This window comes from Herbaspirillum sp. GW821-FHT09A12 (assembly GCF_059418325.1).
This window is the reverse complement of sequence record NZ_JBWKPR010000003.1, coordinates 345,681-403,351: the sequence shown is the minus strand read 5'-3', so window position 1 is coordinate 403,351 and position 57,671 is coordinate 345,681. Positions and strand designations below refer to the sequence as shown.

The 57,671-nt window shown below is 63.3% G+C and carries 43 protein-coding genes (1 of these 43 only partly in view); 25 read left to right on the top strand and 18 right to left on the bottom strand.

The genetic code is table 11. The annotated features are described in order from the left end of the window. Positions 1-42: 42 nt before the first annotated feature. Positions 43-933, bottom strand: coding sequence for a sulfurtransferase (locus AC07N6_RS11915; RefSeq protein WP_494783245.1), 891 nt, complete (start codon positions 931-933; stop codon positions 43-45). 213 nt (positions 934-1,146) lie between these two features. Between AC07N6_RS11915 and dnaE the strand changes: the two genes are divergently transcribed. The 7 genes from dnaE (at position 1,147) to AC07N6_RS11880 (ending at position 12,499) form a co-directional block, all read left to right on the top strand. Beyond that, the gene (gene dnaE, locus AC07N6_RS11910) at positions 1,147-4,605 is read left to right on the top strand and encodes a DNA polymerase III subunit alpha (protein WP_494783246.1); all 3,459 of its coding nucleotides are present in this window, start codon (positions 1,147-1,149) and stop codon (positions 4,603-4,605) included. 145 nt (positions 4,606-4,750) lie between these two features. Next, positions 4,751-6,535 carry a lipid A export permease/ATP-binding protein MsbA gene (gene msbA, locus AC07N6_RS11905; RefSeq protein WP_494783247.1) on the top strand — a complete coding sequence of 595 codons (1,785 nt, stop codon included), beginning with the start codon at positions 4,751-4,753 and terminating at the stop codon, positions 6,533-6,535. 29 nt (positions 6,536-6,564) lie between these two features. After that, the gene (locus tag AC07N6_RS11900; protein ID WP_494783248.1) at positions 6,565-7,761 is read left to right on the top strand and encodes a glycosyltransferase family 9 protein; all 1,197 of its coding nucleotides are present in this window, start codon (positions 6,565-6,567) and stop codon (positions 7,759-7,761) included. Between the two features lies 1 nt (position 7,762). Further along, positions 7,763-8,878 (top strand): glycosyltransferase family 9 protein, encoded by a 1,116-nt coding sequence (locus tag AC07N6_RS11895; RefSeq protein ID WP_494783249.1) that lies wholly within the window; start codon positions 7,763-7,765, stop codon positions 8,876-8,878. Continuing rightward, entirely contained in the window at positions 8,875-9,858 is a 984-nt protein-coding gene (locus AC07N6_RS11890) for a glycosyltransferase family 8 protein (RefSeq protein WP_494783250.1), read from the top strand. The genes AC07N6_RS11895 and AC07N6_RS11890 overlap by 4 nt, the downstream gene beginning before the upstream one ends. A gap of 72 nt (positions 9,859-9,930) precedes the next feature. Further along, positions 9,931-11,025 carry a glycosyltransferase family 9 protein gene (locus tag AC07N6_RS11885; protein ID WP_494783251.1) on the top strand — a complete coding sequence of 365 codons (1,095 nt, stop codon included), beginning with the start codon at positions 9,931-9,933 and terminating at the stop codon, positions 11,023-11,025. 199 nt (positions 11,026-11,224) lie between these two features. Then, positions 11,225-12,499 (top strand): O-antigen ligase family protein, encoded by a 1,275-nt coding sequence (locus AC07N6_RS11880; RefSeq protein WP_494783252.1) that lies wholly within the window; start codon positions 11,225-11,227, stop codon positions 12,497-12,499. Between the two features lie 72 nt (positions 12,500-12,571). Here AC07N6_RS11880 and rng read toward each other — a convergent pair whose 3' ends face one another. From rng to AC07N6_RS11835, 9 genes are all read right to left on the bottom strand, one after another. Next, a complete protein-coding gene (rng, locus tag AC07N6_RS11875) occupies positions 12,572-14,035 on the bottom strand; it encodes a ribonuclease G (protein WP_494783253.1) in 1,464 nt (487 codons plus the stop codon). Further along, entirely contained in the window at positions 14,032-14,646 is a 615-nt protein-coding gene (locus tag AC07N6_RS11870) for a Maf family protein (protein WP_494783254.1), read from the bottom strand. Before AC07N6_RS11870 ends, rng begins: the two co-directional genes overlap by 4 nt. 64 nt (positions 14,647-14,710) lie before the next feature. Then, positions 14,711-15,181 (bottom strand): 23S rRNA (pseudouridine(1915)-N(3))-methyltransferase RlmH, encoded by a 471-nt coding sequence (gene rlmH / locus AC07N6_RS11865; RefSeq protein WP_494783255.1) that lies wholly within the window; start codon positions 15,179-15,181, stop codon positions 14,711-14,713. 11 nt (positions 15,182-15,192) lie between these two features. Then, positions 15,193-15,966, bottom strand: coding sequence for a ribosome silencing factor (gene rsfS, locus AC07N6_RS11860; RefSeq protein WP_494783256.1), 774 nt, complete (start codon positions 15,964-15,966; stop codon positions 15,193-15,195). Next, positions 15,966-16,640 carry a nicotinate-nucleotide adenylyltransferase gene (locus AC07N6_RS11855; RefSeq protein ID WP_494783257.1) on the bottom strand — a complete coding sequence of 225 codons (675 nt, stop codon included), beginning with the start codon at positions 16,638-16,640 and terminating at the stop codon, positions 15,966-15,968. Before AC07N6_RS11855 ends, rsfS begins: the two co-directional genes overlap by 1 nt. Continuing rightward, complete coding sequence (hemF, locus tag AC07N6_RS11850) at positions 16,640-17,551, bottom strand: oxygen-dependent coproporphyrinogen oxidase (protein ID WP_494783258.1); 912 nt, start codon at positions 17,549-17,551, stop codon at positions 16,640-16,642. The genes AC07N6_RS11855 and hemF overlap by 1 nt, the downstream gene beginning before the upstream one ends. Before the next feature lie 118 nt (positions 17,552-17,669). Next, positions 17,670-18,500 (bottom strand): mechanosensitive ion channel family protein, encoded by an 831-nt coding sequence (locus AC07N6_RS11845; protein WP_494783259.1) that lies wholly within the window; start codon positions 18,498-18,500, stop codon positions 17,670-17,672. Between the two features lie 248 nt (positions 18,501-18,748). Continuing rightward, on the bottom strand, positions 18,749-20,017 hold the full coding sequence (gene purD, locus AC07N6_RS11840) for a phosphoribosylamine--glycine ligase (protein WP_494783260.1): 1,269 nt from the start codon (positions 20,015-20,017) through the stop codon (positions 18,749-18,751). A 48-nt stretch (positions 20,018-20,065) separates the two neighbouring features. Continuing rightward, entirely contained in the window at positions 20,066-20,791 is a 726-nt protein-coding gene (locus tag AC07N6_RS11835; RefSeq protein WP_494783261.1) for a YebC/PmpR family DNA-binding transcriptional regulator, read from the bottom strand. Between the two features lie 154 nt (positions 20,792-20,945). Here AC07N6_RS11835 and AC07N6_RS11830 point away from each other — a divergent pair, with 154 nt between their 5' ends. The 4 genes from AC07N6_RS11830 (at position 20,946) to AC07N6_RS11815 (ending at position 25,024) form a co-directional block, all read left to right on the top strand. After that, a complete protein-coding gene (locus AC07N6_RS11830; RefSeq protein WP_494783262.1) occupies positions 20,946-22,526 on the top strand; it encodes a helicase HerA-like C-terminal domain-containing protein in 1,581 nt (526 codons plus the stop codon). 341 nt (positions 22,527-22,867) lie between these two features. Further along, positions 22,868-23,785, top strand: a complete 918-nt coding sequence (locus tag AC07N6_RS11825) for a DMT family transporter (RefSeq protein ID WP_494783263.1) — start codon at positions 22,868-22,870, stop codon at positions 23,783-23,785. Between the two features lie 63 nt (positions 23,786-23,848). Further along, positions 23,849-24,823, top strand: coding sequence for a quinone oxidoreductase family protein (locus AC07N6_RS11820; RefSeq protein ID WP_494783264.1), 975 nt, complete (start codon positions 23,849-23,851; stop codon positions 24,821-24,823). 30 nt (positions 24,824-24,853) lie between these two features. Next, a complete protein-coding gene (locus AC07N6_RS11815; RefSeq protein WP_494783265.1) occupies positions 24,854-25,024 on the top strand; it encodes a hypothetical protein in 171 nt (56 codons plus the stop codon). 33 nt (positions 25,025-25,057) lie between these two features. Here the strand turns inward: AC07N6_RS11815 and AC07N6_RS11810 are convergent, their stop codons facing one another. Beyond that, positions 25,058-25,711 carry a DUF4136 domain-containing protein gene (locus tag AC07N6_RS11810; protein ID WP_494783266.1) on the bottom strand — a complete coding sequence of 218 codons (654 nt, stop codon included), beginning with the start codon at positions 25,709-25,711 and terminating at the stop codon, positions 25,058-25,060. Positions 25,712-26,037: 326 nt separating this feature from the next. Between AC07N6_RS11810 and pepN the strand changes: the two genes are divergently transcribed. Then, the gene (gene pepN, locus AC07N6_RS11805) at positions 26,038-28,734 is read left to right on the top strand and encodes an aminopeptidase N (protein WP_494783267.1); all 2,697 of its coding nucleotides are present in this window, start codon (positions 26,038-26,040) and stop codon (positions 28,732-28,734) included. Positions 28,735-28,792: 58 nt separating this feature from the next. Further along, on the top strand, positions 28,793-29,794 hold the full coding sequence (locus AC07N6_RS11800) for a class 1 fructose-bisphosphatase (protein ID WP_494783268.1): 1,002 nt from the start codon (positions 28,793-28,795) through the stop codon (positions 29,792-29,794). Between the two features lie 128 nt (positions 29,795-29,922). Here the strand turns inward: AC07N6_RS11800 and AC07N6_RS11795 are convergent, their stop codons facing one another. Both AC07N6_RS11795 and rarD read right to left on the bottom strand, forming a co-directional pair. Beyond that, positions 29,923-31,449, bottom strand: coding sequence for a sensor domain-containing diguanylate cyclase (locus AC07N6_RS11795; RefSeq protein ID WP_494783269.1), 1,527 nt, complete (start codon positions 31,447-31,449; stop codon positions 29,923-29,925). Positions 31,450-31,595: 146 nt separating this feature from the next. Further along, the gene (gene rarD / locus AC07N6_RS11790; protein ID WP_494783270.1) at positions 31,596-32,489 is read right to left on the bottom strand and encodes an EamA family transporter RarD; all 894 of its coding nucleotides are present in this window, start codon (positions 32,487-32,489) and stop codon (positions 31,596-31,598) included. A gap of 157 nt (positions 32,490-32,646) precedes the next feature. Between rarD and AC07N6_RS11785 the strand changes: the two genes are divergently transcribed. Further along, positions 32,647-33,540 carry a LysR family transcriptional regulator gene (locus AC07N6_RS11785; protein ID WP_494783271.1) on the top strand — a complete coding sequence of 298 codons (894 nt, stop codon included), beginning with the start codon at positions 32,647-32,649 and terminating at the stop codon, positions 33,538-33,540. A 156-nt stretch (positions 33,541-33,696) separates the two neighbouring features. Here the strand turns inward: AC07N6_RS11785 and AC07N6_RS11780 are convergent, their stop codons facing one another. Beyond that, positions 33,697-35,442, bottom strand: coding sequence for an IlvD/Edd family dehydratase (locus tag AC07N6_RS11780; protein ID WP_494783272.1), 1,746 nt, complete (start codon positions 35,440-35,442; stop codon positions 33,697-33,699). 273 nt (positions 35,443-35,715) lie between these two features. Here AC07N6_RS11780 and AC07N6_RS11775 point away from each other — a divergent pair, with 273 nt between their 5' ends. Beyond that, positions 35,716-36,531 carry a substrate-binding periplasmic protein gene (locus AC07N6_RS11775; RefSeq protein WP_494783273.1) on the top strand — a complete coding sequence of 272 codons (816 nt, stop codon included), beginning with the start codon at positions 35,716-35,718 and terminating at the stop codon, positions 36,529-36,531. A 9-nt stretch (positions 36,532-36,540) separates the two neighbouring features. Here the strand turns inward: AC07N6_RS11775 and AC07N6_RS11770 are convergent, their stop codons facing one another. Next, a complete protein-coding gene (locus tag AC07N6_RS11770) occupies positions 36,541-38,046 on the bottom strand; it encodes a M81 family metallopeptidase (protein WP_494783274.1) in 1,506 nt (501 codons plus the stop codon). A 289-nt stretch (positions 38,047-38,335) separates the two neighbouring features. Here AC07N6_RS11770 and AC07N6_RS11765 point away from each other — a divergent pair, with 289 nt between their 5' ends. From AC07N6_RS11765 to AC07N6_RS11720, 10 genes are all read left to right on the top strand, one after another. Beyond that, positions 38,336-40,471: a hydantoinase/oxoprolinase family protein gene (locus AC07N6_RS11765; protein WP_494783275.1), complete on the top strand. Its 2,136-nt coding sequence runs from the start codon at positions 38,336-38,338 to the stop codon at positions 40,469-40,471. Beyond that, on the top strand, positions 40,468-42,513 hold the full coding sequence (locus AC07N6_RS11760) for a hydantoinase B/oxoprolinase family protein (RefSeq protein ID WP_494783276.1): 2,046 nt from the start codon (positions 40,468-40,470) through the stop codon (positions 42,511-42,513). Before AC07N6_RS11765 ends, AC07N6_RS11760 begins: the two co-directional genes overlap by 4 nt. Before the next feature lie 63 nt (positions 42,514-42,576). Next, the gene (locus AC07N6_RS11755) at positions 42,577-43,653 is read left to right on the top strand and encodes an ABC transporter substrate-binding protein (RefSeq protein ID WP_494783277.1); all 1,077 of its coding nucleotides are present in this window, start codon (positions 42,577-42,579) and stop codon (positions 43,651-43,653) included. Then, the gene (locus AC07N6_RS11750) at positions 43,650-44,753 is read left to right on the top strand and encodes an ABC transporter ATP-binding protein (RefSeq protein WP_494783278.1); all 1,104 of its coding nucleotides are present in this window, start codon (positions 43,650-43,652) and stop codon (positions 44,751-44,753) included. The genes AC07N6_RS11755 and AC07N6_RS11750 overlap by 4 nt, the downstream gene beginning before the upstream one ends. Beyond that, complete coding sequence (locus tag AC07N6_RS11745; RefSeq protein WP_494783279.1) at positions 44,750-45,634, top strand: ABC transporter permease; 885 nt, start codon at positions 44,750-44,752, stop codon at positions 45,632-45,634. The genes AC07N6_RS11750 and AC07N6_RS11745 overlap by 4 nt, the downstream gene beginning before the upstream one ends. Further along, positions 45,624-46,475 (top strand): ABC transporter permease, encoded by an 852-nt coding sequence (locus tag AC07N6_RS11740; RefSeq protein ID WP_494783280.1) that lies wholly within the window; start codon positions 45,624-45,626, stop codon positions 46,473-46,475. Before AC07N6_RS11745 ends, AC07N6_RS11740 begins: the two co-directional genes overlap by 11 nt. 302 nt (positions 46,476-46,777) lie before the next feature. Next, positions 46,778-47,275 (top strand): sigma-70 family RNA polymerase sigma factor, encoded by a 498-nt coding sequence (locus AC07N6_RS11735; RefSeq protein WP_494783281.1) that lies wholly within the window; start codon positions 46,778-46,780, stop codon positions 47,273-47,275. A gap of 16 nt (positions 47,276-47,291) precedes the next feature. Next, the gene (locus AC07N6_RS11730; protein ID WP_494783282.1) at positions 47,292-48,275 is read left to right on the top strand and encodes a FecR domain-containing protein; all 984 of its coding nucleotides are present in this window, start codon (positions 47,292-47,294) and stop codon (positions 48,273-48,275) included. A gap of 192 nt (positions 48,276-48,467) precedes the next feature. Beyond that, positions 48,468-50,891, top strand: a complete 2,424-nt coding sequence (locus AC07N6_RS11725; RefSeq protein ID WP_494783283.1) for a TonB-dependent receptor — start codon at positions 48,468-48,470, stop codon at positions 50,889-50,891. Between the two features lie 282 nt (positions 50,892-51,173). Further along, complete coding sequence (locus tag AC07N6_RS11720; RefSeq protein ID WP_494783284.1) at positions 51,174-52,985, top strand: hypothetical protein; 1,812 nt, start codon at positions 51,174-51,176, stop codon at positions 52,983-52,985. A 111-nt stretch (positions 52,986-53,096) separates the two neighbouring features. Here the strand turns inward: AC07N6_RS11720 and AC07N6_RS11715 are convergent, their stop codons facing one another. The 3 genes in view from AC07N6_RS11715 to AC07N6_RS11705 are tightly spaced (at most 57 nt apart) and all read right to left on the bottom strand, a layout consistent with a single transcriptional unit that may run on beyond the window. Continuing rightward, positions 53,097-53,495: a hypothetical protein gene (locus AC07N6_RS11715; protein WP_494783285.1), complete on the bottom strand. Its 399-nt coding sequence runs from the start codon at positions 53,493-53,495 to the stop codon at positions 53,097-53,099. Positions 53,496-53,552: 57 nt separating this feature from the next. Next, positions 53,553-56,555, bottom strand: coding sequence for a two-partner secretion domain-containing protein (locus AC07N6_RS11710; protein WP_494783286.1), 3,003 nt, complete (start codon positions 56,553-56,555; stop codon positions 53,553-53,555). A 33-nt stretch (positions 56,556-56,588) separates the two neighbouring features. Beyond that, on the bottom strand, positions 56,589-57,671 hold the 3' portion of the coding sequence (locus tag AC07N6_RS11705) for a ShlB/FhaC/HecB family hemolysin secretion/activation protein (protein ID WP_494783287.1). Its footprint extends 645 nt past the window's final position; 1,083 of the gene's 1,728 nt are visible here — the last part of the coding sequence; its start codon lies off the right edge, out of view; the stop codon is at positions 56,589-56,591.

The window sequence follows — 57,671 nt, the reverse complement described above, 5'->3', positions numbered from 1 at the left end:
TCGCGCGAGGTGGGCTTTTTCATTGGAGCCGAGGGCGGGCGATCAGGCTTGCACGGCGGCCGCGGTGCCGGCATCGGCCGCGGCGCGTTGCCTGGACGCGCAATGCGGGCAGGACTTGCCCGGCACGTAGTCCGGCGACAACTGTTCGCGCGGCGTGACCACGGCGCGGCAGGCGAAGCATTGCGCGGTCTGGCTTTCCTTCAGGTCGGGGCTCAGCGCGGTACGGTAGTCGAACACGAAGCAGTCGCCTTGGTAATGGGCGCCGCCGACTTCCTCGAAGTAGCGCAGGATGCCGCCTTCGAGCTGGTAGACGCTGTCATAGCCGATGTTCTGCATGTGGATCGCGGCCTTTTCGCAGCGAATGCCGCCGGTGCAGAAGGTGACCACGGTCTTGCCGTCGAAATCGGGCTTGTGCGCGGCGATGACTTGCGGGAATTCGGTGAACTTGGCGATGCGGTAGTCGACCGTGTTGTCAAAGGTGCCCACATCGACCTCGAAGGCATTGCGGGTATCCACCATCACCACGGGTTTGCCGTTGTCGTCGTGGCCTTGATCCAGCCAGCGCTTCAGGTCTTGCGGTTCCACCGAGGGGGCACGGCCTTCTTCCGGCTTGATCAGCGGGTGCTTCATCGTGATGATCTCGGCCTTGAGCTTGACCAGCATGCGGGTGAAGGGTTGCTTTTCGGAAAAACTCTCCTTGACCACGATGTCGGCGAAGCGCGCATCGGAACGCAGCCAGGCCAGGAAGGCGTCGATCTCGTGGCGCAGGCCGGCCAGGAACAGGTTGATGCCTTCCGGGGTCAGCAATATGGTGCCGCGCAGGTTGTGCTTCTGGCAAAACGCCAGGAATTGTGGACGTTTTTCGACCGTGTCGTCGAAGGTGATGAATTTGTAGGCGGCGATGTTGACGTAGGGGGTATCCGGGGACTGCATGGTTGTTTGCTCTAAGTCTTTGAATTGTCAGCATTATATACGCGCCAACCCGGTCTTCGCAGCTATTTGGCGCTTCGCTGATGCAGATCAAGCGTGCTTCGCGGTCGCAGAGCCGGCAAGCTTGCGCGAGGCCTTGTCAAGCAGGGTTTGCACACGCAAAAACCGGCTAATTCGGAGCGGGGGAGCTCCCAACCTCCGGTAAAATGTGGCCCCATGACTACACCGCAATTCGTTCACCTCCGACTGCATTCGGAGTACTCCATCGTCGACGGCCTGGTGCGCATCGATGACGTCGTCCAGGCTGCCGCCAAGGATGGCCAGGCGGCGATGGCCGTCACCGATCTGGCCAACCTGTTCGGCATGGTCAAGTTCTACAAGGCCGCGCGCGGCAAGGGCATCAAGCCGATCGCCGGCTGCGACATCTGGATCACCAACGACACCGACCGCGAAAAGCCTGCGCGCCTGCTGCTGCTGGTGAAAAACCACCACGGCTACCTGCAGTTGTGCGAATTGCTGTCGCGGGCCTGGCTGGAAAATATTTACAAGGGCCGTGCCGAAGTGCGCATGGAATGGCTGGACGCGTTGCGCCGCCAGGACGGCGGCAACGGCCTGATCGCCTTGTCCGGCGGCCAGGGCGGCGACGTCGGCCAGGCCATCGACAACGGCAATATTGCACTGGCGGAAGAATGCGCCAGACGCTGGGCAGAGATTTTTCCGGGCGCCTACTACCTCGAGATCCAGCGTGCGGGCCATCCCAACATGGATATCCAGGTGCGCCAGAGCGTCGCGCTGGGCGCCAGGCTGGGTTTGCCGACAGTGGCGACCCATCCGATCCAGTTCCAGTCCACCGAAGAATTCATCGCCCACGAGGCGCGCACCTGCATCGCCGAAGGCGAGATCCTGGCCAATGCGCGCCGCGTACGCCGCTTCAACGACCAGCAATATTTCAAGTCGCAGGCCGAGATGGTCGAGCTGTTCGCCGACCTGCCGGGCGCCATCGCCAACACCATCGAGATCGCCAAGCGCTGCAACCTGGTGCTGCAGTTGGGCAAGCCGCAACTGCCCGATTTCCCCACGCCGGACGGCATGACCATCGACGACTTCCTGGTGGCCCAGACCAAGGCCGGCCTGGTAGAACGCCTGAAGCACCTGTATCCGGACGAGGCCCAGCGCGAGAAGGAACGCCCGCGCTACGAGGCGCGCCTGGAGTTCGAGAACAACACCATCATCAAGATGAAGTTCCCGGGCTACTTCCTGATCGTGGCCGACTTCATCCAGTGGGCCAAGAACAACGGCGTGCCGGTCGGCCCCGGCCGGGGTTCCGGCGCCGGTTCGCTGGTGGCCTATTGCCTCTTGATCACCGACCTCGACCCGCTGCGCTACAACCTGCTGTTCGAACGCTTCCTGAACCCGGAACGGGTCTCGATGCCCGACTTCGACATCGACTTTTGCCAGGAAGGCCGCGACCGCGTCATCCAATATGTGAAGGACCGCTACGGCAAGGAGGCGGTCTCGCAGATCGCCACCTTCGGCACCATGGCCGCCAAGGGCGCGGTGCGCGATGTGGGCCGCGTGCTCGACCTCGGCTACAACTTCTGCGACGGCATCTCCAAGCTGATCCCGTTCAAGCCGGGCAAGCTGGTGACGCTAGCCGACGCCATCGAGGAAGAGCCGCTGCTCAAGGAGCGCCTGGAAAACGAAGAGGAAGTGAAGCAGTTGATGGGCCTGGCCCAGCAGGTCGAAGGCATCGCCCGCAACATCGGCATGCACGCCGGCGGCGTGCTGATCGCCCCCGGCAAGCTGACCGACTTCTGCCCGCTCTACACGCAGGGCGGCGACGCCGGCGTGGTCTCGCAGTACGACAAGGACGACGTGGAAGCCGTCGGCCTGGTGAAGTTCGACTTTTTGGGCTTGACCACGCTGACCATCCTCGACCGTGCCGAGCGCTACATCCGCATGCTCGACCCGGCCATGGCCGACTTCGACCTGGCCAAGCTGCCATTGAACGACCGCGCTTCCTACGAACTGCTGACCAAGGCCAAGACGGTCGCCGTGTTCCAGCTTGAAAGCCGCGGCATGCAAGGCATGCTGAAGGACGCGCGCCCCGACCGTTTCGAGGACATCATCGCGCTGGTGGCGTTGTACCGCCCGGGCCCGATGGACCTGATCCCCGATTTCTGCAAGCGCAAGCACGGCGAAGCCTTCGATTACCCGGACCCGCGTACCGAGGGCATCCTCTCCGAGACCTACGGCATCATGGTCTATCAGGAGCAGGTGATGCAGATGGCGCAGGTGATCGGCGGCTACTCGCTGGGCGGCGCCGACTTGCTGCGCCGCGCGATGGGCAAGAAGAAGGCCGAGGAAATGGCCAAGCACCGCGAGCTGTTCCGCGAGGGCGCCGCCAAGAACGGCCTGTCGACCGAGAAGGCCGACGAAATCTTCGACTTGATGGAAAAGTTCGCCGGCTACGGCTTCAACAAGTCGCACGCCGCCGCTTACGCGCTGCTGTCGTATTACACCGCCTACCTGAAGGCGCACCATCCGGCCGCGTTCATGGCAGCCAACTTGTCGCTGGCGATGGAAGACACCGACAAGGTCAAGATCCTGATCGAAGACGCGATCGACATCTGCAGGCTGTCCATCCTGCCGCCCGACATCAACCAGTCCGACTATCGCTTCATGCCGGTGGGCGAGCCGGGCAAGAAGGCCACGCAGGTGCGTTACGGCCTGGGCGCCGTCAAGGGCGCCGGCCAGAACGCCATCGAATCCATCCTCGAAGCGCGCAAGGAAGGCCCGTTCAAGGATCTGTTCGACTTCGCCAAGCGCGTCGACAAGAAACAGATCAACCGCCGCACCATCGACTCGCTGATCCGGGCCGGCGCCTTCGACTGCTTCAAGGTCGACCGCGCCATCCTGCAAGCCTCGGTCAACCTGGCCTGGGAAAGCGCCGAGCAAGCCGAGAAGTCGGCCAACCAGGTCAGCCTGTTCGGCGGCGACGACAGCGATCTCGAAGCGCCGCTGGAATACGTGCAAGTCACGCCGTGGAGCGACAAGCAGCGCCTGACCGAAGAGAAGGGCGCGCTGGGCTTCTACCTTTCGGGTCACCTGTTCTCGGCGTACGAAAAGGAAGTGCGCCGTTTCGTGCGCACCAAGATCTCCAGCCTTGAGCCTTCGCGCGAGCCGCGCAGCATGGCCGGCATCATCACCGGGGTGCGGGTGCAGATGACCCAGCGCGGCAAGCTGGTGATCTGCACGCTGGACGACGGCACCGGCGTGATCGAAGCCACCATCTATAACGAAGTGTTCGAACCGTTCAAGCACCTGATCAAGGAAGACGAACTGCTGGTGGTGCAAGGCCGTGTTTCCGAAGACCGCTTCAACGGCGGATTGCGGGTATCGGCCGAGAAGGTCATGGACCTGGGCGCGGCGCGCATCCAGTACGGCGTGCGCATGGTGGTGTCGATCAACAAGGCGGTCGATGCCAACCTGTTGCGCGACACCCTGTCGGCGCACCGCCAGGAGCAGGGATTGCCGTTCGTGATGCGCTACCTGCAGGCCGATGCCGGCTGCGAGGTGGTGCTGGGGGATGCCTGGCGGATCAATCCCAGCGATAGCTTGCAGAGTTCGTTGGTGGCTTCGTTTGGCAAGGAAGCCGTGATTGTTGAGTATTGAGAATTCGGAAGATGGCCAAAAGCTTGTGCTGCCGCAACGGTAGAATTGCAGGTTTGGGCTGATCGGGACAGCCTGCCGCAGCTTCGGCAGGCGATCATGCAATGTTGCGGGCGCCACTCCAGGCGCTCGCTTTTGGAATCAAAGAATGAAACTGAACATCTCGCCGTACTTCATCCGCCTGTTGCACATGCACAAGCCTTATCGCTGGCGCTTGACACTGGCTTTCATCGCCATGGCGGTGACAGCGGGCACCGAGCCGGTGGTCCCGTATATCTTCCAGGTGCTGCTCGACAAGGGCTTCGTCGGTAAGCCGGCGTTTTCGCTATGGCTGGTGCCGGTGGCGGTGATCGGTATTTTCGTCATCCGTGGCGCCTCTACCTTCGCCAGCAGCTACCTGATGACATGGGTGACCACGCGGATACTGAACGAAGTGCGCGGGCAGATGTTCGCGCGCATGCTGGATTTTCCGCTGGCCTTCTATGCCACCAACAGCGTTGGCAAGGTAATCAATTCCATTATGTTTGAAGTACAGGGCATCACTGACATGGTGACCCGCATCTTCACTTCTATCATCCGGTCGGCGCTGACGGTGCTGGGTCTTTTGGCGTGGCTGCTGTATCTGAACTGGGTGCTGACCACTGTCACGCTGGTCTTGCTGCCGCTGTTGGCGATCGTGGTGCGTTTTACCAGCCGCAACCTCAAGAAACTGAACCAGGATTCTCTGCGCGTGAATGCCGAGTTGACCCAGGTGATCGAAGAGTCGACGCGCGCCCAGCAAGTCATCAAGATATTCGGTGGACAGGATTTCGAGAAACAGCGTTTCCATGAGAACTCGGAAAACTTGCGCCGTTACACCATGCGCATGACCAAGACATTCTCTTCCACCGTGCCGATTACGCAATTCATGACCGCATCGGCGGTGGCGATCGTGATCGTCATGGCGCTGATCCAGTCGGGCAACGGCCAGATTACCGTGGGCGGTTTCGTTTCCTTCATCACCGCCATGCTGATGTTGCTGACTCCGCTGAAGCAATTGGCCGAAGTCAACGGTCCCCTGCAGCGCGGCATGGCCGCAGCTGAAGCAGTGTTCAATCTGATCGACATGCCAACCGAGCGCACCGGCGGCCGTACGCTGGAAAAGCGCGCCGGAGGCAAGATCGACCTGGTCGACCTGTGTTTCAGCTACCCCGAGCGCGACCAGTTGGCGCTGGATCATGTGAATTTGAGCGTGAATGCGGGTGAGACCGTGGCGTTCGTGGGCATGTCCGGCGGCGGAAAATCGACGCTGGTCAACATGATCCCCGGCTTCTATTCGGCCACATCCGGTCAGATCTTGTTGGATGGGGAACCGATCGAAGACATTTCGCTACGCAGTCTGCGCCAACAGATCGCGATGGTCAGCCAGAACGTGGTGCTGTTTAACGGCACCATCATCGATAACGTGGCTTACGGCGACCCCCATCCCGATTTGGCCAAGGTCGAGGCAGCATTGGAGGCCGCGCATCTGGGCGATCTGATGAAGGAATTGCACGATGGCGTCCATACCGTGATCGGCGACAACGGTTCGCGCTTGTCCGGCGGCCAGCGTCAGCGCCTGGCGATCGCCCGTGCGATCTACAAGAATGCACCCATACTGATCCTCGATGAAGCCACTTCCGCACTCGATACCGAATCCGAGCGCGCAGTGCAGGCGGCCTTGGACTGGCTGATGGAAGGCCGCACTACCTTCGTCATCGCGCACCGCCTGTCGACGGTAGAGCGTGCCGACCGCATTGTGGTGCTGTCGGCCGGCCAGGTGGTCGAAATTGGTTCGCATCAGGAGTTGCTGGAAAAGAACGGCGCCTATGCCAAGCTATATCACTTGCAATTCTCGGGTGAAGGAACCGAGCAGGATGAAGTTAAGTTACAGCAATTGAAGAAACTGCTCTGAAACACGGGCGAATATCCAAAGAAAAACGTATGACCAAACAAGTTGACGCAGGATCGCTTTCCATGTTGAGCCAGATCGTCCCGCCTGAGGTGTTGCAGAAGTCGAACAAGATCCTGTTTGTGGCGCACCTCGCCTTGGGTGACTTTACATATATGCAGGCTTGCTTCAAGGCTTTTGCTGAAGCCTATCCGCATATCAAGATTCATCTGTGGGTGGACGAAGTGCGGCGCACCTATGACTTCCGCCAATGGCGGCACCTGCAGAAATACGTCGTGTTCGACTGGTTGCAAACCTGCCCGATGTTCGAGAAGCTCTATACCAAGACCTACAGTCCTTTTGTGCTGCGCGACTCGATCCGGGAGGCCCAGGCCGAGGACTACCCTATCGTTGTTTCCTTTGGACTGGCGCGTCGCCCGATGTATGCCAAGATGGTACGCAAGATCAGTAAAAAGGGCTTTGTTGTGGCCATGACCAAGCGGGTGCGTTTCTATGACCTCCGCAAGCACATGATTTATGGTGCGCTCGATGGTGCTATCCCAGTGTATTCGCATGACAAGACACTGCATGTGAGCGATGTTTATGCAAACTGGTTCACCGGCCTGTTCGGGATCCAGGTTCCGCATGAAAAGCGCGTGCCGGTAATGGATGTGCCGCAGCAGTGGAAGGACGATGCCTTGCGCCAGCTGGAGGAGTGGGGTGTCGCCGCCAAGGATCGGCGCAAGCATCCTTTGGTATTCCTTAACGCTTTTTCCAAACCTCCCGAGCGATCCTGGCCGCTGGCCAAGGTGACTGAGCTGGTGCGTCGCATGCAGGCTGATCCCAAGTGGGCCGAGGCGGATTTCGTCATCAATACCATTCCTGAACAATGGAATAGCACTCAGAGAGAAGTGCTGGCCGCCGGTGTCCCGCGCGTTCGCTTGTTCAGTGCGCATGACCACTTTTTCCAGTTACCCGCCATGCTGGAACAGAGTGACCTGATTGTTACCGTGGAGACTTCCATCATGCATTTGGCCAACGCGGTACGCGTGCCGGTGGTCGCGCTGATGCGCCAGATCAATCCTGAGTGGGCGCCGATCGATGCCGCCAACACCAATATCGTGTACACCCCCGAGCCTGACGACTGGATTAACAAGATCAGCGTTGATACAGTGATGGAGTTCTTGCACATGCCGATGGGCAGTGCGCCGCGCTTCACACCTATACAGTTGCAACGGATGACCAACTGAAATGCCGCTCATTCCTGCACAGCGCCTGGCTGCAGCTGACAAGATTCTGTTCATCGCTCACCTGGCGATCGGCGATTTCACGTACTTGCAGAACTTCTTCATGGCTTTCGCCGAGGCCAATCCACATCTCAAGGTGCACATCTGGATCGACGAGGTACGGCGTACGGGCGACCAGGCCAAATGGGGCTACCTGAAGAACTACGCCCTGTACGATTGGGCGGAGAACTGTCCTTTCTTTGCCAAGGTCTATCGGCGCACCTACAGTCCGCAACTGCTGGCTGCATCGATCGCGGAGGCACGCGCGGAACATTACCCGCTGGTGGTATCGCTGGCCACGTTGCGCCCGGCCCAGTATGCCGGACTGGCACGCGCCGCTGGCGGACCCGATGCCTGGGTGGTCGGCATGAGGCGCAAGCCGCGCTGGTATGCCCCCTCTGATTTTCTGGCCTACCGCAAGCTGGATGCATCGTTCGCTCCGTTCGCGGGATTTGCGGGATACCACATTACCGATGTCTACGCCGACTGGTTCCGCCAGTTGTCGGGACTTGTGGTCGAAGGGGCGGCTCGCTATCCCTTCGTTGATATCCCGCAGCAATGGCATGACGCTGCGGCAGAACAATTGGCGCAATGGGGCGTGACGCACGATGTTCCGGGCTTGGCGACAGGCAAGCCGCGCCTGGTCTTCATCAATCCATTCGCTAAAACCAAGAAACGTTGCTGGCCGGTAGCCAAGGTTGTGGACTTGATCGGTGCCTTACAGCAGAAGGATGAATGGCGCGCCACCACGTTCGTGATCAATGCCACGCCGCAGGAGATCGAGCAGGCCAAGGCGCAGGTCGCGGATCGTTTGCCTCCCAATACCCATTGGTTCAGTGCGCAGCAGAACTTCTTTCAATTGCCCGCGCTCCTGCAGCGCAGTGGCTTGATCATTTCGGTCGAGACCGCAGTCATGCATCTGGCCAACGCAGTGCATGTTCCGGTAGTGGCGCTCATGCGTAGGAAGAATCCCGAGTGGGCGCCGATCGATCGTGAGCGTAGCACCGTCATCATGGCCGCCAAACGCAGCGACTGGGTTGATGCCATCGGCGTGCAGGAAGTGCTGGAGGTGTTGCGATGAGCGCCATGGCGCAGATAGCTGCGCAATCCGGAAATGCAGATGCCTTCCACGTGGTGTTTTGCGTGGATGATCGTTATTTTCGCTGCATGGGAGCGACCATCGCTTCCATCATTGCCAATAATACGGAGCGGAATTTTGTCTTCCATGTGTTGGCGACCAAGGTGTCGGAGGACAACCGCCGCCGCTTCGAGAGTCTGGCGCAGCGACCCGGCACCGCGGTGCATCTGCATTTGCTCGACGCTGAGTTGTTCTCGCGCTTCGACCAGTACACCAAGTCGTCCTACTATTCTTCTGCCATCTTCGCGCGGCTGGTGATTCCGGATATTCTTAAGTCTTATACCGACCGTGTGCTCTATCTGGATGCCGACATCCTTTGCGTGGGTAGCATCGACGAGCTGGCAAGACTTGATCTGGCGGATGATATTGCCATCGTGGTGCCTGATGCCGAGGCGACCACGCGGCGCCGTGTGGAGGCGCTCAAGCTGAAGCATCCGCGCTACTTCAATTCGGGCATGCTGTACATCAACATCCCGAAGTGGATCGAAGCTGGAATTACCCAGCAAACCATCGATGCCATTTTGAAAGACGGCGAGGATTTCCGCTTCCCCGACCAAGATGCCCTTAATGTAGTGCTGGACGGGCGTGCGCGCTTTGTCGGCGTGCGCTGGAATTACCTCTATGGATTGGTTGGCGACCTGGAGAACAACCGCCCCGCGCTGGCCATTCCCGCAGGAGCGGCAACCTTCATCCACTTTGCAGGATCGGTCAAGCCATGGGGCGTCTGGAGCGGGCATGATTCCGTGCGCCTGTTCCAGAAGTACCATACGCTTTCGGCGTGGTCGGATCAGTCGCTCGATCTCGAACCGACCAACTACAAGGAACTGCGCATGCATTCGCGCTTTCAATGGGCGCGCGGCAACCGGCTGGACAGCCTGCGCTGGTACTGGCGCTACCTTCTGGTGCGCCGCGCGCGCAAATGAAGGCACAGCCTTTTACTCAAGGCCTTAATGTTGGCTGGTAATCTGAAATTACTGCGATAAGAAAGAAAACACATGGCCGACCAATTGGTTCCTGCCGGGCTGCTTGAAAAAGCGGACAAGATCCTCTTCGTCGCCCACCTGGCGTTGGGTGATTTCACCTATATGCAGAATTGCTTCCGCGCTTTCGCCGAAACCTATCCGCATATTCGCATGCACTTGTGGGTGGATGAAGTGCGTCGTACCGCCGACGCTTCCCAATGGGATCACTTGAGCAAGTATTCGCTCTATGACTGGGTCAAGTCGTGCGGATTGTTCGACAAGATCTACGACAGGACTTACAGTCCGGCGCTTTACAAGCAATCGATCTTGCAGGCGCAGCAGGAGCAATATCCGATCGTGGTGTCGTTCGCCGTCCTGCGACGGCACCTGTACGCCGAGCTGGTGCGCAAGCTTAGTCCCAATGGCTTCGTCGTCGGACAGAAAAAACGCGTGCGGTTGCTGGATATCCGTAAGCATCTTGCCTATCGCAAGCTGAACGCGCATATTCCTGCTTACAGCGCCTCTGATCTTAATGGACGTCATATCAGTGCCATCTATGCCGGTTGGTTTGAGCAACTGTTCGGTATCGATATTCCTCAGGATCGCCGCTTTCCTTATATTGATATTCCACAAGAGTGGCAGCAACGGGCTTGCGAGGATTTACGTCGGGCCGGAGTGCCGGATGGGAGCAGACTGGTTTTCCTGAATGCGTTTTCCAAATCGGAAGAGCGTAGCTGGCCATTGGAACGCATGATCGAACTGGCAGGTCATCTCCGAGAGCGGCCTGAATGGCAGGATGCGCATTTCATTATTAATTGCGTACCGGAAAAACTGGCGCAAGCACGGCATCTGTTTGCCAATGGAGCGCAAGGCCTGCATCTGTTTAGTGCCGACGAGAATTTCTTTCAATTGCCCGCCACGCTGGCACAGTGCTCGCTGATAGTGTCGGTCGAAACGGCGATTATGCATTTGGCCAATGCCGTGCATGTACCGGTCATTGCGCTGATGCGCCAGACGAGTCCGGAATGGGTGCCGATCGATGCTACTTCCAGCAAGGTGCTTCTGGTCAAGACGCGTAAAGGATGGGTTACTGAGATATCCGTCGAAGATGTACTTGTTGAAGTTTGAAAGAACAATAGGGGGAAGAAATCTTTGAAACCACCGCTTTGCAAATCCGCCAATTACTATATTTACCCCCCGTGTAAAAAAAGGGGGAAATTACTATGAGAAAGATAAAGATTCGAAGCAGATCGGTAATCAGGATCATTGATGGTGATTTATTGTGTACATGCGTAGGTTCTTACTGCCTGCACGAAGAGGTAAATGCATGACACGTCATTCATCGATACAGTCATTCGTCACGCTGCTTTTTTTCGTGGTGGCAGCAATTTTCATTACGCTCGGAGTGTCTGTAGATCGCTTGGCAGGAGCCTGCTTTTATTTATTAGTGCTGTTGGGTCTGGTTGCCGTTTTCATTCGGGGACGTGAGGGTGTTGTCGCGTATTTGGGATCGTGGCGCCGTTTCTTGCCCATCTATCTCGCCATGTCTGGGTTTACATTGTGCATACTGTTGAACCAGGCAGTCGTTGGCAATGGGACATTGAAAGACGTGAATATCGGATTCAGATTCATGGCGTTCATTGTCCTGTTTTGGGCTTTCCTGCAGCTCGAGGCCTGGCATTTTCGTTTGTTTGGCTTTTTGTTCGGTGTTGGTGCATTGGTCGCAACCGTCAGGACGTACTTGATGACTAATGGAGGAACCACCCGTGATTATTTCAATTTTATGCCCACCATTGCGTACACTGAGCTGGCGGTGATATTGGGGGCGCTGGCTGTGTTGTCCATCAAATGGGATAGTGGGATATTGTCTGGGACATCCCGTCTGCTATCGATAATCTTTAAATTGATTGCCGGAATGGGGGGGCTGTATTCGATCTACTTGTATCAATCGCGAGGCGCATGGCTGGCTATTCCCATTTTTGTTGTGGCAGGTTGCCTGGCCTTCATGCCGCGAGGCCGTTTTCTTCGAAAGATCGGAGTGGCGTTGGCGATCTTGCTGGTGATCGGAGGAATCTATGGATCAACTAGTACTGTGCGCGAACGGCTTGTGCAAGCGGAAGTCGATATCAACGGCATCAGGCAAAGCAACAACCTGGATTCGTCTCTGGGCACTCGCTATCAGCTTTGGAAGGCATCACTCACGATCTTTACGGAACATCCTCTGGTAGGTGTGGGTGTGAATGGTTATTCGAAAGCTTTGGAAGAAATGGCTGGCCGAGGTCTAATCACTGAAGATAGTGCCAAATTCCCGCACTCACATAACGAATTCCTGTTTACTGCGGTGTTGTTCGGTTCTGTTGGCATCGTGTGTTTACTGGCGCTCTATTTTGTGCCGTTTGGGTACTTTCTGAGTCAACTGGCTTCAGTGAGTCCGCAGGCGAGAGTTGCAGCACTGATGGGTATTACTTTGTGCTTGTCTTTCGTTGCAGATGGTTTGGTCGACGTCATGTTTATTTGGCGCGAATGCGGGATTTTCTACACGATCATGATGGCATTGTTGCTGGCTGCTTTACAGCGGTTTACCCTAGTCAAGGGGAAATAAGCTTTGGATAAGAGTAGATCGATTGCTTCCTGTTGCGAACGGTAGGCTTTCCGATCTGCTCTCAGCTGTGTTTCACATCAGGATAATATCGTACTGCTCCTGCTGATAATCACTCTGCACCTGCAACGAAATCGGCTTGCCGATGAAATCCCCCAGCATCGCCAGGTGCTGCGACTCTTCCTCCAGGAACATGTCCACCACCACTTGCGAGGCCAGGATGCGGAATTCGCGCGGGTTGAATTGCTTGGCTTCGCGCATCACCTCGCGCAGGATCTCGTAGCACACCGTGCGCGAGGTCTTGACCTGGCCGCGGCCCTTGCAGGCGGGGCAGGTCTCGCACAGGATATGGGCCAGCGATTCGCGGGTGCGTTTGCGGGTCATTTCCACCAGGCCCAGCGTCGAGAAGCCAGATACCGAGATCTTGGTGCGGTCGCGCTGCAAGGCCTTGCCCAGTTCGGCCAGCACCGCGGCGCGATGCTCGATGCTTTCCATGTCGATGAAATCGAGGATGATGATGCCGCCCAGATTGCGCAGGCGCAGCTGGCGCGCGATGGCGTGCGCCGCTTCCAGGTTGGTCTTGAAAATGGTGTCGTCGAAATTGCGGCCGTTGACGAAGCTGCCGGTGTTGACGTCGATGGTGGTCATCGCCTCGGTCTGGTCGACGATCAGGTAACCGCCCGACTTGAGATCCACACGTCTTCCCAGCGCGCGTTCGATCTCTTCTTCCACGCCGTACAGGTCGAACAACGGACGTTCGCCGCGATAGTGCGCAAGCTTGGTCAGTACCGATGGCGTATAGAGCGTGCCGAACTCCTGCAGCATGTGGAAGTTCTCGCGCGAGTCGACCTGGATGGTCGCGGTGTCGTCGTTGACGAAGTCGCGCAGCACGCGCTGGGCCAGGGAGAGATCCTGGTGCAGCAGCGTGGGCGCCGGATTGGTTTTGCTTTGGCTGACGATGGTGGCCCAGGTCTTGCGCAGGTACTCGACGTCCATTTGCAGGTCGGAGTCCGAGGCGTCCTCGGCCATGGTGCGGATGATGAAGCCGCCTTTTTCTTCCGGCGGCAGCAGCGCCTGGACTTTGCTGCGCAACAGTTCGCGTTCCGCTTCGTTCTCGATGCGCTGGGAGATGCCGATGTGCTTGTCCTGCGGCAGGTAGACCAGCATGCGGCCGGCGATCGATATCTGAGTGGACAGGCGCGCGCCCTTGGTGCCGATCGGATCCTTGATGACTTGCACGGTCACGGTCTGGCCGTCGTGCAGCAGTTTCTCGATGGCGATGGCCGGGGCGTTCTGGCCGTCGTGCGGCCGCGCTTCCCAGATGTCGGCCACGTGCAGGAAGGCCGCGCGTTCCAGGCCGATGTCGATGAAGGCCGACTGCATGCCGGGCAGCACGCGCACCACTTTGCCCAGGTAAATATTGCCCGCCAGGCCGCGCGAGAGCGTGCGCTCGATGTGCAGCTCCTGTACCGCGCCCTGCAGGATCAGCGCCACGCGCGTCTCCTGCGGGGTGATGTTGATCAGAATATCTTCGCTCATAGGATTCGAACGCCCGCTTTTTGTAATAGTTGAGCCGTCTCGAACAGCGGCAAGCCCATGATACCGGAATGGCTGCCGACGATATTGGAGATGAACATCGAAGCCAGTCCCTGGATGCCGTAGGCGCCGGCCTTGTCGTAGGGTTCGAGCGTGTTGCAGTAGGCTTCGATGGCCTCGGCGCCGAGTTCGGCGAAGCTGACATCGGATTGCCGGGTGACTTGCCAGACCTCGGTTTCCACGCCGATGGTCAGTCCCACGGCGATGCTGGTCAGCACCTGGTGGGTGCGGCCGGACAGGCGGGTGATCATCCGTACCGCTTCGTCATGGTCGGCCGGCTTGCCCAGGATCAGTTGGTCGATCACCACCGTGGTGTCGGCCGCGAGGATGGGGCGGTGCGGCAGTTGGCGCAGGATCATGGTGTGCTGCGCGCTGTTGAGTTTGTCGCGCGTGACGCGGGCGACATAGTCCAGCGGGCTCTCGTTGGGCAGCACGCTTTCATCGACTTCCTTCTCCGACAGCAGCAATTCGAAATCGATGCCGATCTGGCGCAGCAGCTCGCGGCGGCGCGGGCTCTTGGAGGCCAGGTAGATTTTTTGGTCCGCTGGTTTCATTCAGCCATACATGTCAGAAGTCGCTACCCGCAGCATGTGTCGCGGATGGCAATGGTTGTAGACATCAGGCGCGGTGATACGGGTGATTCTGGGTGATCGACCACGCCCGGTACAGTTGTTCGGCCAGCATCACACGCACCATGCCATGCGGCAGGGTCATGCTGGAAATGCGTATCAGCGTGTCGGCGCCAGCCTTGAAGCCGGGATCGAGCCCGTCGGCGCCGCCGATGACGAAGGCGACGTCGCGCCCATCCTGCTGCCATTGCACCAGCTGTTGCGATAGCTGGACGGAGGTCCAGTCGCGGCCGCGCTCGTCGAGGGCGATCACGCGCGCGCCCTTGGGCAGCGCCGCCTCGATCTTCTCGCGCTCCTGCGCCATCACGGTTTCGGCCGTGCGGCTGCCGGAACGTTCGATGGGTTTGATTTCTTTCAACAGGACCCGGCATTCAGGCGGCATGCGCTTGGCATATTCCTGAAAGCCGGTTTCGATCCAGGCCGGCATCTTGTGGCCGACCGCCGCGATGATCAACTGCATCGCGTCAGGCGTCAGGCTTTTTTGGCGGTGCGTTTGGCGGCCGGTTTCTTGGCAGTCTCGCCCTTGGCGGCAGCCACGCGCACGGTCTTGCCGACCGGGGTCTTGGACGCGGCGGTCTTGCTGCCCGCCTTGGCCGTGGTGCTGCGCGTCGTGGTAGCGCGGGTGGTGGTCTTGGGCGCGGTCGCCTTGGTGCCGGTGGTCGTGCGTGTGGTGCGCGTGGTCGCGGCAGTGCCTGTGGTACGCCTGGACGCCGTGGCGGCAGTACCGGCGGCGGCGGTGGTGCGCGGCTTGCGGGCCGGCTTTTTCGGCGCGTCGTCGTCGTCCAGCGCCTGGCTGGCTTCGACGGCTTCGGCCTGGGCCCTGGTGCGGCGGATCTTGGGCGCCGGGGCATCGCCAGCCTGATCGGCGACGCGCTTGGCAGCGGCCGAGGTGCCGGTGCGCTTGGCGGCGCCCAGCTTGACTTCCTTGTCGCCCCAGATCTCTTCCAGGCGGTAATAGGTGCGGATCGCAGGCTGCATGATGTGGACGATCATGTCGCCCAGGTCGACCAGCACCCATTCTCCGGTGTCTTCGCCTTCAATGCTGATGACATGGCCGCCCTTGGCCTTGACCTTGTCGCGCACCGACGAGGCAAGCGCCTTGGTCTGGCGGTTCGAGGTGCCGGAGGCGATCGCCACGCGGTCGAACAGGCTGGTCAGGTGGGTGGTGTCGAAGATGCGGATTTCTTGCGCTTTGACGTCTTCCAGCGCGTCCACGACCAGGGTTTGCAGTTTTTTGATGTCCATTATTGAGTTCGGTACAGATGTTGTTGTTCGATATAGTCTAGCACCCTGCCCGGAATCAGCGAATCGGGTCGGATGCCGCGTTGCAGCTGGGCACGGATTTCAGTCGACGAGATATCGACCGCCAGCCCGAGGGCCAGGTAGCCGTATCCGTGCGTGGTGCTGCGGATCTCTTGCGGCGCAGCGTTGCGCCGCTTGAATTCTTCTCTCACGGCCGGCGGCACGTGAGCGTTGGCCAGCTCGAAGCCGGGGCGGGAGGCCGCGCACAGGTGCGCGTACTCAAACAGTTCCTGCCAGTGCTGCCAGGTATCCAGGTGCTGCAACTGGTCGGCGCCCATCAGGAACACGATGGACACCTCCGGCCCCAGCTCGGCACGCAGTGCGCGCAGGGTATCGATGGTATAGGTCGCGCTGGTGCGGCGGATTTCCTGTTCATCGATGACCACCGGTACCTGCTGGCGGTCGAAGGCGCGCCTGACCATCTCCACGCGATCGCTTGGCGCGGCCTGCAAGCCGTGCTTCTGCCACGGGTTGCCGGTGGGAATGATGCGCAGCTCGTCAGGCTGGAGCAGTTGCACGAAATGCTCGGCCAGCAAGACATGGCCATTGTGCACCGGATCGAAGCTGCCGCCGAGCACGGCAATGCAGCGCTGTGCCGCCTGCGCGGGCGGCGCCATTACAGCCATTCCTTGTGCACCAGGAAGTCCGAGTACAGCTGCGCTTCGGCGCTGCCGGGCTCGGGCTGCCAGTTGTAGCGCCATTTCACCAGCGGCGGCATCGACATCAGGATCGATTCCGTGCGCCCGCCCGACTGCAGGCCGAACAGCGTGCCGCGGTCGAACACCAGGTTGAATTCCACATAGCGGCCGCGGCGGTAGGCCTGGAAGTCGCGTTCGCGCTCGCCATAGGGCATGTCGCGGCGCGCCTGCAGGATCGGCAGGTAGGCGTCCAGGAAAGCGTCGCCCACGCTGCGCTGCATGGCGAAAGCCTGCTCGAACGGCAGCGCGTTGAAATCGTCGAAGAAGATGCCGCCCACGCCGCGCGGTTCCTGGCGGTGCTTCAGGTAAAAATATTCGTCGCACCACTGCTTGAAGCGCGGATGGAGATCGTCGCCATAAGGCGCCAGCGCGTCGCGGCAGGTGCGGTGGAAATGTTGCGCGTCTTCGGCAAAGCCGTAATAGGGCGTCAGGTCCATGCCGCCGCCGAACCACCACACCGGCTCTTCACCTTCTGCATGGGTGGTGAAGAAGCGCACGTTCATGTGCACCGTCGGGATGTACGGGTTGCGCGGATGCAGCACCAGCGACACCCCCATCGCCTCCCACTCGCGCCCGGCGATATGCGGGCGGTTGGCGGCGGCCGAAGGCGGCAGGTTCTTGCCCATCACATGTGAAAAGCCCACGCCGCCGCGCTCCAGCACATTGCCTTCTTCCAGCAGCCGCGAGGTGCCGCCGCCGCCTTCGGGGCGCACCCACGAATCGGACAGGAAGGACTTGCCGTCGGCCTGCTCAAGGGCGGTGACGATGCGGTGTTGCAAATCCTGCAGGTAAGCTTTGACGGAAGAGGTGGCGTTCGGGGAGGTGGTCACGGCGTGTCGCTCGGGGGCACGGTTACAAATACCACGCGATTGTACCTTGCCGAGCCCTTGCCGGGGCGGGCAAACGAAAAGCCCGGCGGGCGCCGGGCTGGTTTGTGGCAATTTCCGGTCAGGCCTGAGGCGGTTGCGCCACAGGCACCGACACCTGATAGGTCGCCGGCGCCGGCCAGCCTTGTTTCAGGCAGACCTCGGCGATGGCGTTCTGGACATCGTTGGAGACCTGGCCGAAATTGGGCGTAGAGGCATGGATGCGCACCGCCAGCAGCGTGCCGGTGGCGTTGAATTCCAGGATAAGGATCGACGGCGCCGGGGTTTCCAGCACATTGGGGATGGCCATGATGCGCTCCATCAGGCGCGCGATAGCCTCCTGGGGGTTGACGTTGTAGGCGATCTGGCAACGCAGGTCGGTGCGGCGGGTGGCGTTGACGTTGAAGTTGACGATGTTGTCCGAGAACAGCTTGTTGTTGCCGATGATGACGCGCAGGTTGTTGTCGGTGGTCATGGTGGTGGTGACCAGGCCGATGTCGGAGACGGTGCCGGTCTGGCCGGCGGCGGTGATGTAATCGCCGACCTTGAACGGGCGCAGCACCACCAGGAAGATGCCTGCCGCGAAGTTGGCCAGCAGGCCCGACCAGGCCACGCCCAGCGCCACGCCGACCGCGCCGATCATGGCGGCGAACGAGGTGGTGGGAATGCCGCACACTTCCAGGATGCCCATCACCAGCAGGATGCGCAGGACCACATGGGTGACGGAAATCGCGTAGTTGATCAGCGTGGCCTCGAACTGGCGGGCGGTGAGCACGCGCCGCACCACCTTGGCCAGGGTATTGATGAGGATTCCGCCGACGATCCAGATGGCGATGGCGGCAATCACCTTCAAGCCGAAAGGCACCAGGTAGAGGTTGATCAGCGTGTCGAGGTTGAGGAGAGGCTGTTGCATGCGGGGTTCCTTTTCTGCTTTTGTGTTTTTCGTCTTGGAATACTGGCAGGCCGCCTGAATTTATCAAAATGACAAAAGCAAGAGGGCTGCGCAAGCTGATTAGTTCGCCGTGGCGCACATTTGTTGCAATACGACAGCGATTTTATGCCATGACGCCGCCCAAAAAGAACACTCCCCCGCAAAACAGCATGCTTTGCGAGGGAGTGTTCTTTTGGACCATGGCCTTCACCGGGCCGGGTGCGGCGTCCTCAGCGCTTCAGCGCGCGCCAGCCGATGTCGCGGCGCATCTGCGAACCTTCGAAATGGATCAGGTCGGCGGCGGCATAGGCATGCTTCTGGGCAACCTTGACGCTGTCGCCCAGGCCCACCACGCACAGCACGCGGCCGCCCGAGGTGGTCAGGCGGTCGCCGGTCAGGGTGGTGCCGGCATGGAAGGTCACGCAATCGGGCGTTTCGGCCGGGATGTCGGTGATCAGGTCGCCGTTGCGCGGCGTGTCGGGATAGTTGTAGGCCGCCATCACCACGCCCAGCGCGGTGCGGCGGTCCCATTCCAGTTCCACCTTGTCCAGCGTGCCGGACACCGCGTGCTCGAACACCGTCAGCAGGTCGGTCTTCAGGCGCGCCATGATCGGCTGGGTTTCCGGGTCGCCCATGCGGCAGTTGAATTCCAGCGTCTTCGGATTGCCCTCATCGTCGATCATCAGGCCGGCATACAGGAAGCCGGAGAACGGGATGCCGTCCTTGGCCATGCCCTGCACGGTTGGCACGATGATCTCGCGCATCACGCGCGCATGCAGCGCCGGGGTGACGATGGGGGCGGGCGAATAGGCACCCATGCCGCCGGTGTTGGGGCCCTGGTCGTTGTCCTGCAGGCGCTTGTGGTCCTGGCTGGTGGCCAGCGGCAGGATGTTCTTGCCGTCCACCATGACGATGAAGGAAGCTTCCTCGCCGGCCAGGAACTCCTCGATCACCACGCGTGCGCCGGCGTCGCCCAGCTTGTTGTCCGACAGCATCATGTCGATCGCCGCATGCGCCTCTTCCAGCGTCATGGCGACCACCACGCCCTTGCCGGCGGCCAGGCCGTCGGCCTTGATCACGATCGGCGCACCCTTTTGCGCGATGTAGTCATGCGCCGCCTTCACGTCCGAAAAGGTCTGGTATTCGGCGGTCGGGATCGCATGGCGCTTCATGAAAGCCTTGGCGAAGTCCTTGGAGCTTTCCAGCTGGGCCGCTTCCCGGGTGGGGCCGAAGACTTTCAGGCCGCGCGCGCGGAACACGTTGACGATGCCGGCCGCCAGCGGCGCTTCCGGGCCGACCACGGTCAGCGCGACATGCTCTTGTTCGACAAAGTCGGCCAGCGCCACCGGGTCGGTGATGGCGATGTTTTGCAAGCGTTCGTCCAGCGCGGTGCCGCCATTGCCGGGCGCGACGTAGACAGTCTGGATGCGCGGCGACTTGGCAATGGACCAGGCCAGGGCATGTTCACGGCCACCGGAGCCGACAACTAGGATTTTCATGTGGATTCGCTTAAAAAATGAACTGGGAAGCGGGGCAGGAATGGCGGATTATTCTTCAATGACGGCGTTGGTATAGAGTTCCTGGGTATCGTCCAGGTTTTCCAGCGCGTCCAGCAGTTTTTGCATCTTGACGCCATCTTCGCCGGAGAACACGGTCTCGGTCGAGGGCTTCATGGTGATTTCGGCCACTTCGGCCTTGAAGCCGGCGGCTTCCATCGCCGCCTTGACGGCGGAAAAGTCGTTGGGGCCGGTCAGCACCTCGATACCGCCTTCCTCGTCGGTGAGCACGTCTTCGGCGCCGGCTTCCAGCGCGGCTTCCATGACGGCGTTCTCGTCGGTGCCGGGGGCGTACATCAATTGGCCGCAGTGCTTGAACAGGAAGGCCACCGAGCCCTCGGTGCCCATGTTGCCGCCGAACTTGGAAAAGGCGTGGCGCACTTCGGCCACGGTGCGCACGCGGTTGTCGGTCATGCAATCGACGATGATGGCGGCGCCGTTGATGCCGTAGCCTTCATAGCGCACTTCCTCGTAGTTCACGCCATCCAGGGCGCCGGTGCCGCGCTGGATGGCGCGGGTCACGTTGTCCTTGGGCATGTTGGCGTCCGAAGCGCGATCCACGGCCAGGCGCAGGCGCGGATTGGCATCCGGGTCGCCGCCGCCCATGCGGGCGGCCACGGTGATTTCCTTGATCAGGCGGGTCCAGATACGGCCGCGCCGTTCGTCCTGACGGCCCTTACGGTGTTGAATATTAGCCCATTTGCTGTGTCCAGCCATGTTGGATCTTTCTTGCGAGATAAGTAATATCAGAACGCATCAGCGCACACATCGGTAACATCAGGAACATTTCCGGGGCGGGTTCTGACTATAATCGGGCCAGAATTTTACCATATCGCCATCCCCGATTTTTTGCCCTGAGAGCCCCCAGACCATGACCAATCCGCTTCCCATCGCACAAAACGCCGCGCAGCAACTGAGCCTGTTGCCGCAGTTGGCCAACCGCCACGGTTGCATCACCGGCGCCACCGGCACCGGCAAGACGGTGACGCTGCAGGTGCTGGCCCAGGCGCTGTCGGATATCGGCGTGCCGGTGTTCATGGCCGACGTCAAGGGCGACCTGTCCGGCCTGGGCAAGGCTGGCAGCGTCTCGCCCAAGCTCAAGCAGCGCCTGGCCCAGCTGAACCTGCCCGAACCGGCCTGGGCCGCCGCCCCGGTGGCGTTCTGGGACGTCTACGGCGAAAAGGGCCATCCGGTGCGCGCCACGATCTCGGACATGGGGCCGCTGATGCTCTCGCGCATGCTGAACCTGAACGATACCCAGCAAGGCGTGCTCCAGCTCGTGTTCAAGATCGCCGATGACAATGGCCTGCTGCTGCTCGACACCAAGGACCTGCGCGCCATGCTGCAGCATGTGGGCGATCGCGCGGCCGAGTTCAAGACCGAATATGGCAACATCTCGGCGGCCAGCATCGGCGCCATCCAGCGCGGGCTGATCGCCATCGACGAGCAGGGCGGCGACAAATTCTTCGGCGAGCCCATGCTCAACATCGAGGACTGGATGCAGACCGACGCCGCGGGCAAGGGCATCATCAACATCCTCTCGGCCGACAAGCTGCTCAACGCGCCGCGCCTGTATTCCACCTTCTTGCTGTGGATGCTGTCCGAACTGTTCGAGCACCTGCCCGAAGTGGGCGACCTCGACAAGCCCAAGATGGCCTTCTTCTTCGACGAGGCCCACCTGCTGTTCGACGAGGCGCCCAAGCCGCTCTTGCAAAAGATCGAGCAGGTGGTGCGCCTGATCCGCTCCAAGGGCGTGGGCGTGTACTTCGTCACGCAGAACCCGCTGGACATCCCCGACACCGTGCTGGGCCAGCTCGGCAACCGCGTGCAGCACGCGCTGCGCGCCTACACCCCGCGCGACCAGAAGGCGGTGCAGGCCGCCGCCGAGACTTTCCGCGCCAACCCCCAGTTGAATACCGCGCAAGCCATCACCGAACTGGCGGTGGGCGAGGCGCTGGTGTCCTTCCTCGATGAAAAGGGCCGTCCCAACGTGGTGGAACGCGCTTATGTGCTGACCCCGGCCTCGCAGATCGGCCCGGTGACCGATGACGAGCGGCGCGCGCTGATGTCCGCTTCACTGGTGGCCGGCATCTACGAACAGGCGATCGACCGCGAGTCCGCCTATGAGCGCCTCAAGGGCCGCACAGTCCAGCAGCAGCCGGCGCCACAGTCGGCCCCGGTTGACGACAATGCCTGGGGCGCTTCGGCCGGGCGCGCGCAGCAACCACCGCAGCAGCCGCAACCACCACAACAACCGCAGCAAGACGAGGGCGGCGGCCTGGGCGACTTGCTCAAGGATGCCGCCGGCGGCATTTTCGGCGGCGGCGCAAGCAGCCGCCGCAGCGATTCGCCGCTGCAGGCGATGGTCAAGTCGGCCGCGCGCAGCATCGGCTCGCAGGTCGGGCGCGAAATCATCCGCGGCGTGCTGGGCTCGCTGATGAAGAAACGTTGAACCGCTTGCCAGCGGCACGCGAGGCTGGATAAACCCCTGTCCGGCGGCTATTCGCCGGACGGTTTACAATCGCGGCCACGAGAACTCATTTCATCAGTAGGCGTGAGATGCGTTCTGTTCAGAAAGGGCGCTGGCAAGGCGCGCGACGCGTCGTGTGGCGGTGCCACACGCAAGGAGCGCAACGCGGCCAGCGCCCTTTCTGAACAGAACCCGTAGGGAGCGGCCCGTTTGGGCGGATTGCCGCGTTACGAACTTGGATCAAGACGCCCAGTCTTGACCCAAGTTCGCGCCTTGCACTCCATCCCAAACGGGACACGCTCGCACTCACGCCTACTGATGAAATGAGTTCTACCATCGCCCACAACTCTTCCCACCGCCAGGCCTTCCTCGGCGGTTTGCTGCTGGCTATTGTCGGCGCCGTGTTCTTTTCCGCCAAAGCCATCGTCGCCAAGCTGATGTACCGCTACCAGGTCGACGCCGTGATGGTGCTCACCTTGCGCATGATCTTCGCCTTCCCGATGTTCCTCGCGGTGGCGATCTGGAAAGCCCGCAGCGAACCGCCGCTGGCGCGCGCCGACTACCTGCGCATCACGGTGCTGGGCCTGATGGGGTATTACCTGTCCAGCTTCCTCGACTTCCTCGGCCTGCAATACATCTCCGCCGGGCTGGAGCGGCTGATCCTGTTCCTGACGCCATCCTTCGTGATGCTGATCGCCTTCGCTTTCTTCAAGCGCCGGGTCGGCTGGATCGAATGGGCGGCGCTGGCCGTGTCTTACTTCGGCACCGTGCTGGTGCTGCTGCACGACCTCAACGCCGGCGGCAGCAATGTTATCCTCGGCAGCGTGCTGGTGCTGGGTTCGGCCTTCACTTATTCGATCTACCTGATTTCTTCCGGCGAACTGGTGCGCCGTGTCGGCGCGATCCGGCTGGTGGCGTATGCGATGTGCGTGTCCACCGTCGCCTGCGTGATCCAGTTCTTCATCTTGCGCACGCCGTCCGAATTGTTCGTCCAGGCCGCCGGCGTCTACCAGCTGTCGCTATTCAATTCCGTGTTCTGCACGGTGCTGCCGGTGTTCCTGACCATGGTCGCGGTGGCGCGCATCGGCGCCCCGACCGCTGCCCAGGCCGGGCTGGTGGGGCCGGTGTCGACGCTGTTCATGGGCGCGGCGCTGCTGGATGAACCCATTACCGGCATCCAGTTGGTCGGCACGGCGCTGGTGCTGTCGGGCATCTGGCTGCTGTCGCGCAAGAAGATTTGAAGCGGCTGTCGCAAGACGGCCTTATCCGATATCCCGATCGATCCAGAGAAAAAGGAGACTGACATGGCAAAAGCAATCCGCATGAGCAAGACCGGTGGCCCCGAGGTGATGGAATACGTCGACGTTGAGGTGGGCGAACCCGGGCCGGGCGAGGTACGCATCCGCCACGCGGCGGTCGGCCTGAACTTCATCGATGTGTATTTCCGTTCCGGGCTGTATCCGCAGCCGCTGCCTGCCGGCCTGGGCCAAGAGGCGGCCGGCGTCATCGAGGCGGTCGGCCCCGGCGTGGCCGGCTTCAAGGTGGGCGACCGCGTCGCCTATGCCGGCCGGCCCAACGGCGCTTATGCCGAAGAGCGTGTGATGCCGGCCGACATCCTGGTCAAGCTGCCCGATTCGATCGGCTTCGATACCGCCGCGGCCATGATGCTGCAAGGGATGACCGTGCAATACCTGCTGCGCCAGACCTATCCGGTCAAGGCCGGCGAGACCATCCTGTTCCACGCCGCCGCCGGCGGGATCGGCCTGATTGCCTGCCAATGGGCGCGCGCGCTGGGCGTGAACGTGATCGGCACCGTCAGCAGCGAGGAAAAGGCGGCGCTGGCGCTCAAGCACGGCTGCACCCATGTCATCAACTACAAGACGGAGAATTTCGTCGAGCGCGTCAAGGAAATCACCGGCGGCAAAGGCGTGCCGGTGGTCTACGATTCGATCGGCAAGGACACCTTCACCGGTTCGCTGGATTGCCTGCGCCCGCGCGGCATGATGGTCAGCTTCGGCAGCGCTTCCGGCCCGGTCACGCCGTTCGGCGTGTCGGAACTGGCCTCGCGCGGTTCGCTGTTCCTGACCCGGCCATCGCTGGGCAACTACACCGCCACCCGTGCCGACCTCGACGCCACCGCTGCCGACCTGTTCGCCATGGTCGAAAGCAAGCAGATCAGCATCGAGATCAACCAGCGCTATGCGCTCAAGGATGCCGGGCAGGCGCATGCCGACCTGGAAGCGCGCAAGACCACCGGCTCGACTATCCTGACTCCCTGATCATTGCCGCGAGGCCTGGAGGCCAATGCCATGAGTGACTTGCAGAACGACCCCGGGCGCAGCAACCCGATGGGGCATCCGCCGGAGCAGCCGGCCGGGGACGACGGCTCGCCCAAGTTCGGGCGCTTGCTGGTGGTGCTGATTTGCGCCGTGTTGCTGATCGTGGCGATTACCTTTGGCAGCGAAGCCTATTTTTCGTAATCGCCACGGTTTGGCCCGGCATTCAGGCGCAGGTCATGGCGCGGGTTTGCCGTCTTTTTCGACCTGAATCTTGATGTGCCGGGTCACGCCGCTGGGACCGGGAAATTCGGAGAAGGCCGCGCGCACCATGTAGGGCATGGCCGCCGCCAGGCCGCCGCGGTTGCCGTCGCTGTCGACCACCACGTCATACAGCGGCTTGCCGTCGCCGGCGTTGGCGATGCCGATCTGCAGGCGGCGCAGGAATACCGGATAGCTGGTGGTCTGCATCGGCCCGCCGTACCAGAACGGATCGTAGAAAGGTCCGTAGGGGCCGTAGAAGCCGTAAGGGTGAGGGCCGAAACGGCCCCAGCCGGGCGCCGGGCCATAGAAAAAGGGATCGTAGGCCGGGCGGGTCACCACCACCTGCTCGGTGTTGATGCCATAGCGGAAACTGACGCTGAGCTGCGCCGACTTCTTGTCGGCCGCCTCGCGAAAGCCCAAGGCTTGCAACTGCTGGCCGATCAAGCGGGCATAGTTGCCGTATTCGAGATTGTTCTCCTGCTCCTTGGCGGGGGCGAACACGTAGGATTTGCCGTTGGCGTCGGCCGGCCATGCGTGGAAGGCGGTCACATCGCTTTCGACCACGGAAGCGCAGCCCGACAGCAGCAGGCTGGCGGCCGCGATGAATAAAAAGAGCCGGCGTTTCATGGCATATCTCCAATCAAGATAAAACTGCCCGCGGCGTGGCCGCGTCGGGCGATGAAGCTTCGACCGGCACTGGCGTGTTTCGATCCCGGGCGAGCATGGCGTCTATTGTAGTGCGGCAGGGCGCAAGCGGTTGATGTCGCAGCGCCGGGCGGCACCCCCGCTTTTTCGGAAAGGCGAGAACGTTCCGCGCCAGCGCAGGTCTGTGCCAGAGGCGGGGCGCCGGTTCGCCGCTGCGATTGCCGTCTTTCTGCCCGCGAGGCGCGGGTTGATTGGTAAAATCCGGCTTTGGCCCGTTTTTTCTTCATTCCCTTTCCCGGACAGGCTCCATGCGCACCGATACGCCACAGACGATCCATCGTAAAGACTACGCCGCTCCCAATTACCTGGTCGATACCGTTGAAATGGGATTCGACCTCGAACCCGCCGCCACCCGCGTGGCGACCCGCATCGCCATGCACCGCAATCCGGCCGCGGCCGGCCGCGACATCGTCCTGTTCGGCGAAGAGCTGGAACTGGTCGCCCTGCGCGTCAACGGCAAGACGCTGGCCAAGGGCGACTACCGCCTGGCCGGCCATGTGCTGACCATTCCCGCGGCGCCGGCCAAGGCGGTGCTGGAGATCGAGACGCTCACCCATCCCGACCGCAACACCTCGCTGATGGGCTTGTACGTCTCCAACGGCAATTTCTTCACCCAGTGCGAAGCCGAGGGTTTCCGCAAGATCACCTTCTTCCCGGACCGACCGGACGTGATGGCGAAGTACACCGTCATGTTGCGCGCCGACAAGAAGCAATATCCGGTGCTGCTGTCCAACGGCAACCTGGTCGAACAGGGCGACCTGCCCGACGGCCGCCACTATGCCAAGTGGGAAGACCCGTTCAAGAAGCCGTCCTACCTGTTCGCGCTGGTGGCCGGCGACTTGGTCTGCCAGGAAGAGACCTACCAGCTCAAGTCCGGCCGCAAGGCGCTGCTGCAGGTGTGGGTGGAAGAGGGCAACCTCGACAAGACCCAGCATGCGATGGATTCGCTCAAGAACAGCATCGCCTGGGACGTCGAGCGCTTCGGCCTGGAGCTGGACCTGGACCGCTTCATGATCGTCGCCGTCGGCGACTTCAACATGGGCGCGATGGAAAACAAGGGCTTGAACATCTTCAACACCAAGTACGTGCTGGCCAACCCGCGCATCGCCACCGATGTCGACTTCGCCAACATCGAAGCGGTGGTCGGGCACGAATATTTCCATAACTGGACCGGCAACCGCGTGACTTGCCGCGACTGGTTCCAGCTGTCGTTGAAGGAAGGCCTGACCGTCTTCCGCGACCAGGAATTCTCGGCCGACATGATCGGCACCGACAGCGGCCGCGCGGTCAAGCGCATCGACGACGTGCGCGTGCTGCGCCAGGCGCAGTTCCCGGAAGATGCAGGCCCGATGGCGCACCCGGTGCGCCCCGACTCCTACGTCGAGATCAACAACTTCTACACCGTCACCATCTACGAAAAAGGCGCCGAAGTGGTGCGCATGTACCAGACCCTGCTGGGCCGCAAGGGCTTCCGCAAGGGCATGGACCTGTACTTCAAGCGGCATGATGGCCAGGCTGTGACCTGCGACGATTTCCGCGCCGCCATGGCCGACGCCAACCAGCGCGACCTAAGCCAGTTCGAACGCTGGTACAGCCAGTCCGGCACCCCGCAGGTGGATGCCAGCGCGCGTTACGATGCCAAGCGCAAGACCCTGGAACTGACGCTGGAACAAAGCTGCCCCGCCACGCCCGGCCAGAAGAAAAAACTGCCGTTCCATATCCCCGTCGCCGTCGGCCTGCTGGACGCCAAGGGGCGCGACATGCCCCTCAAGCTCGAAGGCGAGAGCGCCGCAGCAGCAGCGGCTGGCACCCGCGTGCTGGAACTGATCAAGGCCAGGCAGACCTTCCGCTTCACCGGTGTCAATGAAGCGCCGGTGCCGTCGATCCTGCGCGGCTTCTCGGCGCCGGTGGTGCTGAAGGTCGAATACAGCGATGCCGAGCTGGCGTTCCTGATGGCGCACGACAGCGATCCGTTCAACCGCTGGGAAGCCGGGCAGCGCCTGGCCATGCGCCGCCTGCTGAACCTCACGGTGGCGGTACAGGCCGCGCGCCAGTCCGGCCATGTGGTGGCGGTCGACACCGTGCTCAACAACATCGAACACGACGGCGCCCTGGCCGATGCGCTGCGCGCCACGCTCAACGATGAATCGCTCGATCCGGCATTTTGCGAACTGGCGTTGACGCTGCCGTCCGAAACCATGATCGCCGAGCAGATGGAAGTGATCGATCCGCACGCCATCCACATCGCCCGCCAGTTCCTGCGCCGTTCGCTGGCGCGCGCACTGCGCGACGACCTGCTGGCGGCCTATCGCGCCAACCGGACGCCCGGCGCCTACAGTCCGGATGCCGCCTCGGCCGGCCGCCGCGCACTCAAGAACGTGGCGCTGTCCTACCTGGCCGAGCTGGATGATGAAGAGGTGCTGGCGCTGGCGCAGCGCCAGGACCAGGACGCCAACAACATGACCGACCGCCTGGCCGCGCTGGCGGCGCTGGTCAACAGTAGCGCCAGCGGCAAGAGCGAAGCGCTGCAAGGTTTCTACGACGAGTTCGAAAGCGAGGCGCTGGTGATCGACAAGTGGTTCACGCTGCAAGCCACGGCCCGCGATGCCGACGTCAACACCGTGCGCTCGCTGGCCGGGCACCCCGCGTTCACGCTCAAGAATCCCAATCGCGCGCGCAGCCTGATCTTCAGCTTCTGCAACGGCAACCCCTCGGCTTTCCATGCGCTGGACGGCAATGGCTATACCTTCTGGGCCGAGCAGGTCATCGCACTCAACGGCAGCAACCCGCAAGTCGCCGCGCGCCTGGCGCGCAGCCTGGACCGCTGGCGCAAATACACCCCGGCGCTGCAGGAAAAAATGCGCCTGGCGCTGCAGCAGGTGGCGTCGTCGCCCAATTTGTCGCGTGACGTTGCCGAAGTCGTCACCAAGGCGCTGGCGGATTGAGCGCAAGAATTGCGCACAGACATAGCATTCATCATTTTCAAACAGGGAAGAGCACACCATGAAACGCATCAGCCTCACGCAACACTTGATTGAGCAGCAGCGCCTGCACAACAAGATCCCATCCGAACTGCGCCTTCTGATCGAAGTCGTCGGCCGCGCCTGCAAATCGATTTCGCACGCCGTCGGCAAGGGCGCGCTGGGCGAGGTGCTGGGCAGCGCCGGCAGCGAAAACGTGCAGGGCGAAGTACAGAAGAAGCTGGACGTGATCTCCAACGAGATCCTGCTGGAGGCCAACGAATGGGGCGGCCACCTGGCGGCCATGGCATCCGAGGAAATGGAGACCATCCACCGCATCCCCAACCGCTACCCGAAGGGCGAATACTTGCTGATGTTCGACCCGCTGGACGGCTCTTCCAACATCGACGTCAACGTCTCCATCGGCACCATCTTTTCGGTGCTGAAGGCGCCGGACGGCATGACCGAACCAAGCGAGCAGGACTTCATGCAGCCCGGCACCAGGCAGGTCGCCGCCGGCTATGCCGTGTACGGCCCGCAAACGGTGCTGGTGCTGACCACCGGCGACGGCGTGCATTGCTTCACGCTGGACCGCGAAATGGGCGCCTGGGTGCTCACGCAAAAGGACATCCAGATCCCGGCCGACACCAAGGAGTTCGCCATCAACGCCTCCAACCAGCGCCACTGGTTCCCGCCGGTCACGCGTTACGTCGATGAAATGCTGGCCGGCGTCACCGGCCCGCGCGGCAAGGACTTCAACATGCGCTGGATCGCCTCCATGGTGGCCGACGTGCACCGCATCCTCAACCGCGGCGGCATCTTCATGTACCCGGCCGACGCCCGCGAACCGGAAAAGCCAGGCAAGCTGCGCCTGATGTATGAAGCCAACCCGATGGCCTTCATCGTCGAGCAGGCCGGCGGCGCCGCCACCGATGGCAAGCAGCGCATCCTCGACATCCAGCCGGAAAAGCTGCACCAGCGCGTGGCCGTGTTCCTGGGATCGAAGAACGAAGTGGAGCGCGTGACTTCCTATCACAAGGAATAAGCGGGCATAAAGCAGGAATAAACGCGGGAATAAAGCAGCAGGCCGTCGCAGGACGGCTTGCGCACCCTCGAAAACGGCGCCGGCATGTTGCATGCCGGCGCCGTTTTTCATGCCGCGATTTTTCCGGCTCAAACGGTATCGGGCATTTGCCTGGCCTGCCGCACCTGGTTGCGTCCGCCGCGCTTGGCTTCGTACAGCGCGGCATCGGCTTTTCCGAGCAATTCTTCCATCGGCGGGATGTGCTGCCGGTCGGGCAGGATGCTATTGACGCCGGCGCTCACGGTGACCACCGCGGCCGGGCTGGCGCTGTGGGCAATGCCCAGCGCCTGGATGCCGGCCCGGATGGTTTCCGCCATTTGCGCCGCGCCGGTTTCATCGGTATTGGGCAGCAGCAGGAGCATCTCTTCGCCGCCGTAGCGCACGGCCAGATCGGATGACCTGCGTTCCAGATCCTTCAGCACTTTGCCGACCTGGCGCAGGCATTCATCGCCGGCCTGGTGGCCATAGATGTCGTTGTATTGCTTGAAGAAGTCGACGTCGATCAGCACCAGCGACAGTGGCCCGCCGCCCCGGCAGGCGCGCCGGTATTCCTTTTCCAGCACATGATCGAAATGGCGGCGGTTGGCTAGCCCGGTCAGGCCATCCTGCTGCGCCAGCATTTCCAGGGTGCGGTTCAACTCCTGCAGATCGTCTTTGGCTTTGAGGGCCTTGAGCTCGGCTTGCAGGCGCAATTCGATCTGGCCGATCAGGTGCCAGCCGAAGGTCGCGATCATCAGCAGCAGGAGCAGCACCCCCATGCTGTAGACCGCCGTCTCCTGATACCAGTCGGCCAGGACATCGTCTTCGGACAAGGCGACCGTGACCACCAACGGATACTTCTTGATCGCCTGATAACTGAACAGCCTGCGCACGCCGTCGATGCGCGAATTGTTGGCGATGGCGCCGTTCTGGGCGGCCGGCAGCAGTTGGCGGAACAGCGGGCTGTCGCTGAAGTCCCGGTTGATCAGTTTTTCGTCGAAAGGCTGGCGCGTGAGCAGCGTCCCATCGCGCAACAACAATCCGATGGAGCCCCTGGCGCCGACATCGAACGTGCGGTAAAAATCGGTGAAGTAGGCCAGGTCTATCGTCGCCAGCGCGACGCCGGCAAAATTGCCGTCACGGTGATTGATGCGGCGCGAGACCGGGATCACCCAACGGCCCGTGCCGCGGCTGCGCAGTACGGTGCCGATCAGCGGAGCGCGGTCGTCGTGGTCGCGGTGGTAAATGAAATAGGGGCGGTCGCTGTTGTTGCCGTCCTGATGCGGCTCGCCGGAGGAATTGACGACCCAGTTGCCCTGTTCGTCGCAGATCAGCAAGCCGTCCAGTTCCGGCATTTCCACGGAAAGGCGATGCAGCAACGGCGCCATCTCCGCCATCAGGGGGCTGCCCATGCCCTGGGCGGCGACACGGTCGGTCACGTTGAGCAGCAGCCCATCGATGGATTGAAAGGCATCGTTGGCATGCTGCGCCAGCGCCTTGGCCATGTTGCCGGAAGTGATCCGGGCGTTGTCCAGGTCGCTGCGCCGGGCTCCCCAGCTTTGCCATCCATGCAGTACCGTAATGGCCACGCAGGCCAGGACGACAAACAGCTTGGCGCGTTTTGATACGGGATGCATCTTTTCCTGGCGTTCCCCTGGCTGTATCGCTTGCATGCGGATACCCCTTGAAATCGGCCGCCCGCTCTATCTTGTTCCCTCGGCTGGCAGCCCTGATTAGAGAGAAGGTTAAGCCCGCAGCCGGAAAAGTGAAAGGGGAAATATGCTTAATTCACCGGCCTGCGCATGAGCCGCACGCTATGGATGGCGGTGAGCCCCACCGATATCCAGATCGGCACATAGGTACCCAACTGGGCGGCGCCGAGCGACTCGCCCAGCACCGCCATGGCGACAAATACCAGCAGCACCGGTTCGACATAGCCGAGGATGCCGAACAAGCCCATCGGCAGCAATTTGCCGGCGCGCAGATAGCAGGTCAGCGCCACCATGCTGAGTATGCCCAGCCCAGGCAGCAACAGGTACATCGCGGGTTCCCGCAGCACCAGCGAGAACGAACCGTTCAGCACCAGGGCCAGGGCGGCGACCGGCAACAGCAGCAACAATTCGACCGTGAAGACCAGCAGCGAATCCAGCCTGATGCGGCGGCGCAAGATAAAGTAGGGCGGATAGCCCAGCGCCACCAGCAGCGTGGGCCATGAAAACGCGCGCGTCATCCACAGCTCGTGCGCCACGCCGGCCAGTGCGCAGAGTACCGCCATGCACTGCAGCAAATTGAGCCGCTCGCCGTAATGGAAACGCCCCACCAGCACCATCGTGAGCGGCAGCAGGAAATATCCCAGCGACACTTCCAGCGCACGGCCGTTGACCGGGGCCCACAAGAACAGCCATTGCTGCACGCCCAGCATGGCGGCCATGGCCAGCAACGAGAGGCACTTGCCGGGATCGCGGGCGATCTCGCCGCACGCCGTTTTCAGTTGCGCGCCGTGCCGGCGCCAGGCGATCAGGGCCAGCACCGCGATCGTGGTCCAGAGGATGCGCCAGGCGAAGATATCCAGGCCGTCGAGCGGCGCCAGCAGGCGGGTATAGCCGGAAAGGAGGGCGAACAGCGTGGACGCGAGGACCGACAGGCCGATGCCGCGGACGGTTTCATGGTGGTTCATACGATGCCAATCGGGTTGGCCGCTGTGTCTCGATTGGGCAGCGGCAAAGACGCGATTCTACGGCATGCGAATGCCGGCGTCAGAGGCCGGGCACAAGATGCAGCCTTGACGCGCTACACTGCATGGACAACTAAAACGATGGATGAGACCGGTTCCGATGGATATCCGATATGTGCAAAGTTTCGTCGCCGTGGTGGAAAGCGGTTCGCTCGCGGAGGCCGCCCGCCGGCTCGATCTGACCGCTGCCGCGGTGGCCGCGCGCGTGCGTTCGCTGGAAGCAAGCCTGGCGGCACAGCTGATCCAGCGTTCGGGACGTTCCGTGCGGCCCACCGCGCAAGGGCTGAAAGTGCTGGAAAGCGCGCATGCCTTGCTGCGCTCGGCGCGCGACATGCAGGCGCTGGCGCGCGACGGCGCGGGCGAGGTCGGCGAACTGCGCCTTGGCGTGTTCGTCTCTGCCATGACCGGCGTATTGCCGTCGCTGCTGCAGCGTTTCTATCGCTGTTATCCCAACGTCAGTATTTACGTGGAACCGGGCGCCTCGGTGGAATTGTGCCGCAAGGTCGCGGCCGGCGAACTCGATGTCGCCGTGGTGGTCGAGCCGCAGTTCGCCGTGCCCAAGACCTGCGAATGGCTGCCGCTGATGGAGGAGCCGCTGGTGGTGATCGCGCCGGCCGGCAGCGCTGGGAAAGACGCCCACGCGCTGCTGCGGCATGAGCCCTTCATCCGCTACAACCGCAACGTGCTGGGCGGCCAGTTGGCCGACCGCTACCTGCGCGACCACGGCATCGTGCCGCATCAGCGGCTGGAGATCGACAGCCTGTTGGCGATTGCGGCGATGGTCGGCAAAGGCCTGGGCGTATCGCTGCTGCCCGACTGGTCGGCGTTGTGGGAAGGCGGCCAGGCACTGGTGAAGGTGGCGCTGCCCGACCGTGCGCCGGTACGCCGCGTCGGCCTGATCACCGCGCGCCATTCGCCGCATGTGGCGCTGGCGCGCGTGTTCGCCGACGAGGCGGTGAGGGTATTCGCCGCGGATCGGGCGAGCGTGCGCTAAGAGGCCGTTGCGACATTGTTTTTTTGGTTGTGTCCGTCCGTTCGGACTGAGTAGCGGCGAAGCCGCGTATCGAAGGCTCACGGACGATACGCCTTCGATACGGCCCCGCAGGGCCTACTCAGTTCGAACGGTAATCAGGTCATTTCGCAACAGCTTCTATGTATCCTTGCGCTGCAGGTTTTCCGCGCGCAGGAATGCGAAGTCGACGCCCTGGTCGGCTTGCGTCACGTTTTCCAGGAACAGTTTGCGGTAACCGCGCCCGGCGACGGGCTTGACGACCGGATGCGCTTGCGCGCGCCGGGCCAGTTCCTGTTCGCAAACCAGCAGGGAAAGTTCACGCCGGGACACCGACAGGCGGATGCGGTCGCCCGTGCGCACATAGGCCAGCGGGCCGCCAATGGCCGCCTCGGGCGTGACGTGCAGCACGATGGAACCGAACGCGGTGCCGCTCATGCGGCCATCTGAAATGCGCACCATGTCCTTGACGCCTTGGCGCGCCAGCTTGCGCGGGATCGGGATATAGCCCGCCTCCGGCATGCCGGGCGCGCCCAGCGGGCCGATGTTCTTGAGCACCAGCATGTCGTCGGCATGGACGTCGAGCGACTCGTCGTCGATGCGTTCGGCCAGATCCTGCAGGTTATCGAACACCACCGCGCGGCCCTCATGCTCCATCAGTCGCGGATCGGCCGCCGATTGCTTGATGATGGCGCCGCCGGGCGCCAGGTTGCCGCGCAATACCGCCAATCCGCCTTGCGGATAAATCGGATCGGCGAAGCTGCGCACCACGTCCTGCGCGAAGCCGGGGCCTTGCGCTGCCAGCTGTTCGCCCAGCGTGATGCCGTTGACCGTCATCGCATCCAGGTGCAGCAACGGCTTGAGTTCGCGCAGCAAGGTGGCGACGCCGCCGGCCTTGTGCAAATCTTCCATGTAGTGCGCACCGCTGGGTTTGAGGTCGAGCAGCACCGGCGTCTCGCGGCCCATGCGGTCGAGCCTGGCGAGATCGATTTCCAGGCCCACGCGTCCGGCGATGGCGGCCAGGTGCACGATGGCGTTGGTCGAGCCGCCGATGGCCAGCAGTACCCGCAGGGCGTTGTCGAAAGCCTTTTCGGTCAGGATCTGGTCGATCGTCAGGCCGCTGTGCGCCAGTTGCACGGCGCGCGCGCCGGTCTCTTCGGCCACGCGGATGCGGTCGGCGGTCACCGCCGGCGGCGAAGCGCCGCCGGCCACCGTCATGCCGATGGCCTCGGCGATACAGGCCATGGTGCTGGCCGTGCCCATCACCGAACAGGTGCCGACGCTGGCCACCAGCTGGTTGTTGACATCGGCAATTTCCTCGTCGTCGATTTCGTCGGCGCGGTACCTGGCCCAGTAGCGGCGGCAATCGGTGCAGGCGCCCACGCGTTCGGAGCGGTGCGATCCGGTCAGCATCGAACCGGTAATGAGCTGGATCGCCGGGAGCTTGGCCGAGGCGGCGCCCATCAACTGCGCCGGCACCGTCTTGTCGCAGCCGCCGATCAATACCACGGCATCCATGGGCTGGGCGCGGATCATTTCTTCCGTATCCATCGACATCAGGTTGCGCAGATACATCGAGGTAGGCGCGGCGAAACTCTCGTGGATGGAGATGGTGGGAAAGTCCATCGGCAAGCCGCCGGCCAGCATGACGCCGCGCTTGACCGCCTCGATCAGCTGCGGCATGTTGCCGTGGCAGGGGTTGTAGGCGCTGCCGGTGTTGACGATGCCGATCACCGGGCGGGCCAGCGCATCGTCGGTATAGCCGGCGCCCTTGATGAACGCCTTGCGCAGGAACAGCGAAAAGCCCTGGTCGCCGTAGGCAGTCAATCCGCGACGCATGCCGGTGGCGGGCTGCGTCTTGCCAGCGGCTGGTGCTTTCTTGCTCATTGATGGTCTCCCTGGAATCGTTCTTGGCGGAGGACGTTCAAGCGAATGGGGGAGAGACGCATGATCATCCTTTCAACTACGACAAGTATTTCAAAGGTCCGGACAGGTAAAAAGCGCCGGTCTTGATCTTCATACCAAAAAGTTTTTTCGGTTTGGCCGGCGAGATTGCGGTTGCGCCGCCGCGAGTTGCTGTTATGCTGATTTCATCACACCAAGAAAAATACAAGGGATGCGGGAGGCGCGCCCGGCGCTGCCCGGCACAGAGGAGATGCCATGAAGGGATTCATGCCTGCCGGCCTGCTGATGGCCGTGGCCATCGTCACGGCGGCGCAAGGGGCCGAATGCACGAAAGTCGTGATTTCCGCCGATTCCGACTATGCGCCCTTGCACTGGTACGACGGCAAGCGCCTGACCGGCGCCAGCATCGAAATCGCTTCGCACGCGCTGGCCGCGCTGGAGATCCCGTTCGAGGTGCGCTATGTGGGGCCGTTCCATCGCGTGCTGAAGGATGCGGAAAGCGGCGAAGTGGCCATGGTGGCGTCCCTGAAGAACACGCCCGAGCGCCAGCAATACCTGGCCTTCACTGCGGTTCCGCTTTTCTCCAACCCGATTGCGGTATTTGTCGCGCGCGACCGTAGTTTCAGCTATTCAGGCTGGAAGGACCTGGCCGGCAAGCGCGGCGCCATCACCATGGGCAACCAGTTCGGCGGCGGTTTCGACGAGTTCCTGCGCGATAACCTCAAGGTGGAGCAGGCGCAGAAGGCCTATATGAATTTCAGCAAGCTCGATGTCGGCAGCATCGACTATCTCATCACCGGCTATTACAGCGGCATGATCTATCTGAGCCAGACCCGGCAGACCGACCGCTTCATGGCGCTCAAGCCGTATGTGAGCGCGACGGATAATTTCATCGCCCTGAGCAAGGCCAACCCCTGCGTCAAGTATCTGCCCAGGATCAACGCCCAATTGGAGTCGATGCAAAAACGCGGCGAGTTGCAGGCGATCCTGGAACGTTATACCTCGGCATTCAAGATCGATGCGCCCGCCAAGGGACAAACAGCCGCTCCGGTCATCGCGCCGGCAAAATAACCGGGCGCCTCAGGGCGACGCCGGCTTGCGGCGTATGTCGGCGGGCAGCCTGGTCCAGGGCAGCGTCGACGGATCGAGCGCAAAGGCGCCCGGCGAGGCGCACAGCAGGACGGCGCGCGCCAGCGGTTCGAAGTCGGCGCGGAAATGCACCACGCTCTTGACGGCGATGATGTCCAGCCTCTCCGGCGCCAGGCCGACGAAACGCAGCAGCGCCAGATCCAGCAGCTGGATCGGCCGGGAAACGACGATCACCTGCACGCCGCCGATCCGCAGCAGGGCCGATGGGCCCAGCGTGAGCCGGTAACCCTTGAAGACGCTGCCGGTGGCATCGACCTCGCCGCCGTGCAGGCGCATGACGCGAAACCTCGCTTCGAAAGGCGCATCGCCGGCGATCCCGGATTTGCCGCCGAGCGCCAGGCGCACCTCGGCCCCTGCGCCGGCCGCATGTGCTTGCGCCGCCGCCTGCGCATCGACCAGCAGGCCGATGACGGCGTTGCGTGCGTCGGCCGCGACCAGCGCGCGCAACAGGCCGGTCGTGTCGGCGCTGCCGCCGGCGCCAGGGTTGTCCTGGCCGTCGGCGATGATGACCGGACCGGCGGCGCCTGGCGAACGCAGCAGCTCCTGGGCGCGGGCGACGGCGTCGCCGGCGTCAAGGATGTCGCCGGCGAAACCGGATTCGGCGGCCTCGACGGCCGCCGCCAGCCGGTCGGCCGCGGCGCGCGCAGCGTCGGCGCTGGGCGCATAGGCCCATGCCGCCGGGCCGCATTTGGCGGCATCGGTCGCGGGAAAACCCATGGCCAGTCCGGCGGCCAGCGTGTCGCTGTCGAACGTTTCCTGCAGTTGCCGCAGCGAACGCGCCGGTTCGGCGCCGGTGTATTGCCAGCAGATCGGAATGAGGAAGGGGATGCGGCGCCACGCCGCCCGCGGGCGCGGCATGCCCTGCAGCCGGCGCGCCAGCCAGGCATAGGCGCGTGCCCCGGTGGCCGCCATGTCCACATGCGGATAGGTGCGGTAGACCAGCAGCAGGTCGGCGCTGTCGACCATCAGCGGCGAGACATTGGCATGCAGGTCCAGGCTGGCCACCAGCGGGATATCGTCGCCAATGGCCAGGCGCACGCGGCGCAGGATCTCGCCGTCGGCGTCGTCGATGTGGGCGGCGGCCATGGCGCCGTGCAAGTCGAGATAGACGGCGTCGGCCCGGGCCTGGGCGATCCCTTCCAGCAGCAGCGCCACGACGCGTTCGAAGGCGTCCTCGGTCACGCGGCCGGAGGGGCCGGCGGCGCACCAGGACAGGGGAAGCAGCGTATGCGCGCCATCATCCCGCGCCGCGCCGATGAAGCCGGCAATCGGGATATTGCGCGCCTGGGCGCCGTCGGCCGGCGTCATCTCCGCCAGCAGCGCCGGGCCTTGCAAGAGGCCGGGCCAGGTGTCGGCGGCCAGAAAATCCTGCCAGCGGGTAGGCGTAGGAGAAAATGTATTGGTTTCGTGCTGGAAGCCGCCAATGGCGATGCGCATGCGAGATCCTGACAATCGATCAAGTCAATCGAGTAAAAGCGAAAAAGGGCGAGGCCAATAAGTTACCGCGAAAACATGCTGGAAAGCATGAGGGGCCAGACTCGATCATAATGGCGCTGGCAGCATGAGAGTCCTTCGACTACAGTCGAATATCGCATAAGTTAATTCCGAAAATTCATTTCTCCTGGTCATGGCCAGATCCTAAAATTTCGCACTTTGCCTCGATGTCCCAAGGATCAGCTCGCTTCCCGGCTGATGGGAAACGGGGTGATTTTCTGGAGCCTCTGCATTGAATTCCGTCCATTCGACGGGCGCGCGCATCGGTATCGACGTCGGCGGCACTTTTACCGACTTTGTCCTCTACGATGCGGCACGCCAACAGCTCGCCTATCACAAAGAACCCAGCACGCCCGCCGATCCGGCATTGGCGGTGCGCAACGGCCTGGTTACGCTGATCGGCAAGCATGGCCTCAAGCCTGACGATATCGGCGTACTGCTGCATGGCACCACCATCGGCCTGAACGCCATCATCCAGCGGCGCGGCGCGCGGGTGGGACTGATCGTGACCGAGGGTTTTCGCGACGTGCTGGAAATCGGCCGCGCGCGCATGCCGTCGTCCTTCGACTTCCATGCCACCCGGGAAGAGCCGTTCCTGCCGCGCGAGCGCGTGGTGGAAATCGGCGCCCGTTTCAACCGCGATGGCGATGTTACGCGCTGGCCGCAGGCCGACGCCATCCGGCGGGCCGCCGAAGACGTCCGCGCCCTGGAAGTCGATACCGCGGTGATCATGCTGATCAACGGGTTCCTCCAGCCTGAGCGGGAGGCGGCGCTGGCGCGGGACATCGAGGCGCATACGCCCGGCACCAAGATCATCTCGGCGGCCCAGGTCTGGCCGGAAATCCGTGAATACGAACGCACCGTGGCCGCCGCGCTCAACGCCTATATCCAACCCTTGATGCAACGCTATTTCGAACGCTTGTCCGAGCTGGTCGATGAGCTGGGGGTGGCGGCGCCGATCCTGGTAACGGCCTCCAATGGCGGTTCGCTGTCGCTCAATGCGGCGCTGGCGCGCCCGATCGACACCGTGCTGTCGGGACCGGCCTCGGGCGTGGTGGCGGCCGCGCGCCTGGCCACGGCGGCCGGCGTGCCGCGCATCGTCACCTTCGACATGGGCGGCACGAGCAGCGACATTGCCGTGTCCCAGCATGGCCTGGCGGAGATGGTCACGCGTACCGACATCGGCGGCTTGCCGCTGGTATTGCCGGTCATTGGCGTGTCTGCCATCGGCGCCGGCGGCGGTTCCAAGATCCGGGTGGACGAACATGGCGTATTGAAAGTCGGTCCGGAAAGCGCCGGCGCCGATCCCGGCCCGGCCGCCTATGGCCGGGGCGGTGTCGATGCGACCGTCACCGACTGCTACCTTGCCACCGGCGTGCTGGATGCCGCCGCGTTTGTCGGCGGCGCCATGTCGCTCTACCCGGAACGTGCGCAAGCCGCGCTGGAGAAGGTCGCCGGCGCGCTGAAACTGGATGGCGCCGATGGCGTCGAGCGCGCGGCCTCCGGCGCGCTGGCGGTGGCGTCGGCGCAGATGGCTTCCGAATTGCGCAAGAACCTGGCCCAGCGCGGCCTCGATCCTGCCGAGTTCGCGCTGGTGCCTTTCGGCGGCGCCGGCCCCACCCACGCCAACTGGCTGGCCGAGGAGGCCGGCCTGGCGCATGTGCTGGTACCGTTGAAGCCGGGCACCTTCTGTGCCTTGGGCGCCGCCACCGCCGACCTGCGCCGCGACTTCGTGCGCAGCTTGCGCGTGACGCTCGACGACACCGCGGCCGGCGCGGTGGGCCGCATCTGGCAGGAGCTGGAAACGCAGGCCGCCGGCTGGCTCAAGGCGCAGGGCGTGGCCAGCACCGGCGCGCCGTCGTTCTGGCCGGCGCTGGACATGCGCTATGCCGGACAAGCCTATGAATTGAACGTGGCCTTGCCGCATCCGCTGCCGTCGCCGCTGGATGCGGCCACGCTGGCCGAATACTTCCACCGCGAGCATGAACGCCTCTATGGATTCCGCGATGCGCAGGCGCCGGTCGATGTGTCGACCGTGCGGCTGGCCATTGTCGGCCACATGGTGGCGGCGGCCAACGTGCCGCGTTTCGCCGGCCAGGGCAAGCCCGCGCCGCGCGCCACGCGCAAGGTATTCCTGCGCGACGCCTGGCAGGACGCCGCCATCTATGCCCGCGACAGCCTGGGCGCCGGCGACGCGTTCGACGGCCCGGCGATTGTCGAGCAGGACGACACCACCGTGCTGGTATTGCCCGGCTGGCAGGCGCGCACGGATGCACTGGGCAACCTGCATCTCACCCCCGCGCAAGGGCGGGGGCCGGCGCAACCGCAATCGCAACCGCAACCGGCGCAACAAGGAGGCGCAGCATGAAGCTCGATCCCGTCAGCATCGAAATCCTCGGCAACAAGCTCACCTCCATTGCCGAAGAAATGTGCCTCACGCTGCAACGCACCGGCCGCACGCTTTACGTCAAGGAAACGGCCGACTTCTGCTGCGCGCTGGTGGGCCTGGACGGCAAGTTCTTCGCCTATCCGCGCGCGCTGGGCGTCTCCGGCTTCGTCGGCCTGGACTGCACGACCACGATCGAGGCGGTCGGCCCGCTGCAGCCGGGCGACGTGATCCTGACCAATGATCCGTACCGTTCCAAGGGCCTGGCGACGCACTTGCCGGACTTGCAGGTAGTGCAGCCCTATTTCCATGAAGGCCGCATCGTGGCGTATGGTTGGGGCTTCCTGCACGCGTCGGACGTCGGCGGCAAGGTGCCGAGCAGCATTTCGCCGAGCAACCATGAAATCTTCCAGGAAGGCTTGCAGATCCCGCCGGTGAAGATCATGCGCGGCGGCCGGATCAATGACGACGTGGTATTGCTGTTCACCGCCAACAGCCGCACGCCGGACGCCAACATGGGCGACCTGAAGGCCATGCTTGGCGCGCTGGCGACCGGCCGCGACCGTGTGGCGCAGACCGTGGCGCAACACGGCGTGGCCTCGTTCCTCGATGCCCAGACCGACCTGGTCGACTATGCCGCGCTACGCGCACGGGCGGTGCTGTCGAAAGTGCCGGCCGGCACCTACCGCTTTGTCGATTACCTGGACGATGAAGCCGGCGTCGGCTTGCCCGTGCGTATCGCGCTGGCGGTCACCCTGGCCGACGGCAATATCACGCTCGACTTCACCGGCAGCGATCCGCAAGTGGCCGCGGCCATCAACATTCCCAGCCACGGCCTGCCGCACGCCTGGCTGACGCTGCGCATCCTGGCGCTCATCGCCACGCTCGACAAGGGCGTGCCGATCAATGCCGGCCTGCTGGTGCCGGTATCGGTGATTGCGCCGGCCGGCACCATCGTCAATCCCTTGCCGGGCGCCGCCGTCGGTGTGCGCCATGCGGCGGCCGTGCGCGTCAACGATGCGCTCAACGGCGTGCTCGGCCAGGCCTTGCCTGAACACATGCCGGCGGCCAGCGGCGGCACCATCATTCCGGTGGTGGTGGCCGAACCCGCGCGCCATGGCCACGGCCAGAACGTGCAAGTGGTCGAGCCGATGGTCGGCGGCACCGGCGGCCGCCGCGGCCACGATGGCGCAGACGGGCGCGACAGCAGCATTTCCAACCTGTCCAACAATCCGGTGGAAACGGTCGAGGCCGAGACCGGCATCGAGATCCTGCGCTATGGCTTGCGCCCCGGTTCGGCCGGAGCCGGCCAGTGGCGCGGCGGCAATGGCCAGGCGATCCGCTTCCGTATCCTGCAGGACGATACCTTCGTGCTGGCGCGCGGCATGGAGCGCCTGCGCTTCCGCCCGTGGGGCGCCCATGGCGGCCAGGCCGGCGCAGCGGCCGGACTGGTCCTGCATCGCCAGGGCGAGGCGCCGCGCGAACTGGGCAAGATCGATTTGCTGCCGGTGCTGGCGGGCGATGAAATTGAAATCCGTACGCCCGGCGGCGGCGGCTGGGGCGATCCGTTCCGGCGCGATACCGCGGCGGTCCTGGCCGATGTGCAGCGCGGCTTGTTGTCGCCGGAGGCGGCGCGCAGCGAATACGGCGTCGTCATCGGCGGGCAAGGCCGCCTGGCGATCGATGCGGCGGCGACAGAACAGGCGCGCGCGCAAGGCAGCAAGGGCATCGGCCGCTTCGGCCCGGAGCGCGATGCGTGGGAACGCGTGTTCCAGCCCGAACATCTGGATCGCCTCAACGCCGCCCTGTTTGCCTTGCCTGCGGCAGCGCGCAGCCGCCGCCGCAAGCAGATCTTCGCCGCGGCGCTTGGCGGGCTGCCGCCGGAGTTCCCGCGCGAAACGGCCGCCGATGCCGCACTGGCCGACGCGGCCGGGCGCTTTGAGGCAGCGGTGGCGGAACTGGTTTCCGCCGTATCGGCGACATCGGCAACATCGGCAACATCGGCAACATCGGCAACACACTAACCATCCATCCAACCTGACTGGAGCAAGCAAGTGAAATCCATCCGCATTATTCCGACGTTGGCCATGACCGTCTTGGCAGTGGCCGTCCTGGCCGGCTGCGGCGAGAAGAAAACCGATGCCCCGCAGGCAGCTGCCGCGCCGGCGGCGACCGACAAGGTCGTCATCGGCGTCTATGGCGGCGATTGGGAAAAGAACATCCGCGCCGCCGGCCTTGAGCAATACGCCAAGGACAACAACATCAATGTCGAGATCGTGCCGGGCGCCGATGCGGAATGGCTGGCCAAGCTGCGCGCCGCCAACGGCAACAACCCGGCGTACGACATCGTCGTCTTCCAGCCGGACTCGGTGCAGCGCGCCGCCGCCGCCAATCTGCTGGAGCCGCTGGAAGCCAGGAACATCCCGAACCTGGACAAGCTCTACGGCACCGTACAGGAAAAATTCGTGCGCGACGGCAAGACCTACGCCGCCGCCTTCAGCCTGGGCCAACTGGGCCTGGCCTATCGCACGGACCTGGTCAAGACGCCGCCGACCAGCTGGCTGGACCTGTGGAAGCCTGAATACAAGGGCCACGTTGCCGTATCGTCCCCGGCCTATGCCGCCGGCCTGCAATTCTTCGCCGGCCTGACCCACGCGCTGGGCGGCGAACTCAAGGACGATGCCGCCGTCGAGAAGACCTTTGCCAAGCTGGCCGAACTCAAGCAGAACGCGGTTGCCTTCCCGGACAGCCCGGGCGCCATCCAGACCTTGCTGGAACGCGGCGACGCATGGGTCGTGCCTTATTGGGACGGCCGTGTGTTCGCGCTGCAAAAGAGCGGGCTGAAGGTCGGCTTCGCCTACCCGACCGATGGCCCCGTGGTGGGCGCGGCCAACTGGGTCATCGCCAGGGGCGCGCCTAACCTGGCCAATGCCTACAAGCTGGTGGACTTCCTCTCCGGCGCGCAGGTGCAGAAGGCGTTCTCCGACAAGTCGCTGTACGGCATGACCAACCGCGACGTGCAATACGACGAAGAGCTCAAGACCAAGGTGCAGGTCGGCGAAGAGGCGTACAAGAAGCTGATCTGGATCGACTATGAAACGGCCACGCCGAAGGTGGCCGACTGGACCAACCGCTGGGCGCAGGCGCTGGGCAGTGGTAAATGAGCGCAATTGAAATCCATGCCGTTGCGCGGCAGTTCGGCGAACTCAAGGCGCTGGACGGCGTAGACCTGGCGATCGGGCAGGGCGAGTTCTTCTCGCTGCTCGGTCCCAGCGGCTGCGGCAAGACCACGCTGCTCAACATCATTGCCGGATTCCTGGCGCCCAGCGCCGGGCGGGTGGCCATCGGCGGACGCGACATCACGGCGCTGCCGCCGCACCAGCGCGACATCGGCATGGTGTTCCAGAACTACGCGCTGTTTCCGCATTTGAATGTGTTCGACAACGTGGCCTATGGCTTGCGCGTGCGCAAGTCGGGCGGCGACGCGATCCGCAAGCGGGTAGGGGACATGCTGGACCTGGTGCGGCTGTCCGAACTGGGGCATCGCATGCCGCACCAGCTCTCCGGCGGCCAGCAGCAGCGCGTGGCGATCGCCCGCGCGCTGGCCATCAGCCCGCAGGTGCTGCTGCTGGATGAACCGCTGTCCAATCTCGATGCCAAGCTGCGCAAGGAAATGCAGGCCGAATTGCGCCGCATGCAGCGCGACGTGGGCATCACGACCGTGATGGTCACGCACGACCAGGAAGAGGCGCTCGGCCTGTCCGACCGTATCGGCATCCTGGGCCGTGGGCGCCTGCAGCAGGTCGGCACGCCGCTGCAACTGTACCGCCAGCCGGCCAACCGCTTTGTCGCCGAATTCGTCGGCCAGGCCAACCTGATCGCGGCGCGCCGCGAGGCCAACGGCGGCTATGCCGCCTTGCATCACGCAGGGGCGTCCCAGGCGCCGCTGCATTTGCTGCCGGTGGACGGCAGCGCCGGCGAGGCGTTGTTCCTGCTGCGTCCGGAACGCATCCGCCTGGCGCCCGGCGGCGCTGCCGCGCCGGCCATCAACGCTGCCAGCGGTATCGTGCGCGACGCCAGCTACACCGGCGCGGGCATTCATGTCACGGTGGCGCTGGCAGGCCACGGCGAGCTGGCGGTCGATGCCCCCGAATCGGCATTCGCGGCCATTCCCGCGCCGGGTTCGCCGGTGCAATTGTCATGGTCGGCGCAAGACCTCGTGCCGCTGCCGCCCGAAGCGGGCGCGGCCGGGAGCGCGGCATGAGCCTGGCCGACAAGAAAGGGCCGGGCGGCACGCTGTTTGCCTGGCTGCTGCTGACGCCGTCGATGCTGTTCCTGGCGGCGTTCCTGGCCGTGCCGGGGATCCTGCTGATAGTGCTGAGCCTGCGCAACGTGGACAGCATGCTGATGCTGCTGCCGACCTATGGCCTGGCGCAATATGCGCAGGTGTTCACATCGCCGCATTACCTGTCGGCGCTGGGCACCACCTTGTGGGTGGCGGCGCTGACGGCGGTGCTATGCGTGCTGCTGGCCTATCCGGCGGCATGGCTGCTGGTGGCCACGCGCAGCCGCGGCTGGCGCACGCTGCTGTATGTGATCCTGATCTCGCCCCTGCTCACCAGCGTGGTGATCCGCACGTTCGCGTGGATCGTGCTGCTGGCGCAAAACGGCCTGATCAACGACATCCTGCGCCACACCGGCCTGATCGATTCGCCGCTGGCGCTGCTGTGGAACATGAAGGCCGTCATCGTCGCCTACGTGCAGGTGATGCTGCCCTTCGCGGTGCTGCCGCTGGCGACGTCATTGGGCGACCTTCCAGAAGCCTTGCCGCGCGCCTCGCAAAGCCTGGGCGCCGGGCCGTTCCATACGTTCACCCGCGTGGTCCTGCCGCTGACGATCCCGGGCATGATGAGCGGCGCGATCATCGTCTTCGCGCTGGCGGCGGGCAGTTATGTCACGCCATTGCTGATCGGCGGACGGCTGCAGCCATTGCTGCCCATCGGCATCTACCAGCAGGCGCTCCAGATTGCCAACCTGCCATTGGCGGCTGCCTTGTCGCTGACCTTGCTGGCGGTGACGGCCGGCATCGCGGGCGTGATGACTTACTTGCAAAAACGTTGGGAGCGTCGTGTCTATGGCCACTGATCAGCCTGCTGTCCATGTCACTGCGGCCACCGCGGCCGTCGCGCAAAGCACGGCGTCGGCCAAGGCCTGGCGGCTGGCCGGGATCGGCGCCGGGGCGCTGGTGTATGTGTTCCTGAGCCTGCCGGTGCTGGTGATCTTCCTGTCGGCATTCAGCCCGGAGGCGTATCCGCAGTTCCCGCCGCAGCAATTCTCGCTGCGCTGGTTCCGCGCCTTCATCGACAATCCGGGCTGGCTGCGGGCGCTCGAAGTCAGCGCCTGGCTGCTGCTCATCGCCACGCCGGTGACGACGCTGCTGGGGACGACGGCGGCTTATGCGCTGGCCAGGCTGGAGTTCCCGGGACGCTCCGTGATCCAGGCATTCGTGCTTTCGCCGCTGATCATCCCGCAAGTGGTGCTGGGCATCGCCTTGCTATATGTGCTGACCGGCGCCGGGATGGCCGGCTCTCTGCTCGGGCTGGCGGCGGGCCATATCGTGGTCGCTTTGCCGTATGCCGTGCGGACCGTCAGCGTCAGCCTGGCATCGATGGACCGCCGTCTCGAAACGGCCTCGATGAACCTGGGCGCCACGCCGGCCTACACGTTCCGCCATGTGACGCTGCCGCTGATCAAGCCGGGCATCGTGGCCGGCGCCGTGTTTGCCGCGGTGACCTCCTTTGGCGAAGTCTCGGTCAGCCTGTTCCTGACGGCGCCGGGCACGGTATCGATGCCGGTGCGGATCTTCACCTACATCGACCAGACCTTCGATCCGGTGGTCAATGCCGTGTCGGCCATCTTCATCGTGCTGGCGGTGCTGGCGCTGGTGCTGATCGAACGCACGATCGGGTTGACCAAGGCGATGTAGCGCGCAAGCGGCAGGCGCATGCCCCCAGCAGGAACAGAAGAACGGCCGCGCCATGTCGCGGCCGTTCTTTTTGGCGTTTGCTGCTGCGGAAATGCCAGCGCCGGCGATTGGCCGCGGGGCCGGCATGTTCAATAAGAACTATTTTTATAAATGATGTAAATAGTAATGATTGTCATTACAATGCAGGGATAAACGCATGCCGGAAAAGCGTAAAGGGGGAGAAAACTCCTTGTTGTCCGATTGATTCATTTTAGGCGAGACGGCCGCCAGCAGCGGACCGCCGCCTGGAAGGCTGGCAAATCATGTCCAATGCAGGGGTGCATCAACAAATCGGGGTTCTCTACAGCGAGCACCACAACTGGCTGGCCAACTGGCTCAGCCACAAACTGAAATGCCGGTATCTGGGCGCAGACCTCGCCCAAGACACGTTCGTGCGCCTGTTTGCCGGACGGCTGCCAGGCAACCTGGACAATCCCAAGGCCTACCTGACGACGGTGGCCAAAGGGGTCGTCAATACCTATCTGCGCCGCAAGAATCTTGAGCAAGCCTATCTGGACGCGCTCGCCGCCGCGCCGGAGCCGGTGCAGCCCTCGCCTGAGGAGCGCTTGCTGGTCTTGGAGGTATTGACCGACATAGACAGGATCCTCGACGGTCTGCCGGCCAAGGTAAAACAGGTCTTTCTGCTGGCCCAGCTGGACGGCCTTCCCTATGCCGACATCTGCGATTTGCTGGACGTGTCGCTGGCGACGGTAAAGCGCCACATGGTCAAGGCCTATGGCCATTGCCTGCGCGTCATTTAGGGCGGACCGAATTGTGATGGAGCAAGCCCCACGCCAGCCGCTATCCGAGGAAATTCTCCAGGAGGCCGCCACCTGGCTGATGGAGATGCACGATGGCCCGCTGACGCCCAAGGAACGTGTCCGCTTCAACCAATGGCGCCAGCGCAGCGCCGAGCACGAGATGGCTTGGCAAAAGGCCTCGGTGCTGCTCGACAAGTTGAAAGGCGTGCCGGCGCCGGGGGCGGTGGCGCTCAAGGCGGCATCGGCGGCATCGGCGGCATCGGCGCCCTCACGCCGCGCGGCCGTCAAAACGCTGGCGCTAGTGCTGGCCGCAGGTCCGGCCGCGTGGGCGGCGTACCGCTTGTCGCCCTGGCCCGGCCGAGGCGACGCGGTGGTGACGGAGCGCGGCGAGCAGCGTGACCTGGTGCTGGAGGACGGCACAACAATCACCTTGAACACGTCGACCCGGATTCAGGTCCGCTACAGCGATGAGATGCGCCGCGTCCGTCTGTTGCAGGGAGAGATCTTGGTCGCCACCGCAACAGATGACCGCAGCCCGGCCCGCCCTTTCATCGTGGAGACGGCCGAGGGCCGGCTGCAGCCGCTCGGTACGCGCTTTACCGCCAGGCAGCTGGACGGGCGTTCGCATGTTGCGGTGTATGAGGGCGCGGTGGAACTTGTTCCTGCGGATGCGCCCGCCGAAAAACGGCTTGTCGCGGCGGGATACCAGGCCGCCTTCTCCGCGCGCGCCGTGGAATCCGCAACGCAGTGCAGCGAGCTGGGCCTGGCCTGGACCACTGGCATGCTGGTGGTCGACCAGATGCCGCTTGCCGCCTTTGCGGAAGAGCTGGGGCGCTACCGCGCGGGGCTGCTGCAGGTCGATTCCGGGGTCGGGAAACTGGCCGTCTCCGGCGTATTCCCATTGGCAGACACGACCGCCAGCCTGACGCTGCTGGAGCAGACCATGCCGGTGCACATCCAATACTTCACCCGTTACTGGGCGCGCATTGTGTCCAAATAGCCATTTCGCAGTCCCTGAAAATTCTTTTTGGAAAAGCTGAGCCATTTTCGATGTTCGTTGGGCATACCAGTGAAGACGCTCAATTCGGACATCGAAAGGTTCAGTATGAATTACCCAGAAAACCCCGGGAAAGCAGTGTGTAAAAGACCGGCTAAAAGGCCGGCTGACGCGGCATTGATGCGCAAATCGGCGATGGCGGTAGCCATTCATTGGGCTGCCGCGGCGATGGCGATGTCATCGCTGGCCTGCATGGCCCCCGCGGCCGCTGCGGAAACCGCCAGCGCCGCGCAAAGCTTCAGCATCGCCCCTGGTCCGCTGGCACAGGCATTGCCGGCATTCGCCGCGCGCGCAGGCGTGCCTTTGTCATTCGACGGCAAGCTGCTGGAAGGCAAAGCCAGTCCGGGGCTGACGGGCACTTACGCCGTCGATGAGGGTTTTTCCCGCCTGTTGCAGGGAACCGGTCTCCAGGCGCAGCGCCTGCCCGGTGGCGGCTATACCGTCAAGGCGCCCACGCTCTCGCTGGGCGCCTCCATCGGCGAGCTGCAACCGATTGAAATCAGCGCGCAACGCACCAGCAGCGGCATCATCCGGCCGACGCGCCAGAGCAATGTCATTGAGCGCGAAGAGCTCAATGAGCTGCGCCAGTCGTCCGATAGCCTGGCAACCGTGCTCGGCAAGATTGTTCCCGGCATGGCCGATTCGAGCCACACGATGACGGACTATGGCCAAACGCTGCGCGGCCGGAACACCCTGGTCCTGGTTGACGGCATTCCGCTCAACACCAATCGCGATTCATCCCGCAACATGGCCACGCTGAACCTGGCCAGCATCGACAAGGTCGAGGTGCTGCGCGGGAGCAGCGCCATCTATGGCGCTGGCGCCGCCGGCGGCATGATCGCCGTGACCACCCGTCCCGCCGGCGGTGAACCGTATGCCGAGACTACCTTCACGTTGAAATCCGCGCTGTCCCGCCTTGGGAGCGACGGCCTCGGCGGCGAGGTGAACCACTATATGTCCGGCTCCAGCGGTGCGGTGGACTATGCGTTCAACGTCGGCTACCAGCATGTGGGCGGCTCCTTCGACGGCAAAGGCAAGCGCATCGCGCCCGAACCCAGCCAGGGCGACCTGTTCGATAGCGACAACTACACCCTGGGCGGGAAACTGGGCTTTCGCATCGACAAGAACCAGCGCTTGCAATTGTCCGTCAGCCGCTACGTCGCGGAACAGGACAGCGCCTACGGCTCGGACCCGGCGGTAGCGAAACTGCCGGCGGGCACCGCCGTCGCGCGTCCCCTGGATGGCTTGCAGCTGGCGGAACAGAACCAGATTAAAAATACCCTGGTAAGCCTGGATTACCAGAACCAGGATGTCTTCGGCAGCACGCTGTCGACCCAGTTGTACTACCGCGACTACTTCACCCGTTTTACCCCCTTCGATGCGCGCGCGGTTTCCACGCGCGGCAACAATGTCGACCAGGTGATGCAGAACTCCCACGTACTTGGCGGCCGCGCCACCTTGAATACGCCGCTGGGCGACAAGACCAAACTGCTCTGGGGCCTGGACTTCAACCAGGAACGCAGCGACATGCCGGATGACATCTTCAACGCTGCAGCGTACGACGCAAGCGGCGGCAGCGTCTTCCAGCGCACCGGAACCTTGCTTTATATGCCGTTGCTGACCACCCGCTCCATTGGCAGCTTTGCCCAGCTCCAGCACAAAATCAATGAGCAATGGTCGGTTGAGACGGGTTTGCGCTATGAGCGCGCCAATGCCAGTTACGACGATTTCATCCCGCTGTCGCAGAGCAAAGCGGCCTCTCCGCAGAAGGTCCGCGGCGGTTCGGTTTCCTTCGGCTCCTGGATGAGCAATGCCGGCCTCGTATTCAAGCCTGTCGCCGGACACGAAGTCTATGCCTCGTTCAGCCAGGGCTTCCAGCTTCCCGACATCGGCGTGCAGATCCGCAATGCCACCCCGGCCTTTAATATTGCCTCTTCATCCCTTGAGCCGGTCAAGACCAACAGCTACGAGCTGGGATGGCGCGGCGCGTTCGGCAACGTCCTCGGCAACCTGGCGATATTCCACACCACCTCCAAGCTGGGCGATATCCAGAGCTTCAACAATGGCCTGATCCTGACCCGCACCGCGGAAAAGATTTCCGGCATCGAAGCCGGCGCCGACTATCTGCCGGACGACTCGGCATGGGGCGGCGGCGCGACGTACGCAATGATGTGGGGGCGCGAAACTGCGCAGGGCAGCGCCAGCGACCAGGTGATGAGCGGTTACCGCATCCCGCCGATGAAGCTCACGGCCTATTTGCAGTACAAGCCGAATAGCAAATGGAGCAATCGTCTGCAGGCGAGCTATTTCGCTTCACGCGATTACCGTCTCAACGGCCAAACGGCATTTGGCCGGCGGGAGGTCGGCAGCTATACCACCATCGACCTGGTGAGCCGGTATCAGCTCACGCCCAAGGACACGGTGTCCCTTGGTATAGAGAACCTGCTTAACCGGTACTACATCCCGGCCTACAGCCAGCTCATGCGCAACAGCAATAACACCAGCCGCCTGCCAGGCGCCGGGGCGGTGATGAGCTTGAGCTACAGCCATCGCTGGTGATGCTGCCAAAAGAAAAAGCTGTCCGCATCGTTGCGGGCAGCTTTTGTTCTGGCGTGATTGACCGGTCTTGCCTGCCCTTCGATACGCTGCTGCGCAGCTACTCAGGGCGAACGGAGTCTGGACTCCACAAACCTCCACAAACGCAAATGCCGTTCAGCGCTTAACTGAACGGCATGACGATGCCGGCTGGAACTTTGTCCTTGCGCATGATTACTCACCATTGAATTTCCCACGGGGCCGAGAGGATAGCGTGCGGTCGGTACACATGAAAGAGAGCAAGGCATGGTACATCCCTACATCGGTAACTTAACGCCGGCCTATCCGGCCAACGACCAGATGGCCGGCATCGATCAGCCGCATGCCAATGCCGGCACGCGCCAGCCACCGCCGCCTATCGCGCGTAAGCCCGTACCCGGACTGGGCCAGTCCATGGCGCATCGCGCGCGAGGCAATTTCATCGAACAGGTCCGGCGCGACCAGACCCGGGAAGGCCAACAGCGCAGCCATAACCTGAGCGGCCCGGGAGTTCCCCGCGTGACCTACGGAGTCGCCAGCGCGCCACCCGGCGATCGCGATGAGCTGCATTTCTGGTCGCCTCTGCCGGCTGCCGCTGCGGCCGCGCGCTCTGCCTCGCCGGTGGACGATTCCACGCCCGAAGGAATCGCAGCGGCGATCGGGACATTGCTGCGCGCCAGGAAATCCGGCATCCCCGTACTGGATGCCCCCAGGCCGCAGTTCGTGACCGGCACGCACCACCTGACACCTGAGTCGCAACAACGCCTGGCCGAGCAGCTTGGTGAAATCAAGGCATTGCGCAAGAAGATTGCAGGCTATCTGGATAAGCTGGACATGGATAGCCAGCTGGTGCAAGCGATGCAAACGCTAGGCCTTCCGGTAGCCGACTCGGAGCGACAGATCGAGGATCTGGTCGCCAGATGCAATGAGCGGTCCGACGCGATCATCGCCCTGCGGGCGCATGACATGGTGCAGGTATCTTCCCATCCTGGGGCGAACTGGCTGGCGCAACAGCTGATGGGTTCGCAAGAGACCCGCGACACGCTCAATATCTATCTTGGTGACACCGAACCGCTGGAATTGCAGGTTAGTCGCAATCGCCAGATGCAGCTTCGCCACGAACTCAGCGGGATGAGCGTGGAGCGGGAGAGTAACGGCATGGCGCAGCAGGGGGCGCAGCAATGGCAGGCGCGCGAGCAGCTCAAGGAACGGGTGGATACATTGGCAAGACGGATCACGGAATTGGAAGGCCGCGTACCGGCTGTTCGTATCCCCGCCGATGAAGCCGCGTCAGAAATGACTCCCGAGGCGGTGGCACGCTACCTCAGTCGGCAGTATGAACCGCTAAGGCCTCACCTGCATGCATTGCGCGACGAGCTTGAGCGGCTGTTGCCGGAAGATGGCGCCGTCACTCCCGAGCGGCAGCAACTGGTCATATTGCGCAAGCAGATCGGGCAAACGCTGGAGGCGGCCGGAAAGGCTGAATACGGGTATGTCACACGCACGCTGGAACAAGCGCACGCCAGCGGTCTTGCGCCTGAGATCGCCTATTCGCCGCAAGCGGCGAAGAGTCTGAGTACCCGCATGGGGCATTACAAAGACCATAGCGCCATACGGCGCGAACCCATTGAACTCACCATGGCCCGTCGCGATTACGTTGAACAACAGGAAAGGCATCGCCAGGCGAACGGGAATGCTATTGAAAGCGGGAGACCTGTCGCTGAATGGCTTGTCCCCGGCACCCGGGATCTGGAACGGCGGTATGCCACGCTGCAAGCCGAGGAAGATGCGGCAATGCCTGCCTTGCAGGCAATGGCCCAGCGCAATCGCGAGCTGAAGCAATTAAGCGAACGTACCCTGTATTCGATGCTGGACGGTAAGCTGACGTCCTTGCTGCAACAAGGATATGCGTCATTGGCGGCGGTGCCCTCGCCCAAGCCCGCCATCGATGACATGGACTATCTCGCGCAAAGTTATCACGCCCGCCTGAACCAGCTCGAACAGGCGCCCGAAGAGAATCGCCGGCATATCGCCGCGCTGAAGGAAAAGCTGGCGTTTCTCGCGCCGGCGAGGACGTGACGAGCGCGGCTTGTCGGCTGTTGTTGGCATGAGTTGGCATGAGCGATCCCGATCCGATAGCGGAAGGACCGTCCGCGGCGCCGGCGCTCTGGCGACCCGCGGTCCGTGTTGTCAGCAGGCGCGTCGAAACGAGAACTGCGAATAATGTTTCGCCAGCAGTTGCAGCATCTCGGGTTCGGTCAAGGGCGGGCCGTCGACCTTGATGCGGGCCGGGAAGAACGTACAGCGTTGGGGTTCGATCTTGCCCGCCAGGATGGGGCTGGCGGCAATCGCCGCCGTCACCGCGTAGGGAAAGATCGCATCGGTGTGCGCCAGGTCCGATTTCATCACCAGCCCGGCGCGGATCTGGGTGACGGCCGAATTGTCGGCGATACAGACCACATAGACGTTATCGATGTTGCCATAGTCCCCGGGGGCGACCTGGTACATGCAGTGCGTGGCGGATTGGTCGGCGTCGAACAGGCAGTCCATCAAAGGCATGGCAAATGCCGCCGAAAATACTTTTCCCATCGTGATTCTCCTTTTCAAGTCGTCATGGCCGCGCGTCGATCAAGGCGGCACTCGTGCTCAGAATGTTTCCGTGATGCCCAGCGGTAGCCGGATGCCGCCACTGACGATGCGCAGGAACAGTTCGCCGCTGTGGGCCGGGTCGCTACCTTGCGGCAGCAGGGCCACCGGCGCGTTATAGGATTCGGTGCGGGAATCCTGCTCGTTGACGATCGCGGGGCTGACGACCGCGGGGCTGGCGATCACGGGGTCGGCGGTCACGGGAGCGGCGCGCAGCGTGAGCCTGCCATCCACGTAGCGCATCACATAGTTGTCCGAACTCAGGCCCGATACGCCGATGCGGTATTGTCCTGCCTGGGTTGCGCCTTGCGCATTGCCGCCATATACCAGGGCGCCGGTCAGCGAAGCCGCGTTGTCGCCGCCGACGAAGCCGCTGTAGCCTACGCCGTTGCCGCCGGCCCACGGCGTGCCGGCAGTGGCGGCAGCATCATTGGCGGTGACGACCAGGGTGGCGGGGGCAATGCGCAGGCTGACGCCGGCGTCGGCGATGGCGATGTCATAGCCTTCCTGGCCGGAATACAGGCCCCCCAGGCTGAGCGTCCCGGCGCCGGTGCTGTAGTTGCCCGCGTCGCGCGCGGCGCTGGTATAGGTCAACGCGCCCGACAGGACGGCGCCATTGCTGGCGGTATAGCTCAAGGTGCCGCCGGTGGTGCCGTCATAGTCGCGCACGCCGCCAACGGGAGTGACGGTGGTCGGGCGCAGGAAGCTGCGCAACAGCGGCAGCGTATTGCCGTCATAGATGCGCCACTGGCTGCTGCCGGTGCTGTTGCCGATGTCCCAGCCGGCCGCGGCGTAGGTCGAGGCCAGGCTGGCCTGGTCCGCGGTCAGGCCGCGTGTGAGGGCATCGATGCTGCCGTCGTTGCCGCCGTATCCGGGGCCATTGGCATCCAGCCAGAACGATGACCGGATGCTTGAGACCGCGCCGTTGTAGCCCACCAGCGCGCCCTGGTAAGCGACTGCGGCATGGACTGCCCCGCTGGCGTAGCTGGTGGAGATGGTGGCGCCCGCTACGTTGTAGCCGGCCAGTCCGCCCACGTATTCGTCGCCGCTGACGTTGCCCGAGGCGTAGCTGTTGACCACTGTGCCGCTGCTGGAACCCACCAGCCCGCCGACCGAGCGCACGCCGCTGACGGCGCCGCCGCCCACCGAATCGACGATCCAGCCGGAGCTGGCGCCGGCTACTCCGCCCACGTTGGTCAGGCCGTAGACGGTCGCCGTGTTGATGATGTGTTCGCTGCGGGTATAGTTTTGCCCGGCTACGCCGCCGACGTTGTTGTTGCCCGAGACATTGCCGCTCACGCGCACGTTATAGATCTCGCCGAAGCTGCTGCCGACGGCGCCGCCGACGTTCTCGTTGCCGCTGATGTTGACGTTGGCCAGGTTCAGGTTGCGCACCATGCTGCCGCCGCTGGTGTAGCCGATGAAGCCTATCGCATTGCTGGATGGGCGCTGTATCGTCAGGCCCGACACCGTATGCCCCAGGCCATCGAAGATGCCGCGAAACTCCGCGCCCCAGGCGCCCAGCGGGACGAAGCCCAGGCCGCCGTTCCAGCTGGCCGTGGCGCTCGCATCGATGTTGCTGCCCAGCGCAAAGTAACGGGTGGTGACGTTGTCCAGGCTGGCGTTGACGGCTTGCAGCGTGACCAGGTCATTGATCACGGTGTAGTTGTTGCCGGCGATGGACAAGGTCGGATTGCTGCCCGACAGGGTGACGGCGGCGTCGCTGACGGTGAAGCGACCGGCGCCACTGGCTGCGCTGCCGCCGTTGGCGGTGTTGGGATTGATGACCAGTCCGGCATGGTTGCCGGTGGCCGTGACATCGGCCTGCACCTTGACGTCGTTGGCGGCCGTCAGGGTCAGCGTGGTGTCGGCGCTCCAGCTGACGCGGTCGGTGACCAGCAGGTCGCCGCGCCCGGCGCTGCCGCCGCTGCTGCTCTGCAAGACGACATTGCTGGCGTTGAGGCTGGCGCCCAATGCGGCGCCGCTGATGTCGCCGTCGCTGGCGGCCACCTTGAAATCCACCGGGTCGATCAGCCAGGTGCCGGTCGCGCCGGCGGCGGCGCGGGTGTCGATCCGCACGTCGTCGGCCACCTGCACGCGGGCGGCGCTGGTCTCGATGAAGCCGCCATCGCCATTGCCATCGGTGGCGGATGCATCGAGTGTGCCGCCCACCTTGACCAGGCCGTTCTGCATGTCGCCCATCAGGACGATCTCGCCGTGGCGCCGGTCGACGCTGCGCGCCTGGATCACGCCGGTGTTATTGACCACCGCCTGCGCCAGTGCGTCGGCCGCTTGCGCACTCAACAGCACGGTGCCGCCATCGGCCACGATCAGTTGGCGGTTCTGCGCCAGCGCTTGCGCTGTGCCCTGGTCGATGCGCACCTGCAGCAGGCCATCGCCATTGAAATCGAGCGTCATGGCGCTGCCGGCGGCCAGCGTCACGTTGCCCAGCCGCGCCGTGAGCGTGCCGTCGTTGCTGACCTGGCCGCCCAGCAGCGCGATGAAGCCGCCATCGGCGGCCGTGATCTGGCCGCGATTGGTGACGTTGCCGGCATTGCCGCTCAGGCGCAGTTTGCCATTCATGAAATCCTGGTCCGACAGGTCGAGGGTCGAGGCCAGCAGGCCGCCGACGTTGACGCTGGCGCCGGCGCCGAACAGGATGCCGTTGGGATTGATCAGGAACACCCTGCCGTTGGCGTTGAGATTGCCGAATATCTTGCTGGCGCCGCTGCCCAGTACCCGGTTCAGTGCGATCGCCTCGCGCGAGGGCTGCACGAAGTTGACGCTTTCTCCGGCGGCGATGTTGAAGCTGTTCCAGTTGATGGCCAGCTTGTCGCTGCCCTGGGTGATGGTGGTGACGGCGCCATTGCTGGCGATGTTGCCGCTGCCTGCGCTGATCGCCCCGCCGGTAGGGGCGGCGCCGGCGGCGGCGGCCAGCAGCAACAGTGGAATCAGGGCGGGGTAGCCGTAGGCACGACCGGCGTGACAAGGGAGTCGGGGCATGACGTGTTCCTGTGAGGGTCTATCGGAGGGGAGTCAGAAGCTCTTTGCCAGTTGCAGCCAGAAGCGCGGCAACTTGTCGGGTTCGGAGGTGGCCGGCGAGCCGGTGCGCCAGGCCAGCGTCGCTTGCAATCGGTACCCTTGCGGGTGGCTCCAGCGCGTCCCCAGTCCGACCCCGGACAGGTTGCGCAGGTTGGCGCCATCGCTGGCCAGCGGGCTGTGGTTCAGGCGCCCGCGTGCGGCGTCGGCAAAGGCAAACGCCTGCCATTGGGGGGCCAGCGCGCGGCGCAGCTCGAGGTTGAGCATGACGGCGTCGTCGGCCGGGGCTTCGCCGGAGGGGTAGGCACGCACGGCATAGGGGCCGCCCATCGAGAATTTCTGGGCCGAATCCAGATTGCCCGCGGCATATTGGGCGCTCAGCTGAAGCAAGCCCTCCCATTGCGATCCCAGCGCCTGCAGGCGGGTGGCCTGCAGGCTGCCATGGGCAAAACGGCCCGCGGTACGGTGCCCGACCTGGTCGTCGGCGATATCCGCAGCGGGCAGTTGCAAGCGGCCCAGCGTCACGCCCAGCAGCGCCCGGCTTTGCCCGCCGCCCAGCCAGCCGTCAGCGCTGTCTACCGTCACTGCGGTGGTGGCGGCATCGATGCGTTTGTCGCGACGCGAATCGATGAGGCCGATGCGGTCATTGAAGCGCTTGCTTTCCAGGCGCAACTGCAATCCCACATTGAGGCGGCGGCTGCGCACCAGCGGGTAGGCCAGGACTGCCGACCCCAGTCGCGCGCTGCCGGACGCATCGAGCCGTGAAAAATCGGCGCCCACCCGATACGCCATGGCCGCATACGAAACATTGACGGTGGCGCCGGCCGCGCCCAGCGGCAATTGGTAAGCCAGGCGGCCGTAGTTGAATCCGCTGCCGGCGCTGATGGCGTTGAACTGCAACTGGTCGCCGATGCCCAGGGGATTGTTGAGCGCCAGCGCGGCGTTGGCATGCACGGCGCCGGTATAGCGATTGCCGTGGTTGTCCAGGCCGACTTCGCCTTCGACATGGCGCTCATCGGCCACCTGCACTTCGAGGTCGGTGCTGCCCACCGAGCTGCCCGGAGTCAAGGCCGAGCGCGC

What these genes read in the sequence shown, in the direction of transcription:
- AC07N6_RS11915 (WP_494783245.1), bottom strand. Translation starts at nt 933, where the DNA reads ATGCAGTCCCCGGATACCCCCTACGTCAACATCGCCGCCTACAAATTC.
- dnaE (WP_494783246.1), top strand. Translation starts at nt 1,147, where the DNA reads ATGACTACACCGCAATTCGTTCACCTCCGACTGCATTCGGAGTACTCC.
- msbA (WP_494783247.1), top strand. Translation starts at nt 4,751, where the DNA reads ATGAAACTGAACATCTCGCCGTACTTCATCCGCCTGTTGCACATGCAC.
- AC07N6_RS11900 (WP_494783248.1), top strand. Translation starts at nt 6,565, where the DNA reads ATGACCAAACAAGTTGACGCAGGATCGCTTTCCATGTTGAGCCAGATC.
- AC07N6_RS11895 (WP_494783249.1), top strand. Translation starts at nt 7,763, where the DNA reads ATGCCGCTCATTCCTGCACAGCGCCTGGCTGCAGCTGACAAGATTCTG.
- AC07N6_RS11890 (WP_494783250.1), top strand. Translation starts at nt 8,875, where the DNA reads ATGAGCGCCATGGCGCAGATAGCTGCGCAATCCGGAAATGCAGATGCC.
- AC07N6_RS11885 (WP_494783251.1), top strand. Translation starts at nt 9,931, where the DNA reads ATGGCCGACCAATTGGTTCCTGCCGGGCTGCTTGAAAAAGCGGACAAG.
- AC07N6_RS11880 (WP_494783252.1), top strand. Translation starts at nt 11,225, where the DNA reads ATGACACGTCATTCATCGATACAGTCATTCGTCACGCTGCTTTTTTTC.
- rng (WP_494783253.1), bottom strand. Translation starts at nt 14,035, where the DNA reads ATGAGCGAAGATATTCTGATCAACATCACCCCGCAGGAGACGCGCGTG.
- AC07N6_RS11870 (WP_494783254.1), bottom strand. Translation starts at nt 14,646, where the DNA reads ATGAAACCAGCGGACCAAAAAATCTACCTGGCCTCCAAGAGCCCGCGC.
- rlmH (WP_494783255.1), bottom strand. Translation starts at nt 15,181, where the DNA reads ATGCAGTTGATCATCGCGGCGGTCGGCCACAAGATGCCGGCCTGGATC.
- rsfS (WP_494783256.1), bottom strand. Translation starts at nt 15,966, where the DNA reads ATGGACATCAAAAAACTGCAAACCCTGGTCGTGGACGCGCTGGAAGAC.
- AC07N6_RS11855 (WP_494783257.1), bottom strand. Translation starts at nt 16,640, where the DNA reads ATGGCGCCGCCCGCGCAGGCGGCACAGCGCTGCATTGCCGTGCTCGGC.
- AC07N6_RS11845 (WP_494783259.1), bottom strand. Translation starts at nt 18,500, where the DNA reads ATGCAACAGCCTCTCCTCAACCTCGACACGCTGATCAACCTCTACCTG.
- purD (WP_494783260.1), bottom strand. Translation starts at nt 20,017, where the DNA reads ATGAAAATCCTAGTTGTCGGCTCCGGTGGCCGTGAACATGCCCTGGCC.
- AC07N6_RS11835 (WP_494783261.1), bottom strand. Translation starts at nt 20,791, where the DNA reads ATGGCTGGACACAGCAAATGGGCTAATATTCAACACCGTAAGGGCCGT.
- AC07N6_RS11830 (WP_494783262.1), top strand. Translation starts at nt 20,946, where the DNA reads ATGACCAATCCGCTTCCCATCGCACAAAACGCCGCGCAGCAACTGAGC.
- AC07N6_RS11825 (WP_494783263.1), top strand. Translation starts at nt 22,868, where the DNA reads ATGAGTTCTACCATCGCCCACAACTCTTCCCACCGCCAGGCCTTCCTC.
- AC07N6_RS11820 (WP_494783264.1), top strand. Translation starts at nt 23,849, where the DNA reads ATGGCAAAAGCAATCCGCATGAGCAAGACCGGTGGCCCCGAGGTGATG.
- AC07N6_RS11815 (WP_494783265.1), top strand. Translation starts at nt 24,854, where the DNA reads ATGAGTGACTTGCAGAACGACCCCGGGCGCAGCAACCCGATGGGGCAT.
- AC07N6_RS11810 (WP_494783266.1), bottom strand. Translation starts at nt 25,711, where the DNA reads ATGAAACGCCGGCTCTTTTTATTCATCGCGGCCGCCAGCCTGCTGCTG.
- pepN (WP_494783267.1), top strand. Translation starts at nt 26,038, where the DNA reads ATGCGCACCGATACGCCACAGACGATCCATCGTAAAGACTACGCCGCT.
- AC07N6_RS11800 (WP_494783268.1), top strand. Translation starts at nt 28,793, where the DNA reads ATGAAACGCATCAGCCTCACGCAACACTTGATTGAGCAGCAGCGCCTG.
- AC07N6_RS11795 (WP_494783269.1), bottom strand. Translation starts at nt 31,449, where the DNA reads ATGCATCCCGTATCAAAACGCGCCAAGCTGTTTGTCGTCCTGGCCTGC.
- rarD (WP_494783270.1), bottom strand. Translation starts at nt 32,489, where the DNA reads ATGAACCACCATGAAACCGTCCGCGGCATCGGCCTGTCGGTCCTCGCG.
- AC07N6_RS11785 (WP_494783271.1), top strand. Translation starts at nt 32,647, where the DNA reads ATGGATATCCGATATGTGCAAAGTTTCGTCGCCGTGGTGGAAAGCGGT.
- AC07N6_RS11780 (WP_494783272.1), bottom strand. Translation starts at nt 35,442, where the DNA reads ATGAGCAAGAAAGCACCAGCCGCTGGCAAGACGCAGCCCGCCACCGGC.
- AC07N6_RS11775 (WP_494783273.1), top strand. Translation starts at nt 35,716, where the DNA reads ATGAAGGGATTCATGCCTGCCGGCCTGCTGATGGCCGTGGCCATCGTC.
- AC07N6_RS11770 (WP_494783274.1), bottom strand. Translation starts at nt 38,046, where the DNA reads ATGCGCATCGCCATTGGCGGCTTCCAGCACGAAACCAATACATTTTCT.
- AC07N6_RS11760 (WP_494783276.1), top strand. Translation starts at nt 40,468, where the DNA reads ATGAAGCTCGATCCCGTCAGCATCGAAATCCTCGGCAACAAGCTCACC.
- AC07N6_RS11755 (WP_494783277.1), top strand. Translation starts at nt 42,577, where the DNA reads ATGACCGTCTTGGCAGTGGCCGTCCTGGCCGGCTGCGGCGAGAAGAAA.
- AC07N6_RS11750 (WP_494783278.1), top strand. Translation starts at nt 43,650, where the DNA reads ATGAGCGCAATTGAAATCCATGCCGTTGCGCGGCAGTTCGGCGAACTC.
- AC07N6_RS11745 (WP_494783279.1), top strand. Translation starts at nt 44,750, where the DNA reads ATGAGCCTGGCCGACAAGAAAGGGCCGGGCGGCACGCTGTTTGCCTGG.
- AC07N6_RS11740 (WP_494783280.1), top strand. Translation starts at nt 45,624, where the DNA reads ATGGCCACTGATCAGCCTGCTGTCCATGTCACTGCGGCCACCGCGGCC.
- AC07N6_RS11735 (WP_494783281.1), top strand. Translation starts at nt 46,778, where the DNA reads ATGTCCAATGCAGGGGTGCATCAACAAATCGGGGTTCTCTACAGCGAG.
- AC07N6_RS11730 (WP_494783282.1), top strand. Translation starts at nt 47,292, where the DNA reads ATGGAGCAAGCCCCACGCCAGCCGCTATCCGAGGAAATTCTCCAGGAG.
- AC07N6_RS11725 (WP_494783283.1), top strand. Translation starts at nt 48,468, where the DNA reads ATGGCGGTAGCCATTCATTGGGCTGCCGCGGCGATGGCGATGTCATCG.
- AC07N6_RS11720 (WP_494783284.1), top strand. Translation starts at nt 51,174, where the DNA reads ATGGTACATCCCTACATCGGTAACTTAACGCCGGCCTATCCGGCCAAC.
- AC07N6_RS11715 (WP_494783285.1), bottom strand. Translation starts at nt 53,495, where the DNA reads ATGGGAAAAGTATTTTCGGCGGCATTTGCCATGCCTTTGATGGACTGC.
- AC07N6_RS11710 (WP_494783286.1), bottom strand. Translation starts at nt 56,555, where the DNA reads ATGCCCCGACTCCCTTGTCACGCCGGTCGTGCCTACGGCTACCCCGCC.